Origin of the sequence: Pseudoalteromonas shioyasakiensis (assembly GCF_001550135.1) — a bacterium.
In the GTDB taxonomy this organism is placed as follows: Bacteria; Pseudomonadota; Gammaproteobacteria; order Enterobacterales; family Alteromonadaceae; genus Pseudoalteromonas; species Pseudoalteromonas shioyasakiensis.
The window spans coordinates 59,105-116,775 of sequence record NZ_LRUE01000021.1; the positions used below are offsets into that span (position 1 = coordinate 59,105).

48 protein-coding genes, 1 pseudogene and 1 riboswitch (2 of these 50 running past the window's edge) are annotated in these 57,671 nt (G+C 41.8%); of the genes and pseudogenes, 23 read left to right on the forward strand and 26 right to left on the reverse strand.

The window, feature by feature from the left end; all coding sequences use genetic code 11:
* Positions 1 to 953: the end of a DUF3857 domain-containing transglutaminase family protein gene (locus tag PASHI_RS15980; protein ID WP_062566318.1), read on the forward strand. Its footprint begins 2,020 nt before the window's first position; 953 of the gene's 2,973 nt are visible here — the last part of the coding sequence; its start codon lies off the left edge, out of view; it ends in the stop codon at positions 951 to 953.
* Here PASHI_RS15980 and PASHI_RS15985 read toward each other — a convergent pair.
* The 5 genes from PASHI_RS15985 to PASHI_RS16005 form a co-directional block, all read right to left on the reverse strand.
* Positions 950 to 4,399 carry a PAS domain-containing hybrid sensor histidine kinase/response regulator gene (locus tag PASHI_RS15985; protein WP_062566319.1) on the reverse strand — a complete coding sequence of 1,150 codons (3,450 nt, stop codon included), beginning with the start codon at positions 4,397 to 4,399 and terminating at the stop codon, positions 950 to 952. The genes PASHI_RS15980 and PASHI_RS15985 overlap by 4 nt on opposite strands.
* A gap of 734 nt (positions 4,400 to 5,133) precedes the next feature.
* Complete coding sequence (ylqF, locus tag PASHI_RS15990; protein ID WP_058586080.1) at positions 5,134 to 6,087, reverse strand: ribosome biogenesis GTPase YlqF; 954 nt, start codon at positions 6,085 to 6,087, stop codon at positions 5,134 to 5,136.
* 108 nt (positions 6,088 to 6,195) lie between these two features.
* Entirely contained in the window at positions 6,196 to 7,422 is a 1,227-nt protein-coding gene (locus tag PASHI_RS15995) for a sensor histidine kinase (protein WP_244269407.1), read from the reverse strand.
* Positions 7,422 to 8,126, reverse strand: coding sequence for a response regulator transcription factor (locus tag PASHI_RS16000; protein WP_082710961.1), 705 nt, complete (start codon positions 8,124 to 8,126; stop codon positions 7,422 to 7,424). Before PASHI_RS16000 ends, PASHI_RS15995 begins: the two co-directional genes overlap by 1 nt.
* 9 nt (positions 8,127 to 8,135) lie before the next feature.
* Complete coding sequence (locus tag PASHI_RS16005) at positions 8,136 to 10,520, reverse strand: TonB-dependent receptor (RefSeq protein WP_062566392.1); 2,385 nt, start codon at positions 10,518 to 10,520, stop codon at positions 8,136 to 8,138.
* 272 nt (positions 10,521 to 10,792) lie between these two features.
* Between PASHI_RS16005 and PASHI_RS16010 the strand changes: the two genes are divergently transcribed.
* Together PASHI_RS16010 and PASHI_RS16015 are read left to right on the forward strand one after the other, a co-directional pair.
* Entirely contained in the window at positions 10,793 to 11,329 is a 537-nt protein-coding gene (locus PASHI_RS16010; protein ID WP_054552313.1) for a YaeQ family protein, read from the forward strand.
* A gap of 8 nt (positions 11,330 to 11,337) precedes the next feature.
* Positions 11,338 to 11,943, forward strand: a complete 606-nt coding sequence (locus PASHI_RS16015) for a PGAP1-like alpha/beta domain-containing protein (RefSeq protein WP_062566321.1) — start codon at positions 11,338 to 11,340, stop codon at positions 11,941 to 11,943.
* A 4-nt stretch (positions 11,944 to 11,947) separates the two neighbouring features.
* Here the strand turns inward: PASHI_RS16015 and PASHI_RS16020 are convergent, their stop codons facing one another.
* The gene (locus PASHI_RS16020; RefSeq protein WP_054562952.1) at positions 11,948 to 12,157 is read right to left on the reverse strand and encodes a hypothetical protein; all 210 of its coding nucleotides are present in this window, start codon (positions 12,155 to 12,157) and stop codon (positions 11,948 to 11,950) included.
* A gap of 365 nt (positions 12,158 to 12,522) precedes the next feature.
* Between PASHI_RS16020 and PASHI_RS16025 the strand changes: the two genes are divergently transcribed.
* Positions 12,523 to 12,996 (forward strand): Dps family protein, encoded by a 474-nt coding sequence (locus tag PASHI_RS16025; protein ID WP_054562953.1) that lies wholly within the window; start codon positions 12,523 to 12,525, stop codon positions 12,994 to 12,996.
* A 58-nt stretch (positions 12,997 to 13,054) separates the two neighbouring features.
* On the opposite strand, the gene PASHI_RS16030 is transcribed toward PASHI_RS16025, so the two are convergent.
* From PASHI_RS16030 to PASHI_RS16050, 5 genes are all read right to left on the reverse strand, one after another.
* Positions 13,055 to 13,456 carry a hypothetical protein gene (locus PASHI_RS16030; RefSeq protein WP_095209738.1) on the reverse strand — a complete coding sequence of 134 codons (402 nt, stop codon included), beginning with the start codon at positions 13,454 to 13,456 and terminating at the stop codon, positions 13,055 to 13,057.
* Between the two features lie 66 nt (positions 13,457 to 13,522).
* A complete protein-coding gene (locus PASHI_RS16035; RefSeq protein ID WP_062566322.1) occupies positions 13,523 to 15,601 on the reverse strand; it encodes a S9 family peptidase in 2,079 nt (692 codons plus the stop codon).
* A gap of 275 nt (positions 15,602 to 15,876) precedes the next feature.
* On the reverse strand, positions 15,877 to 16,446 hold the full coding sequence (locus tag PASHI_RS16040; protein WP_062566323.1) for a hypothetical protein: 570 nt from the start codon (positions 16,444 to 16,446) through the stop codon (positions 15,877 to 15,879).
* Between the two features lie 107 nt (positions 16,447 to 16,553).
* Positions 16,554 to 16,637, reverse strand: a riboswitch (cyclic di-GMP riboswitch).
* A gap of 134 nt (positions 16,638 to 16,771) precedes the next feature.
* Complete coding sequence (locus tag PASHI_RS16045; protein ID WP_062566324.1) at positions 16,772 to 19,909, reverse strand: efflux RND transporter permease subunit; 3,138 nt, start codon at positions 19,907 to 19,909, stop codon at positions 16,772 to 16,774.
* A gap of 9 nt (positions 19,910 to 19,918) precedes the next feature.
* Complete coding sequence (locus PASHI_RS16050) at positions 19,919 to 21,091, reverse strand: efflux RND transporter periplasmic adaptor subunit (protein ID WP_054562957.1); 1,173 nt, start codon at positions 21,089 to 21,091, stop codon at positions 19,919 to 19,921.
* A gap of 265 nt (positions 21,092 to 21,356) precedes the next feature.
* On the opposite strand from PASHI_RS16050, the gene PASHI_RS16055 reads away from it, so the two are divergent.
* Entirely contained in the window at positions 21,357 to 23,867 is a 2,511-nt protein-coding gene (locus tag PASHI_RS16055; protein WP_062566325.1) for a zinc-dependent metalloprotease, read from the forward strand.
* A gap of 44 nt (positions 23,868 to 23,911) precedes the next feature.
* Here PASHI_RS16055 and PASHI_RS16060 read toward each other — a convergent pair whose 3' ends face one another.
* On the reverse strand, positions 23,912 to 24,526 hold the full coding sequence (locus tag PASHI_RS16060) for a PQ-loop domain-containing transporter (protein ID WP_062566326.1): 615 nt from the start codon (positions 24,524 to 24,526) through the stop codon (positions 23,912 to 23,914).
* A gap of 271 nt (positions 24,527 to 24,797) precedes the next feature.
* On the opposite strand from PASHI_RS16060, the gene PASHI_RS16065 reads away from it, so the two are divergent.
* A complete protein-coding gene (locus tag PASHI_RS16065; RefSeq protein ID WP_062566327.1) occupies positions 24,798 to 25,937 on the forward strand; it encodes a tetratricopeptide repeat protein in 1,140 nt (379 codons plus the stop codon).
* Position 25,938: 1 nt separating this feature from the next.
* Here the strand turns inward: PASHI_RS16065 and PASHI_RS16070 are convergent, their stop codons facing one another.
* From PASHI_RS16070 to PASHI_RS16090, 5 genes are all read right to left on the reverse strand, one after another.
* Positions 25,939 to 28,761 (reverse strand): TolB family protein, encoded by a 2,823-nt coding sequence (locus PASHI_RS16070; protein ID WP_062566328.1) that lies wholly within the window; start codon positions 28,759 to 28,761, stop codon positions 25,939 to 25,941.
* Between the two features lie 85 nt (positions 28,762 to 28,846).
* Positions 28,847 to 29,089: a hypothetical protein gene (locus PASHI_RS16075; RefSeq protein WP_054562962.1), complete on the reverse strand. Its 243-nt coding sequence runs from the start codon at positions 29,087 to 29,089 to the stop codon at positions 28,847 to 28,849.
* 79 nt (positions 29,090 to 29,168) lie between these two features.
* A complete protein-coding gene (locus PASHI_RS16080; protein WP_082710962.1) occupies positions 29,169 to 30,701 on the reverse strand; it encodes a PH domain-containing protein in 1,533 nt (510 codons plus the stop codon).
* Positions 30,694 to 31,227 carry a PH domain-containing protein gene (locus PASHI_RS16085; RefSeq protein ID WP_062566330.1) on the reverse strand — a complete coding sequence of 178 codons (534 nt, stop codon included), beginning with the start codon at positions 31,225 to 31,227 and terminating at the stop codon, positions 30,694 to 30,696. Before PASHI_RS16085 ends, PASHI_RS16080 begins: the two co-directional genes overlap by 8 nt.
* Positions 31,228 to 31,288: 61 nt before the next feature.
* Positions 31,289 to 32,140 (reverse strand): D-hexose-6-phosphate mutarotase, encoded by an 852-nt coding sequence (locus tag PASHI_RS16090; protein ID WP_062566331.1) that lies wholly within the window; start codon positions 32,138 to 32,140, stop codon positions 31,289 to 31,291.
* A 329-nt stretch (positions 32,141 to 32,469) separates the two neighbouring features.
* On the opposite strand from PASHI_RS16090, the gene PASHI_RS16095 reads away from it, so the two are divergent.
* From PASHI_RS16095 to PASHI_RS16150, 12 genes and pseudogenes are all read left to right on the forward strand, one after another.
* On the forward strand, positions 32,470 to 32,955 hold the full coding sequence (locus tag PASHI_RS16095) for a MarR family winged helix-turn-helix transcriptional regulator (protein ID WP_054562966.1): 486 nt from the start codon (positions 32,470 to 32,472) through the stop codon (positions 32,953 to 32,955).
* A 105-nt stretch (positions 32,956 to 33,060) separates the two neighbouring features.
* Positions 33,061 to 34,380: a porin gene (locus tag PASHI_RS16100; RefSeq protein ID WP_062566332.1), complete on the forward strand. Its 1,320-nt coding sequence runs from the start codon at positions 33,061 to 33,063 to the stop codon at positions 34,378 to 34,380.
* Between the two features lie 155 nt (positions 34,381 to 34,535).
* A complete protein-coding gene (locus tag PASHI_RS16105; RefSeq protein WP_062566333.1) occupies positions 34,536 to 35,006 on the forward strand; it encodes an RNA polymerase sigma factor in 471 nt (156 codons plus the stop codon).
* 11 nt (positions 35,007 to 35,017) lie between these two features.
* Positions 35,018 to 35,962 (forward strand): FecR family protein, encoded by a 945-nt coding sequence (locus PASHI_RS16110; RefSeq protein WP_062566334.1) that lies wholly within the window; start codon positions 35,018 to 35,020, stop codon positions 35,960 to 35,962.
* Positions 35,963 to 36,039: 77 nt separating this feature from the next.
* Positions 36,040 to 38,673 (forward strand): TonB-dependent receptor plug domain-containing protein, encoded by a 2,634-nt coding sequence (locus PASHI_RS16115; protein WP_062566335.1) that lies wholly within the window; start codon positions 36,040 to 36,042, stop codon positions 38,671 to 38,673.
* 69 nt (positions 38,674 to 38,742) lie between these two features.
* Positions 38,743 to 39,333 carry a biliverdin-producing heme oxygenase gene (locus tag PASHI_RS16120; protein ID WP_062566336.1) on the forward strand — a complete coding sequence of 197 codons (591 nt, stop codon included), beginning with the start codon at positions 38,743 to 38,745 and terminating at the stop codon, positions 39,331 to 39,333.
* Positions 39,330 to 39,719 carry a YbaN family protein gene (locus tag PASHI_RS16125; RefSeq protein ID WP_058586044.1) on the forward strand — a complete coding sequence of 130 codons (390 nt, stop codon included), beginning with the start codon at positions 39,330 to 39,332 and terminating at the stop codon, positions 39,717 to 39,719. The genes PASHI_RS16120 and PASHI_RS16125 overlap by 4 nt, the downstream gene beginning before the upstream one ends.
* 329 nt (positions 39,720 to 40,048) lie before the next feature.
* Complete coding sequence (locus tag PASHI_RS16130; protein ID WP_062566337.1) at positions 40,049 to 40,627, forward strand: biliverdin-producing heme oxygenase; 579 nt, start codon at positions 40,049 to 40,051, stop codon at positions 40,625 to 40,627.
* Positions 40,627 to 41,016: pseudogene (locus PASHI_RS16135) on the forward strand (YbaN family protein); the annotation flags it as partial. The gene PASHI_RS16130 and the pseudogene PASHI_RS16135, both read left to right, overlap by 1 nt.
* A gap of 196 nt (positions 41,017 to 41,212) precedes the next feature.
* On the forward strand, positions 41,213 to 41,845 hold the full coding sequence (locus PASHI_RS16140; RefSeq protein ID WP_058586042.1) for a PepSY-associated TM helix domain-containing protein: 633 nt from the start codon (positions 41,213 to 41,215) through the stop codon (positions 41,843 to 41,845).
* Positions 41,845 to 42,345 carry a DUF2271 domain-containing protein gene (locus PASHI_RS16145; protein ID WP_055198551.1) on the forward strand — a complete coding sequence of 167 codons (501 nt, stop codon included), beginning with the start codon at positions 41,845 to 41,847 and terminating at the stop codon, positions 42,343 to 42,345. Before PASHI_RS16140 ends, PASHI_RS16145 begins: the two co-directional genes overlap by 1 nt.
* Positions 42,346 to 42,354: 9 nt before the next feature.
* On the forward strand, positions 42,355 to 43,197 hold the full coding sequence (locus tag PASHI_RS16150) for a DUF4198 domain-containing protein (RefSeq protein ID WP_062566338.1): 843 nt from the start codon (positions 42,355 to 42,357) through the stop codon (positions 43,195 to 43,197).
* A 26-nt stretch (positions 43,198 to 43,223) separates the two neighbouring features.
* Here PASHI_RS16150 and PASHI_RS16155 read toward each other — a convergent pair whose 3' ends face one another.
* Positions 43,224 to 43,760, reverse strand: coding sequence for a hypothetical protein (locus PASHI_RS16155; RefSeq protein ID WP_062566339.1), 537 nt, complete (start codon positions 43,758 to 43,760; stop codon positions 43,224 to 43,226).
* A 128-nt stretch (positions 43,761 to 43,888) separates the two neighbouring features.
* On the opposite strand from PASHI_RS16155, the gene PASHI_RS16160 reads away from it, so the two are divergent.
* The 3 genes from PASHI_RS16160 to PASHI_RS16170 are packed head-to-tail and all read left to right on the forward strand — an operon-like array spanning position 43,889 to position 46,183.
* Positions 43,889 to 44,314: a DoxX family protein gene (locus PASHI_RS16160; protein ID WP_062566340.1), complete on the forward strand. Its 426-nt coding sequence runs from the start codon at positions 43,889 to 43,891 to the stop codon at positions 44,312 to 44,314.
* Positions 44,315 to 44,374: 60 nt separating this feature from the next.
* On the forward strand, positions 44,375 to 45,241 hold the full coding sequence (locus PASHI_RS16165) for a pirin family protein (RefSeq protein WP_062566341.1): 867 nt from the start codon (positions 44,375 to 44,377) through the stop codon (positions 45,239 to 45,241).
* 54 nt (positions 45,242 to 45,295) lie between these two features.
* A complete protein-coding gene (locus tag PASHI_RS16170; RefSeq protein ID WP_054562975.1) occupies positions 45,296 to 46,183 on the forward strand; it encodes a LysR family transcriptional regulator in 888 nt (295 codons plus the stop codon).
* Here PASHI_RS16170 and PASHI_RS16175 read toward each other — a convergent pair.
* The 4 genes from PASHI_RS16175 to PASHI_RS16190 all read right to left on the reverse strand — a co-directional run bounded on the left by PASHI_RS16175 (position 46,178) and on the right by PASHI_RS16190 (position 49,473).
* Positions 46,178 to 47,062: an SMP-30/gluconolactonase/LRE family protein gene (locus tag PASHI_RS16175; protein ID WP_240701514.1), complete on the reverse strand. Its 885-nt coding sequence runs from the start codon at positions 47,060 to 47,062 to the stop codon at positions 46,178 to 46,180. The two genes, PASHI_RS16170 and PASHI_RS16175, sit on opposite strands and share 6 nt — an antisense overlap.
* A gap of 27 nt (positions 47,063 to 47,089) precedes the next feature.
* Complete coding sequence (locus PASHI_RS16180; protein ID WP_062566342.1) at positions 47,090 to 47,797, reverse strand: sulfite exporter TauE/SafE family protein; 708 nt, start codon at positions 47,795 to 47,797, stop codon at positions 47,090 to 47,092.
* A gap of 128 nt (positions 47,798 to 47,925) precedes the next feature.
* The gene (locus PASHI_RS16185; protein ID WP_054562977.1) at positions 47,926 to 48,705 is read right to left on the reverse strand and encodes an SDR family NAD(P)-dependent oxidoreductase; all 780 of its coding nucleotides are present in this window, start codon (positions 48,703 to 48,705) and stop codon (positions 47,926 to 47,928) included.
* A gap of 45 nt (positions 48,706 to 48,750) precedes the next feature.
* Positions 48,751 to 49,473: a FadR/GntR family transcriptional regulator gene (locus PASHI_RS16190; protein WP_062566343.1), complete on the reverse strand. Its 723-nt coding sequence runs from the start codon at positions 49,471 to 49,473 to the stop codon at positions 48,751 to 48,753.
* Between the two features lie 261 nt (positions 49,474 to 49,734).
* Between PASHI_RS16190 and PASHI_RS16195 the strand changes: the two genes are divergently transcribed.
* A complete protein-coding gene (locus PASHI_RS16195; RefSeq protein WP_055020596.1) occupies positions 49,735 to 51,363 on the forward strand; it encodes a sodium:solute symporter in 1,629 nt (542 codons plus the stop codon).
* 43 nt (positions 51,364 to 51,406) lie between these two features.
* On the opposite strand, the gene PASHI_RS16200 is transcribed toward PASHI_RS16195, so the two are convergent.
* Positions 51,407 to 52,435, reverse strand: a complete 1,029-nt coding sequence (locus tag PASHI_RS16200) for a glycoside hydrolase family 43 protein (RefSeq protein WP_062566344.1) — start codon at positions 52,433 to 52,435, stop codon at positions 51,407 to 51,409.
* Between the two features lie 133 nt (positions 52,436 to 52,568).
* Here PASHI_RS16200 and PASHI_RS16205 point away from each other — a divergent pair, with 133 nt between their 5' ends.
* Positions 52,569 to 53,543 carry an arabinan endo-1,5-alpha-L-arabinosidase gene (locus PASHI_RS16205; protein WP_058586036.1) on the forward strand — a complete coding sequence of 325 codons (975 nt, stop codon included), beginning with the start codon at positions 52,569 to 52,571 and terminating at the stop codon, positions 53,541 to 53,543.
* Between the two features lie 83 nt (positions 53,544 to 53,626).
* On the opposite strand, the gene PASHI_RS16210 is transcribed toward PASHI_RS16205, so the two are convergent.
* From PASHI_RS16210 to PASHI_RS16220, 3 genes are all read right to left on the reverse strand, one after another.
* The gene (locus tag PASHI_RS16210) at positions 53,627 to 54,052 is read right to left on the reverse strand and encodes an FKBP-type peptidyl-prolyl cis-trans isomerase (protein ID WP_062566346.1); all 426 of its coding nucleotides are present in this window, start codon (positions 54,050 to 54,052) and stop codon (positions 53,627 to 53,629) included.
* A 10-nt stretch (positions 54,053 to 54,062) separates the two neighbouring features.
* Complete coding sequence (locus PASHI_RS16215) at positions 54,063 to 56,507, reverse strand: glycoside hydrolase family 127 protein (protein WP_062566347.1); 2,445 nt, start codon at positions 56,505 to 56,507, stop codon at positions 54,063 to 54,065.
* A gap of 77 nt (positions 56,508 to 56,584) precedes the next feature.
* Positions 56,585 to 57,671, reverse strand: partial view of an MFS transporter gene (locus PASHI_RS16220; RefSeq protein ID WP_054552279.1) — the 3' portion only. It continues 251 nt past the right edge of the window; the window shows 1,087 of its 1,338 coding nt (coding positions 252-1,338); the start codon falls outside the window, past its right edge; it ends in the stop codon at positions 56,585 to 56,587.

Here is a 57,671-nt window from a genome sequence, read left to right on the forward strand (position 1 = left end):
TCATCTTTTTCATCGCGGCTTGGCGTATAGAAGCAAGTAACCGCCCAGTTTTTGCTGAGCAACAGTTCTACCCTGTCAGTAACAGTAAGTTTGTTATTTACAGCTTATTGAGCTTAGGAATATTCATTCACTACTGGAGCTATCGCAACTGGAAAGCGATAAAAGAGCAACAACAAAGCCACATTATGCCTATTGCTCGAGGGATATTCGCACCTCTGTTTTTTATTCCGTTGTTACTTGAACTTTGCAAGCACAGCGAGCAAACCTTTGGCAAAAATAAGATCATGCCCGTTGCGGTTGGGTTCGTGTTATGGCTGGCGATTATCATTGCTGAAGTCGTAAGCTATAACTGGGAATACGGTACTTGGCTGTTTTTAGTTATACCTATTCTATGGTTGCCACTGGTTAATTACATTCAAAACCTCAAGCAACCAGAACAGGCTCTTGAGTACCACTCTCAGTGGCGAGCGAGGCAGGTTATCATTTCGATATTCATGTTGCCTTGGTTATTTTATGGCTTGATTTATGAGCTATATTTGTTGCCAAGCTCAACCATAGTAACCGGCGATAAGCTTTGGTCCTATCAAGTTAACTTTCTAAAAAGAAAAGAAATTATTCCTGCCAACGAGAATGTGCACTATTTTTATAGTGACGCATTTTTCGATTTTAAAACTGATGGAAACGGCATCACAGAAAACACCATTTTTAGTTACTGGGAAAATGAGCAAGGTGTGCTCGAAAAAGATCAACGCCGCTTTAGTGACATTAAAGAGCTCAACGTTGATTATGCTAAAAGCGCCCTACTAACCACCACGGTAACTGTCATTGACCACAATGGTGATGAAATGCTGTTATTTTTGAGCCATGAAGATGACTTAGATAAGAAGTTTGTCGCTGAGGTAGAGCGCTTAATTAAAGCCAATACCCCAGCAACTGAGCAAAACGCAGATTAAGTCAGTCGCTTAATCATGCGTTTTAAGGCGGGCGCTTTCAGAGGCTTATAAAGCAATGGATAGCCCGCATCGAGCACTAACTCGCGTATGCCTTCATCATGATTCGCAGTATTAACGATGGCTGGTAAGCGTGTTAGTGCCGCTTGCTCAATCACTTCAAGTCCCGTTACCCCATCATCAAGCTGATAATCAATAATCAACAATTGCGGCAGGGCTTGGCTTGCCTTTAACTGCTCAAGCTCCACTAAGTTTGTGGCTGTTGAGATTTCACAGCCCCAATTTTCGAGTAGCTGCTTTAGTGCCTCTAACACGTTGCGGTCGTTATCAAGCAACCAAATACGCAATTGCCCCAGCTCGGTTTCTTGTGATGCCTCAGCGCCTTTCGCTTGCGCTGGCGCAGTACTCACTTTACAAGGCAGAGTTAGGGTAAATTGCGTGCCTTTACCAAGTTCAGACCCCATCACTAGCGGAATTTTAAGTAAGTCACATATACGTTTAGTGATTGCCAACCCTAAGCCTAACCCCTCGGCGCTTGGTTTTGCACCAAGCTGTTTAAACTCTTGGAAAATAGTTTGTTGATCGCTCGATGCAATACCAATCCCTGTGTCTTCAACAATAAAGGATACATGGTCATCGTCGTACTGCATTTTCAAGCGTACTTCACCTTGCTCGGTATAACGAATCGCATTACTCAAAAGGTTACGTAGTACTCGGCGTAACAGCGCTTTGTCGGTATGCAGGCGCACATCACAGGTTTCAATAATAAACTTTAAGCCTTTTTCACGGGCAAGGGCTTCGTAGTCATTACGCAGTGGCTCAACCAACGAGCTGGCAGCAAACTCGCTCATTTGTACTTTAAACGAGCCTGAATCGAGCTTGGTTAACTCTAAAATACTCGATAACAACTCTTCGGCGCTGCCTAATGAATTCTTAATATTCATCGCCAGCTCTTTAAGTTCGGTGTCTTGGGCTTTTTCATTCATTAAAGAACAAAACAAACTCGCAGCATTGAAAGGTTGCAGTAAATCATGGCTGGCAGCGGCAAAAAAGCGCGTTTTACTGACCGTTGCTTGTTCCGCCACTTGCTTTGCCATCGACAACTCTTGGTTTGCTTGAGTCAATGCCAAGGTGCGTGCTGCGACTTTTTCTTCAAGGCTAACATTTGCTTCGGTTAACGCTTTTTGTTGTTTTACGAACTCGGTGATGTCGGTATAGGTTGTTACAAAGCCACCACCGGGCAGTGGGTTACCTTGCATTTCAAACACCCGGCCATCATTGTGCGAGCGCTGGTATTTATAAGCGCTGCCTTGGCGTAAATAGGCTAAGCGTTTTTCGACTTCGCTGGTCATGCTCTCACCGCTAAATAAGCCGCGCTCGGCATTAAAACGAATAATGTCGGCAACCGGGCGGCCTATGTAAAGCGCATCATCTGGGTAGGCGAACATGTTTTTGTAGCCTTGGTTCCAAGCTACCAAGCGCAGCTCACTATCAACTACACTGATCCCTTGTTGAATGTTTTCGATTGTTGATTGCAGTAAGTCACGATTAAATTTAAGTACTTGGCTTGCTTCATCCACAAACTCAGCAACCTGCTCTAGAGGCTGGCGCTGCTCATTTTTCGCCACATCTAAAATAAGCCGTGCCGATGCGCCGCCGATCACCGCAGACATCTCGCGCTCAACTAATAGCTCTAACTCGACATTGGCAGGGCGCTTCCACTTACTTTTATCATCCGGAAAGTAATGATTTACCAAAGACTGTGCCGCTTCTTTTTCGGCAAATCGTTGCAATAGTGCACCTAGGTCATGGTAGCTCAAAGGCTGTAGATGATTGCTTACCTTCGAATCATTCAGCTGCGAAACAAACTTATTACTCTGTAAGCGTTCAGCTAAGGTTGCTCGACTAAATAACGGTACTAAGAAATACACTAAACAGTTCGCACCTAGCGATAGCAATAAAGCTTGGCTAATGCTTTCCATGCCTAATGAGAATAAGTCGGTTGGTGCTAACCAGCTTATTCCCCACGGTCCATTCACAAGCCATAAGCTATCGCTTCCTAAACCTCCGGCGATATTCGGTAGTAAAAGTGTATAACCCCAAATAATAAAACCGCTTAAAATCCCCAATTGCGCACCGCGACAGGATGCTTGTCGCCACCATAAGCCTATGATCATGGCCGGCGAAAATTGCGCGACTAAGGTGAACGACATCAAACCCACATTGGCAAGGGTTGTACTTTCGCCCAGCACTCGGTGAGTGAAGTAACTAAGCAATAGAATCAATACGATAACGATTTTACGCGCATGTAAAAGGTTATTTTTATCAAGCCCGCGACTACTCGATGTAAGTTGCGAGCGGCGTAAAATAAATTGGTTAATAAAGTCATTAGTGATCATCACTGAAAGCACAATTGATGACACAATCACCATACTGGTTGCCGCTGAAAAGCCGCCTAAAAAGGCTAATAACGCCACAAAAGCATCATCAGCCGCCATGGGTAAAGCCAATACAAAGGTGTCGTAGCCGACTTCTTGACCTTGAAAGTAAATTAATCCGGCGTATGCAATCGGTAGAATAAACAGGTTAATAAGTAAGAGGTAAATCGGAAATAGCCAACGCGCCGAGGCCAGCTCTTTATCGTTATTTTTTTCGATAAAGCTCATGTGGAATTGTCTTGGCAAACATAAGGTCGCCAAAATACCAAGCAAAGTATGAGCAACATACACATAGGTTGGACTTTGTGTGGCCGCCACTTGCTGATCAATATTTAGGTCATGCGCTTTTTCAAACAGCGCCACTGGGCTATCAAATAGTGCAAAACACACATACAAACCCACCGCTAAAAACGCCAACAACTTAACCACAGACTCAAAGGCAATACTGGCTATCAAACCTGGATTATGTTCGCTGGGCTTTAGCCGCCTCGCGCCGAATAAAATAGCAAATAGTGCCAATACAATCGTGATGTAAAAAGTGCTATCGGCCCATACTTCATGGCTTTGTGTGGCAGCACGATCGGTAAGTAAGTTGATACTTTGTGCCGTTGCACTCAGCTGTAAAGAGATATAGGGCACAATGGCAATCACTGAAATCAATGAAATGAGCCCAGACAAACTCGACGACTGACCATATCGGGTCGCAATAAAATCTGCCATTGAGGTTATTTTTTGCTGCCGACAAATATGCGCTATGCGGCAATAAACTTGCCAGCCAAAAATGAATAACAAAATAGTACCGGCATAGGTCGGAGCCAACCACCAGCCATTGTATGCAGCTTGTGCTGTGGTACCAAAAAACGCCCAAGAGGTGCAATACACCCCAAGTGATAAACCATAGGTTAAGCCTTTAAAAGGCAATACTTTTCTTTTATCAGCCCAGCCTGCAACCGCAAATAAAATTGCCAGATATACAATTGCAAGAAGGCTTATTGACCAAATTGAGAACATCGCATGTGATTATTTTAATTGTTATAGCCCCAGCATAGTTTTTATTGCACGTAATTTACAGCCTAACTTTAGTGCTAATACATTGTATTACGGAAGTTTAAAAAACAAACACAAAGAAATGAGAATTATTTTCAATTGAGTGTTGACAGCCACGTAAATCTAATTGATAATCACTATCAACAAGACAATAAAGTGTTATGACTTGTTCGGAATAAACTGATTTGTTTCTCGACCCTGAAACACGTGTGGCCCACGATAAAGCTAAGATCGCCTGTTGCTAATCGCAACGCCCCTTGATATTGGCAACAGGTGATCGCCCTACTATTTTACTTGCTACATTGCTCATATCGGTGACGGTAGATATGAAACTCAAAAAGCCCTTACAGGGCTTTTTTTATGTCTAAAATTCGTACCAAATCTGCAACTCAAACTAAATGAGAATTATTTTCAAAAAGGTGTTGACAGCATCGCAAACCTAATTGATAATTAATCTCAACAAGCCAAGCGAAGTATGATGACTTGTTCAGATTGAATTTGTTTCTCCCCAGAAACGCGTGTCGCCACGTTAAAGCTTTAGCTTATATGTTACTAATGGCAACGCCCCTTGATATTGGCGACATATAAGCGACCCTACTTATTTTACTTGCTACATTGCTCATATCGGTGACGGTAGATATGAAACTAAAAAAGCCCTTGCAGGGCTTTTTTTATGTCTAAAAATTAATGCATTAACTTTATCGACGGTTCTTACGTGCACGTGCACGGCGTTGCTTTTTCTCTTCTTCTTTAGCGGCTTTTTTCGCCTCTGCAGCAGCGCGAAGCTCAGCAACCATTTGCTCTTCTTCTTCACGCATAGCTGGTGTTTCCATGGTAATACGACCAATAATGCCATCGCGTAATTCGTTAATAAGAATTTCAGACATTTTGTAAGTATCGATTTGATTACCACCACGGATACAACCACGCTTTTTACCTGCCATTTCAACAAACTCCCAGTCAGACTCTGGTAGCTCATCAATTTTATAGCGGCTTTTTAAAAGCTCTGGGTATGCTTGCAATAAATATTCAGCGGTGTAACTTGCCACTTCTTCGTAGTCGATAGCGGTATCACGAATAGCGCCAGTTGCCCCTAAACGATAACCTGAGTTTTCGTTCTCTACTTTAGGCCATAACATACCCGGTGTGTCGTAAAGCATAATGCCATCGTCAAGCTTAATACGTTGCTGCGCTTTGGTTACCGCAGGTTCATTACCTGTTTTTGCCACGATACGGCCAGCTAAGGTATTAATAAGAGTTGATTTACCAACGTTAGGAATACCCATGATCATGGCTTTAATTTGTTTATCAGCGCCTACTTTATGCGGCACTAATTTTTTACAAAGCTCATTAATACGATGTACTTCACCCGCTTTATCATTACCAAAATCAATCGCTTTTACGCCACTTTGCTGCTCAAAGTAGTCTTTCCAAGCTTGCGTTAACTTAGGATCAGCCAAGTCCGCCTTGTTCATGATTTTGATCACCGGCTTGTCGCCACGCAGCGCAGTAACCATTGGGTTTTCACTACTATAAGGAATACGGGCATCAAGTACCTCAATGATCACATCCATCTGTGGCATGATTTCTTTAATTTCGTTTCGGGCTTTGTTCATGTGACCCGGGAACCACTGTATTCCTGTTCTACTCATTAGATTATTAAGCTCTTTATTTTAAAGGCTAACGCCATGGGGATTTTGCTGATAGGTATAGTTTACTACATCAAGCAGGATTGTTTAAAAATAAAATCATGCCTTCCATCACCACGAAAGACGAGCGACTACATGCGCTGTATCTGCATGCAGTGAGAATGACCAACCATTGCGCTCACATAAGCGTTGCACAATACCTAAACCTAAGCCGTAGCCATGAGAGGCTGTTTCAGTCGCCGTATGTTGGGCATCACCGTCACTGAACTGATTAGTGATTAATAATTCATGCTCTTTAATCAAAATTGCAATCGGCTCCTGTCCTGCAAGGGTATGCTCAAACGCGTTTCGCACCAGGTTATTAATCGCAATAGAAAATGCCTGTGCATGCCCATAAATTATGGGATTGGCGAGCTCATCAAGTTCAACACCAACGAGCTTACCGTTTAACAAATAGCGTTGCTGCTCTACTGCTTTTCTTACCAGTGGCATTACTAAAAACTGCTCATCATACAAGCCATCATCAGTTTCACGAGCAAGACACAAAAACATTTCGATCATTGTATTCATGTCGTGTGTTGCCCGCCTTACACGATCTAGCACCTTCATATCGGCAGGAGTCAATTGGCTTTGTTCTAAAAGCTCTAGGGCACCGGTAATGACTGTCACTGGTGTGCGCAATTCATGGCTTGCTGAGTCTGTAAAATAGCGTTCTCTTGCGATGAATGCACTCACTCGCTCAAAAGCCTGCTCTATTGTACTTGCGAGCATGCCAACTTCATCATTTGTATATCGGTTAGCATGTATACGCTTGTAATCTTCGTTTGATAATTGCTCAGGATTAATGTCGGCCACAGCTTTAGCAAGTTGAGTTACGGGAGCCAAAGCTCGACGCATCACAACAATTCCAAGCCCAAAGCCTAATAACCCCAATGTTCCTACAAGGCTGCTAATAATAAGTAATAACCACCAATCCTCTGACGAAGAAGCCTCAATCTGCGCGACATCAAACACTACAAACCCAGGTGACTGCTCATTGCCTGTATCAATTACGGCAACATGTAATTCTTCGCTATCAAATTCATACAAGCCTACTGCTGGATTTGTTTGCGCCCACGCTTGAAGTGATTGAGGTAAGTTATCTACTTTATCGTACGCCTTAAGATTTGTAGTAATAGCAGGGTAGTTATCTGATGCAACTTGCAATTGCTGGGTTAGCACGCGATCTTCACTCAATCTTATTGCAGCAAAGAAAGCAAACCCCCATGCAATACTGAGCACAGCCACACACATTGCAAACGCGATAGCGACACGTTTGTGCAAACTATGCCGATACATTATTGCACGTCCTTTGCAATTCGATAGCCGATACGGTGCACTGTATGAATCAATGGTGTATCAAATGGTTTATCAATTGCCTGTCTTAACTTGTACATGTGCGAACGAAGCGCATCACCATCGGGAGGCTCATCTGCCCATAATAAAGTTTCGAGACTATCGCGTGTAACAACAGAAGGAGATACCTCCATTAACCGCTGCAATAACTTCATACTTGCAGGATTAAGCTCAATAAGCTGGCCTGCACGATGTACTTGCAAGGTGGACTTATTCATCGTTAGATCAGACACAGTCAATATCTTGTTGGTATTACCGTGACTCCGCTTATAAAGAGCTTGCAGGCGCACATGTAACTCTTGCAATGCGAATGGCTTAACCAAATAATCGTCGGCTCCGACTGCAAACCCTCTCAGTTTATCATCAAGCGTGTCTCTCGCAGTGAGCATAAGTACAGGTGTTTCAACGTCAGCTTCAGCTCGCAACTTTTGACAAAAGTGTAAGCCATCCATCCCTGGAAGCATTAGGTCTAAAACAATGACATCAAACTTGTTGTTCATCGCTAGTTGCATTGCACTTATACCGTCATAAGCAAAGTCCAAGAGATAACAGTGCCTTTCTAGATACGCAGCAATATTCGCACTAATGTCACGATTATCTTCAACAATCAAAGCTCTGATCGGCTCAGTATTCAAAGCATCTAGCATTTTTCTTCCTTACCAAGCGTAATCTAATCGCAATCCGATCAGCGGTTCAGCTTCGCTATCGTCAACGACTTCAATTCCTCGGCGGTAATCAAACTCAGTGTCATCAGCTGATGAAGCTGCCGTGACATTTATAACATCAAGGAAGGCGGTAACATCAATAGGACCAAAGGCACGTCGGTAATCTACACGAACATTCAATGAGCCTGATCCTTCTTTACGGCCAACATTACGCTCTGTAATTTCCTTAGAGTAACGTAAAGGCTGTCCTGGCCCCAAAACATCTTCATGTACAATAAATATGTCATCTGGTCTGCCAGAAAGGTATTTATATCGTCCAGCAAGTTTCCAACGGTCACTTATTTCCCATGTCAGCCCTAACGTGGCAACATGTTCACGACTAAATTCAGCAGCTACGTCGCCAAAACCATCCTTTCGGTCTACGACCGCATCATTGTAAGAATAGGTTGCACTGGCGTAAAGACCTTCGAAAATAGTAGCATTAAGCACAAAATCAGCACCATATGAAGTACCATCACCATCATTTGCATAAGTTCCACTGGTACGGTCTAGGTCAACCACTAAGTCGCTAAGTTGCTGATAATAAACTTCCGTTAGTAATGACCAGTTGGCATTAGGGAAATATTTAAAACCAACACTCGTATGGGTAATTTTTTCAGTTTTAAGATTATTAGTCTCGTTAGCTGCAAGTTCTAAATATCGCGGTGACTGATGAAATAACCCCGCCGTTGCAAAATACCTTACCTTTTGACTTGGCATCCAGTTAATGCTGAATCGAGGTGATATAAAACTTTCATCAGCAAACCCATCTCGTTCAAATCGTAAACCTGTACCAAAATCCCAATCACCCATTTCAAAAATTTGTTCTATATAGCCTGCATAGTTTAATTCTTTCAAAGACGTGACTGAATTAAGGCTTTCAGGGGTTAGTACAATAAACTTTTGCTGTGGGTCTGGTCTATAATCGTCACTATCATAAACATACCGACTCCATTCACCATCTAAAAAGGTGCTGTAATCTAGTTCAATTTGCGTAATTCGGGCACCGACGCTCAACATCCCTAATTGATTTTCTACCTCGAAATCACTTCTCCAACCAATTTCTGTTTCACCTTCAGATATAGTGATAATGTCTTCTCGAATAGGGTATTCAGAAGCTGGCGTTCCCTCGGGCACAAAATCTGGATAAGCCTCACCTTCAGAGCTCAATTTATCACTTTTTCGGTAGTAAACTTTATTAGTCAAAACAGCGGTTTCACCAAGTAACGTGGTCAATGTTAAACCATACAAGTCACTATCTTGCTCAGCATTTTGCAATGCAGTATCTTCAAAATTAGGTGATTCAGAAACATGCTCAACGCCACGAGTATATTTCTCATGCGTATCCATGAGTAACACTTCAAAAGTGTTATTTTGATTAATGGGTATCACTGATTTAAAAATAATATCCCTTAAAACAGGTTCACCAATATCTAGCTCTTCGATAGTTTCAAACAAGGCACCAAAATCTAACCGCCTTGCAGAAAAAAGCATAGTTGCTTCATCAGTGATATTTATAGGGCCGTCATAACCTACTTCATAACCAGCAAGGTCGTAGCGAAAACTTGCTGATGGACTAGGGTTACCATCGGCCACTTCTAGCTTCAGTAAAGACCCTGCACGACCACCATAAGCTGCTTGCCACCCGCCAGGTGAAAATTCTGCTCCATTTATCACATTTGGGGCAAATATAGAAAAGCGACCACCGCCGCCTACATCTTCCTCTTCACCTAACGTCGCATCAAAGTGAATAGCTTTATCAAAAGGAAAATCATCAACAAAGAGTAAATTATCTCTTGGGCCTCGACCACGCACACTGAAACTTGCAAATTCACTGTCAGATGCGACACCTGGCAATCCATCTAGAGAAAGTAGTGGATCTGCACCTCCTCCCACGGCACTTCGCAGAGATTCTCTGTCGAGATAGGTGCTAGAGCCTGAAGTAAATGTATCAGCTTGTTGGGCTCTTACTTCAACTACTTCTATGGCTTGTTCTCTAAGGTCAAATTCAACCTTCGTATTTTTACGAGTTACAACGCGAATACTTGGTTCGTATAAAGCCGCAAAGCCACTTTTTGTAATCTTTATTGAGTAAAGGCCCGGGTCGAGTTGCTCAACAGCAATACGCCCTTGTAGATCAGTTTGTAAGGTTTGTATTGCAGAGGTTTCTCGTTCCTTAAGTATGACTTGTGCGTTTGGAAGTGGTCGATCTGTAGTCTGATTTTTAACAATAACCGTTATTGCCCCTGGCTCTTCTACTGCGTAAGAGTAAAATGCCAAACTACTCAACAATAGCCATGCAAATGACCAGAGTATCTGTCTAAATTGTTCTTTCATAATTGCGTCCCTCTTGGCACCAACCATGATCTTGATTTCAATAACTTGCACATACTTTCATCCTCCCAAATAGCCCTAATTATTGAATTCGAATTAATCAACTTTAGACGTTAGCAAAGTAAATGTGACTAAAATGTCACCGGCGTAATTTAGGTTTATGAATACTGCTTTTGATAATAGATAAGGATTAATCAAAAGTTTCGCTGGAGATATTTAAGCGTCGGTAAGATTAATTGCGCTATAATGACGCAAATTTTTTCAAGTAAGCAATTATGGCTCTTAAATCAACCATTATTAAAGCGCAATTATCGTTAAGCGATATGGACCGCCACATTTATCAAGATTTCAATTTAACACTGGCACAACACCCATCAGAAACCGAACAACGCTTGATGATCCGCTTGTTGGCTTTTGCGCTAAATGCCCGTGAAGGCTTAGAGTTTACTAAAGGCTTATGCGCCGATGATGAGCCTGAGCTTTGGCACATTAACTATAGCGAAGAAATTGAATTATGGGTTGAGCTTGGGCTACCAGACGAAAAACGCCTGAAAAAAGCCTGCAATAAGTCGAAGCAAGTTGTTTTATATACCTACGGAGAAAATAACCAAGCGATTTGGTGGCAAAAACATCAACCTAAGTTGTATGATTTTAAAAACTTAAGTATTTTTAGTCTCGATTATGCCGCGACTCAGGCATTAGCCGACTTAGCTGATCGCAATATTAAGCTCACTATTACCATTCAAGATGGTGAAGTATGGGTTAGCTCAGATACAGCAAATATCGAAATTAAACCACAACAGTTAATGTAAGGAATGCGATGGCAATTAGGCAAGTTGTAGTATTACACGGACTTTATATGTCAGGCTTTGTGATGCGCCCACTGTGCGCGCGTCTTGAAAAGTCAGGTCTAAAAATACTCAATTTGACCTATAACACGCTCTCTCCCGATAGAGCGGCAATTTTCGATAAGATTGATCGCTTTATCGGTGGTAAACCTACCGCCTTAGTTTGCCATTCGATGGGTGGCTTAGTTGCTCGCGCTTACTTAGAGGCCAATTCTCTTCAAAGTCGCCATGTCGAAAAGGTGATCACCTTAGGCACCCCGCATAAAGGCAGTCATATTGCTAAGCAAATGCAGCAAAAGGGCTTTGAAATGCTGTTAAAAAATAGCGTGGAGTTTTTATTATCTGAGAATGGCGATTGGCCGTTTAATGCCAAGCTTTATAGTATTGCTGGTGACTTACCAATAGGGCTAATGCCACTGATTGCTAAAGGCAGTGTCTCTGATGGTACAGTTTTGATAGATGAAACCAAACTCAATGGCATGGCAGAACATAAGGTGTTTCATTTGAGTCACACCAGTATGATCTACTCACGCCAAGTGATGGATTACATTATTAAGCTTATAAATCAAAGTGAGTGATACTTTAATCTTCAGCACTTGCAGCCACTTTATATGAGATTAAAACAATGATCCCTAAGATCAATGGTACAGGTGCAGCAATATAGCCAAAGGTATCAAAGTTTGCGAAGCTAGCACCAGCTAGATGACCTACCAAACCGATAACAAATGCAAGTAATGCAATCACTACAACAACTATTTCAGCTTTGCTTTCTTTAACTGTTTTACCGTCCATTTTTCTTCTCCTGGTTAAATGCGGTAAAGTCATTATGCGCTTATGGTTCGTTGTTTTTTTGACCTAAATCAAGTTCTAAATCGGCGTATTTATCAGCGAGTACAAACCTTGTTTTAGATCATACTTTCTGCCTAATTTTTGAATATTTGCAAAATAAGGTAGATTTTTTGCTCAGTTGCCCCAAGTCTATATAAAAGTAATTCAAAGTTATGTTGATAGTGCACAAATGGACAAAACCAACCTTTGATAGCTAAAACCTATCACTGTGTTCGAATTAAACCATTTTACAGATTAGCCAAGATGGCTAATACTTAACACCAAGCACTAGCAAGTAAACACTTAACGGTTTTTTTAAGGAGCAATCTATGTCACAGGTAAATGCAATTGGTTTAAACAGCGCAAAAAGTGAAGATATCGTAAATTCACTAAACTCTTTACTAAGCTGCTACCAAATCCAATACATGAACGCACGCGGCTTTCATTGGAATATTAAAGGTCGTAACTTTTTTGAATTACACCTTAAGTTTGAAGAAATTTATAACTTACTACTTGAGAAAGTAGACGAGATTGCAGAGCGTATTTTAACGTTAGGCGGTACACCGGTACATGCATTCTCTGAGTACATCGAAGATAGCAAGATCAGTGAAGCTAAAAATATTACTGAAGGTACTGCTGCAGTAGAAAACCTTTTAGCAGGTTACAGCACACTTATTCAAATGCAGCGTGAAATCCTTGCACAAGCAGGTGATGCAGATGACGAAGGTACAGCATCGCTAATGGGCGACTACATTAAAGAACAAGAGAAACTTGTTTGGATGTTAAAAGCCTACCTTGGTTAATATTTAGAATTGACACGAAAAAGCCCTCAAATGAGGGCTTTTTTATATTTAGAAAGCATTACTTTAACCACTTTCTTAAATTATCGTACTCGGGTCTTGCTTGAAAAAAGCTTTCAGCATCTGGGTGAAAGTTAATATCCATTTCTACGCCAGACCAAACTGTCTCTAATAAATTGCGAGCAATGATATTAGCTTTAATATAATCAACGCGTTTGTAACCCCGCGCTTTTACAGCCTGAAAGTAAGCCTTTGCAATCTCAATACTATCTGCAGTTGCTAATTCAAATTGTTCCAAATTAACCACAGCATACTGAATTGAATTTTCAGGGTACTTCATGATTTCTTGACCGACTTCAATACTAAATGAAGCAACGGCTTCTTTATTAAAGCTGCCACTAACTTCCACATAAATCACTGGCGGCTCAACAAAATAACGCCAATCACCATGGGCTTTAAACATGCTCACCCCTTTGAAATACAACTTAAGTTTACGCTTATAAAATTTATTTACTTATTTATCTAAGCCTTAATTCGGTAATAAAGCAATAAAAAACGCCATTTCTAATGCCTTTTCCTCAAGGCTTTTAAAGCGACCCGATGCGCCGCCATGACCTGCATCCATGTCGGTTTTAAATACCAAAATGTTGTCATCGGTTTTAAGTTCACGCAGCTTAGCAACCCACTTCATTGGCTCCCAGTATTGCACTTGAGAGTCATGGAATCCGGTTGTAACGAGAATATTAGGGTAAGCCTGCGACTTAATATTATCGTACGGCGAGTAAGCCTTAATCACATCATAAAACGCAGGATTATTTGGGTTACCCCACTCGTCGTATTCATTGGTCGTCAGTGGAATACTCTCATCAAGCATAGTGGTTAGCACATCTAAAAATGGCACATGACAACCGATACCTAAATAAAGCTCAGGTGCTTGGTTAACCACAGCGCCCATTAATAAACCACCAGCACTGCCACCAGACGCAAATACTTTTTCTGGGTGTGCATAGCCTTGCTCAGTAAGCGCATGAGTAACATCAATAAAATCGCTAAAGCTATTTTGCTTATTTTGCTTTTTACCTTGCTCATACCAATGACGACCTAGCATTTCGCCGCCACGAATATGTGCAATCGCATAAACAAAGCCGCGGTCAAGCAAGCTTAGTGAGCTGCTTGAAAAGCTAGGATCGATGGTAATACCGTACGCGCCATAGCCGTATTGCAGTACTGGGTTAGTACCGTCTTTATTAAATTGGTCGATACGATAAACCAAAGAAACCGGCACTTGCTCACCATCTCTTGCGGTAACCATTAAGCGTTCTGAGCGATAATGCTCTGGATTAAAATCCCCGAGCACTTGCTGTTGTTTTAATAAGGTTTTGTTACCTGTTTTTAAATCAACATCATACAAAGAACCTGGCGTCGTTAAGCTTGAATAGTAAATACGCGCAGAGCTCACATTCGGCTCTGGATTCATTGCAATTGCAGCATAATAACAAGGGTCATCAAACTCTAAAGTAAGACGCTCTGCTTGCTGATCCACCACCACAAAACGTGTTTGGCCAAGCTCTCGTTCAGTGAGGATAAGGTAGTCATTGAAAATTTCGACCCCTTCTAACAATACGTTCTCGCGATGCGGTGTATGCTCCTGCCAACGATTTTTATCGGCAATGGTGCTTTGCGTCGCGGTCATTAAGCGAAAGTTTTTCGCTTGCCAGTTGGTCACAATGTAAAAGGTATCACCTAGCTTATCGACATCGAATTCATGGCCTTCTTCGCGTGGCATTAAGGCGCTAAATTCACCCTCTGGGTTATTCGCATCAAGCACCCAAGTATCGTTTGTTTCTGTGGTCGCAAGGTCAATAATGATAAGGCTTTCATCGCGGCTTTTGCCAAGCCCCATAAAGAAGCTTTTATCTTGCTCTTCATAAACAAGTACGTCATCAGCTTGCGGGGTGCCTAAAACATGGCGGTAAACCTGAAAACCCAATAAGGTTTGCAGGTCTTTTTTCACATAAAACACCGTTTTGTTATCATTAGCCCACACCACTTGGCCTTCGGTGTTTTCCAGCACATCACTAAACATTTCACCGCTGGCAATATTTTTAAAACGCACAGTATATATACGGCGACCTTCGGTGTCTTCTGAGTAAGCAAGTAGCTGCTCGTCAGGGCTAATTGCAACTTCGCCTAATTCATAAAATTCGTAATCGTCGGCTAATTGATTTACATCTAACAACAAGGTCTTATCGCGCGCTTTTATTGAGCTGCTGCGATAATGGCGTGCATATTCATCGTCGCCACGTACTTCTGAGTGATACCAATACTGGCCATCTTTTACTGGTACCGTGTTGTCGTCTTTAACAATACGGTCTTTTAGCTCATTAAATAGTTGTTCGCGCAGTGGTTTTATATCGGCTAGTTGCTTATCGCAATAATCGTTTTCGGCATTTAAATGCGCTAATACATCTTCATTTTCACGCTCATCATCACGCATCCAATAATAATTATCGGTGCGCGTCAGTTGATGTGTAGTTAATTGCTGAGGGTGTTTTTTTGCAACAGGAGGATGCGCTAATAAAGACAAAGAATACGAATTTGACGACACAAGAAAAACCAAAATAAAAAAACGAATTGCTGGCAGTTTATCACAGAATTATACCAATCAGCTTAATTAAGTAGTCTATTTTGAGGCAATGAAACCTCGTTGATAACAATGCAAAAATTTCGTTATTTAGTTGTTCTAAATGAGAAATTTTTAACGCAGTTAGCGACAGGTTTAATCCCTCAAAATGATTAAGTATTATTGCGGGTTGGTATTAAAAAAGCCCACTCAAATTGAGTGGGCTAAGCAATGCTAAAATAGCATTTAGGGGGAAACTGTTAATGCGATACTTGCTGCCAAGCCATAGCCCAGCTTTTTCCTACACCTGGCTCAAACAGCGGGTTGTGTGAATCTTTAACACGACAAAACTCGCTAAATGGCCACGGTTTGCACATATAAATATGGCCCGTTTTTGGCTGCAGTACTTTAACACCTGCACTGTAATCGCTGCATGCTTGTGGGTATATATAGTCATAATCTTGCAGACTATCTTGCACTCGCTCTTTACATTTTGCGATGCAATTAAACGCCACTTTTACATGCGTAATGCCCGAACCTTCAAGGGCATAAATTTGGTTTGAACGGTACGCAACCACTAAACCTTGTTCAGTCATTTTGCCCGCTTTTACCAGCGGAACATGCACATTTATATGCTCGGCAACAGAACGTGGCCAATTATGAGGCTCACCCTGATCGGAACTACTGATCGGGTATTCGAATGATAAATCGACTAGCTCTCCTTGCATGTCATAAAAGGTTACAATCACCCTATCTCCAACAAACAGTTGGGTATGATGATTTAAGCAACCAATCGGCAACCACTTCCCGGAGGCCATTGACGTATGCATAAACAAAATATCACCCTAAGAACAACTAATAGGCATTATCTAACAACCGAACAAAATAAATACTTTTAGTTTGAGGCAAGTGAACCAAAGCACTAGATTATGTGCTTATCAGCGGTCCCGCTATCATAGTTTAAAACCTTAGACCGGAAACTTTGCGTCCTAACCTTTCAGTTAGTTTGCCAAAAACAAGACTGAGTATAATCGTGACCGAATCACAAATCAAACAAAAGAATGTAACCAAACGTCTTATATAGCAAATAGTTACTAGCAAATGCGTTAGGTACAAAAAAGCCAACCTCTTGGTTGGCTTTTCGCGAATGGGTTATTAATCCCTTGCTAGCTTTCTTCTGGTCGCGACTCGGTGCCCTGCACGGAATACATTCAAGAAGCCATTACCCACATCACTCATTACAATATACAAACAAGGTACTAGTACTAAAGTGATTAGAGTTGCAAACATAACCGCAAAACCAAGTGCTACTGCCATTGGAATTACAAACTTAGCTTGCAAGCTGGTTTCGAACATAATCGGTAGTACACCGGCAAAGGTTGTAATTGATGTCAGGGTGATTGCTCTAAAGCGCGCACAACCTGCTTCAATAACCGCTTGGCGAGTTGAAATACCTTCGCGGCGTGCTTGGTTTACAAAGTCGGTCATAACTAACGAGTCATTAATTACAACACCCGCTGCAGCAATCAAGCCAAAGCCCGACATCAAGCTAATATCTAACCCAAACCAGAAGTGACCCCAAATTGCACCGGTTAAGCTAAATGGAATAACCGACATAACAATAAGAGGCTGCGAATAGCTCTTAAGCGGCACTGCAAGCAAGATATAAACTAAGATCATACCGCCAATAAAGAACATGATTTGCTCGTTAGCTTGCGCTTGTTGTTCTTCAATAGAACCACCTAGCTCAGTTTTAACTGATGGGTATTCCTCTTTTAACTGCGGTAATAAGTTCTCATCAACTTGCTTAACCACTTCACCCGGTTCAATCGCTTCTTCATCGATACTGCCGTAGATATAAACAGTACGATAGCCACCTTCACGGCGAATATAGCTAATACCTGGTTTTTCGTTCAGTTCAACAACATCACCCAGCATCACCTCTTGGCCTGCAGGCGTTGTGATAACAGCGTGCTTTAATGATGCAAACGCTTCACGTGTTAGTTTCGGGTAACGAACCATAACTCGCACTTCTTCACCGCGACGAATAACACGCTGAGCTTCACCACCGTAGAAGCTTGCGCCTACTTGGTTAGCAATGTTGGCAAGGTCTAAACCTAGATCATATGCCACAGGTTTTAAGCTTAATTGCACTTCTTTGCTCGCCGGATCGATGGTCGAACTAATATCAAACAAGCCTTTTTGCTGTTGTAATAGTTGGATGAAACGACGACCTGCATCATTTAAGGTATCGATATCTGGGCCGTAAAGTAAGTAACCAAACTCACCATCCATACCACCGCCATTTACATCATCGTAAATTTGCAGCGATTTCACACCTGGGATACTTGGCATTTGCTCACGCCAACGACGAGATAATTCGAATGCGTTATACGGGCGAAGCTCTTCATCTACCAGCGGAGCAAGTAATTGTGCTTCAGTACGACCTTGGTTGAACACTAAGATATCGCGAATTAGCTTTTGACCAAATTCACGTTCGGTCTCTTGGTCTACCTTGTTAACCATGGCTTCAATTTCACGAATAGCATTAATCGTTTGCATATCCGAGGCATTTTCATTCATTTCTAAACGAATTTGCGGGAAGTCATGAGGTACTTTTGGTGTTGGTACCACACGCACTTGGTTTGAAGAAATTAAGCCAAACGTCAAAATCAATAAACCGATAAACGCAAATAGCACAAACCAACGCCACTCCACACACAGCTCAATAAAACGCTTATAAGGGCCATTTACAAAGTTAAAGAAACGTTTGTTAAAACGCGCTCGCCAGCTATTTGGGTTAATTGGCGGGAACTTAGTGTGGGCAATGTGTGCCGGTAAAATAAGTTTCGATTCAATCAAACTAAATATCAGACACAGAATTACCACCACGGCGATACCGAAGAAAAATGCGCTTTCTGGACCACTTGATAGTGTAAATGGTGCAAAGACAGCAATCGTTGTTAAAACACCAAATGTTGCTGGGGTAGCAACGCGTTTTGCGCCATTTACCACATTTACAACACCACCGCCTTTTTTCTCAATTTCGGTGTAGGCACTTTCCCCTATGACTATGGCATCATCGACCACGATCCCCAGCACCATAATAAAGGCAAATAACGACACGATATTAATACTGATACCAAATAATGGCATCATCATCATTGCACCTAAGAAACACACAGGTAAACCAATCATTACCCAAAGTGCCAACTTAAAGCGCAAGAAGATAGACAACATAATGGCAACCAAGATAGCCCCTTGGAATAAATTGCTTTTCATCATGTCTAAACGGGCATTTAGGTAGTAAGTCATGTCCATTAATGGCTCAAGACGCAAGCCCGCCGGTAGCTCTTTATTCTTTTGCTCAATAAACGCTTTAACTGAATCAGCAACCGGGATCATGTTTTGTTCTTTGGTTGCTTTTACTGATAAATAAACGGCATTTTCACCATTAAATTTAAAGTAGCGCTCACCTTCTGTGAATTGGTCTTTAATCACAGCGATGTCGTTTAGCAGTACTTTCGCGCCATTGGAACCAATTTTTACTGGGATCTGGCGGAACTCATCACCGCTGTAGTATTGATTTTCAACACGTACCGAGATAATACCTGCGTCAGTACGTAGTTGACCTGCCGAGATATTCGCAGAGTAACGACGTACTGCACTGGCCACCTCACTTAAAGTAAGGTTGTATTGACGTAGTGAATCTGGGTCAATTTCAATTGCAATTTCATCAAGTGGTACATCGTTTTGCACCAGTGACACATTGGATAATTGCAGTAATTCATCTTCAATTTTATTTGCAACTGGCTTTAACTCAGTAAGTGGAATATCACCTACCAGCGTCATACCGATTACATCTTGGCGAAATTCAACCTGACTAATCGTCACAGGCTCCATTCCCGCAGGGAAAGTCGCAATACTGTCTACTCTTAGCTTCACTTTATCGAGTACATCAGTAAGTTCTGCATCAGTGTTGATCTCTAAACTTGCACGGCCACTATTTCGAAATGAGCGATATACACCACGTTTAATCTCGGTTACATCTTTTAGTGACTCTTCAATCTTGATCAGAATACTTTCTTCAATTTCCTGTGGTGAGGCCCCCGGATAATTGGCCTGCACTTCAATATAGTTAATTTCAACATTTGGGAACATCTGGCGCTGAATAGTGAAATAACTAATGATCCCCATGATGATGATAAACACCATCATTAAGTTTGCAGCGACCGAGTTATTGGCAAAATAAGCTATAAGGCCAGACTGTTTTTCTGTGTTTGTATCAGTCATAGTGCTACCTTAAAGCTTTTCAACCGCTGCAGTTTCTGCATCGCTTGTCATTTCTTTCATACCTGCAACCTTCACTTCCATACCCTCTTGTGGGTACTCAGGTAGCGTAAGAACCAACTGGTCATTCACTTCAAGGCCATCACTAATGTAGAAATACTCACCTTCTTCGCGTACTACCGTTACTTTGCGTGGTTCAAGTTTATTCTCGTCGTTCACAATCCACACCGTTTGGTTATTCACTAAAGACTGCGGTAAACGGTAGATATTTTGTAGTGTTGCACCGGCAAAGCTCACTTGTACGTAAGCACCAAATTTAATAGGTTGTACGTCATGCTTTAAGCCGTATGGGTCATCAACACGAACAACTAAATTGCTCATACGCGTCGCGTTATCAACAACGCCTAGGTCACGGTCAATTTCGGCTTCACGAGTAAAGCTGTTTAAGCCTTTATTGATAATGGTCGCCTTTACGCCTTTTAAGCGTTTTGGCAAAAATACACTATCGAAACCAGCAATTGGTACAATGATTTCCGCACTTTCAATATTATTAATTTCAGCAACTTGGCTGCCTACATTAATGTATTGGCCGACACCAATTTCACGGCTGATCACCAGCGCATCGTAAGGTGCTTTTACCTCACAGCGAGCAAGGTCACGTTCGGCACGTTTTAATGCAGCTTGCGCTGATTTAACAGCAGCTTGCGCGCTTAAAACTTGAGGTTTACGTAGGAATAAGTCTGTGCGCTCACGTTCTGGGTAACGTCTTGCTTCATCCTCTGCCACTTTAGCTTGTGCTTGCTCTTCGATCAGTGCCGCTTGAGCACTAGCAAGTGACGCTTCAGCTTGTAGTACAGCTGCTTCGTAGTTATCTTTTTCGATGGTAAATAACACTTCACCACGCGCTACGATGCCACCAGCAACAAAATTTGGATGCCAGCTTGTAACTTCACCAGCCACTTGCGAGGCAAGTAAGGTACTTTCAAGCGGTTTCACTTCGCCGTAACTATTAATAATCACTTGATGATCATCACTTGCTACTGGCTCAACCTGTACTAAAGGACGCACATCAACTACATCCTTGTCTTTAGGCTCTTGAGCAATCGCGTTGATTGCTTTAAAACCAGCAACACCAACGATTAATGCAACAAACGGTAATATCCATTTTAATAAACTTGTGCGCATAACTTACACCTATAAAATTTTCACTGGCCCTATCATACCAAAGCTGACAGAAACATTAATGTGACATTTGTAAGGAACTGTTACAAAAACAGATAAATTGGCAACACAAAAATCAAAACTTATCTAAGAACAATTTGTTACAAACAAAAGTCACCTAATATCAAAAGCTTACAAAACCACCTTCACACTTGTTAACAAACAGCCTTTTATCAAGGGGTTAATTCATTAAACTTGATTGAGAAATAATGAAAGGAACGAGTTAACAATGAAAATAACAAACATTGCGCTGGCACTAAGCTTAGCGTTTGCCATGAATGGCCACGCCGCCGAAACAAAAAAAGAAGAAAAGAAGCCAAAAACACTGGCTGAAATGATCAAAGATAAAAGCGAGTTTGCCGGTGTTTTCAGCATTTACCAAGATGCGAAAACCGGCGATAACTTAATGGTGATCGACCAATCTCAACTTGATACACCATTTGTGTACTTTGCTCACACCGTTGATGGTGTTACTGACGCAGGCCACTTCAGAGGGGCATACCGCGAGACAAAACTAATTGAGTTTCGTAAATATTTTGACCGCATTGATATTATTAGCAAAACACCACGCTATAAATTTGATGAAAACTCAGCCTTAGCACGCTCTGCCGATGCCAACATCAGCGAAGCTGTGCTTGCGAGTATTAAAATCGAAAAAGAAGAAGACGGTAAAATTGCTTTTAAAGTTGATAAGCTCTTTTTAAGTGAAGCACTGCATAAAGTGTCACCTTGGGCAAACCCAAAAGATAAAAATGCCAGCAAACGCTTTAAACTTGGTAAGTTAAACGACAAAAAGTCGCGTATTGTTAAACAGCGCCCTTATCCAAATAACCTAGATGTTGTAGTGGATTACGTATTTTCTAATGCTAACCCAACAGTACGAGGTTCAAAAGCTGTAAGCGATCCTCGTAACGTTTCAATTAAAGTACAGCATTCATTTGTCGCGCTACCGAAAAATGATTATCAAGCTCGCCAAGATGACGCGCGTATTGGTTATTTCACTAACGAATTCGACAATATGACATCAGCGGATTGGGCACCTTATGAAGATGTCATCAAGCGCTGGGACTTACAAAAGAAAGACCCGTCAGCGGCACTGTCTGAGCCAGTTAAACCGATTACTTGGTGGATTGAAAATACCACACCATTTGAGTGGCGTGACACTATTCGTGATGCCGTACTAGCATGGAATAGCTCATTTGAAAAAGCGGGCTTTAAAAATGCCATCGAAGTAAAAGTACAACCTGATGACGCCGATTGGGATGCGGGCGATATTAACTACAATGTATTGCGTTGGACTGCATCACCGCGCCCTCCATTTGGCGGTTATGGTCCTGCCCTTGCGAACCCATTAACCGGTGAAATCTTAGGCTCTGACATCATGTTAGAGTATGTTTTCATGAAAAACCGTTGGATGTACGACACCTTATACACTCAAGGTGCAGCCACGCTTGAAACTAGCCAAAACAGCACAGACTTACATTGCTCACTGGGCCACAGCATTCAAGAAAACATGCTACTTGCTAAAGGCTTAGGCACAGGTGCGAGCATTGAAGACAAAGAGATTTTACGCCAAGGCTTAACTCAGCTAGTTTTACACGAAGTGGGCCATACCCTTGGTCTTAACCACAATATGAAATCATCTATTTTGTGGGATGAAAAAGAAGTTCACGATAAGAGTAAAACGCAAGGTATCGTAACGGGTTCAGTTATGGACTATGCACCAGCAAACATTGCCCCTATTGGCATGCAACAAGGTGATATTTTCCAAACAAAACCTGGCCCTTACGATGATTGGGCAATTGAATACGGCTACAGCCAAGCATTAGCTGATAAAGCCGCTGAGCAACAACGCCTTGAAAAAATTCTCGCTCGCTCATCTGAGCATGCTTTAGCGTTTGGTAATGATGCTGATGACATGCGTGCCCCAGGCCGCCATATCGACCCACGTGTAATGATTGGTGATATGTCATCTAACCCTGCCGCATATGCTGATGATCGTATGGAACTTATCAATAAGCTGTTTACTGAACTTAAAGACAATGCCACGGTTAATGGTGAGTCATACCAGCAGCTGGTTACCTCAGCGAACATTTTATTTAGAAGCTACAGAACACAAGCAGGCGTGGTATCTCGTCAAATTGGTGGTGTTTATGTAGAACGTAATGTGGTGGGCGATGACAAAAATGGTGCACCATTTACGCCAGTGCCACTTGAGCGCCAGCAACATGCAATGCAAGTGTTAGCCGACAAAGTATTTTCGCCAAATGTGCTTGCTAGTATGCAGCCACTGTATAACTACCTGCTACAGCAACGTCGTGGCTTTAATCATTATGGTAAGAACGAAGACCCTAAACCACATGGCATGATTTTAGGCATGCAAAAGCTGGTACTTGCTCAGTTGTTACACCCAGCGGTCATGCTGCGTATTTCAGACAGTGCAATGTATGGCAACGAGTATTCACTTAACCAATTTATGAATGACTTAACAGCAAGCATTTTTGTAGACAGCAAAAAAGCAAATACCCTAAGTCACAATCTACAAGTTGAATATGTGAATCAGCTAATCGCGATTGCTGGTTTAGGCAAAGCGAGCAAGCACGATAACCTAGCCAAAGCTGCCGCGCTTTATCAGTTAAATCAAATTGCTGATTTGAGCGTGCCATGGGGTGCAGACACCGCAGCTAAAGCACATAAGCAATATATCGATCGCTTAATTAGTAAAGCGCTTGAAGCATAGGCTTAGCAACACAAAAAAGGCTGCCACTTGGCAGCCTTTTGTTTTTAAGCCATTGCAGGGCGCGATTTATAATACTGAATACATCCTAGTTGTGCGGCATTAGTCAGTAGAATCATTACAAAGGTCAGTATGTGAGACACACTCGGTGTCGCCATAGCAAGTTCGGCAGCGAGGCCGCAGCTTCCAGCAACAAACTGTAAACTAAAGTAGCGCGCACTTAAATTACTAATATCACCACTTTTAATGGTTTTATAAGTCTGCGGCATAACACGAATAGAGCTCATGACTAAACCTACATAAGTTAGCCAGTTAAGCACCGTTGCTGTTTCATAATGAGGGTTAAGCAACAAACCAAAAGGCACGACCGACATGGCTAATAACCCAGCTAGCTGCATGCGTTGCTTTCGCGCAGCGTTGTAACGAACAAAGTAGTAAAGAATCACACCACTTAGCATGCCGGTAACAACAAACGGCAAAACCATGTAAAAACGCTGAAAAAACAGGTTAAAGGTGATGAAATATAAACTTTGCGCAACACCAAAGCTCATCATTAACAGCGAAACGCCCGACACACTGCGATTTTTACGGATCTTATTTAAAAGCGGATAAAAGCTAAACGCTAAAATAAAGCATGAAATAATCGGCAAAAAGTGCGCCAAAACAGACCTCTCTCGTTACAATTTAGTTAATAAGTTAGCAGTTTATAAATCACCCATAAAATTACAGTAAACACCTGTTTTTAAAGCGATTTAAAAGAGCGCGGCATTGTAATGAGAGCGTTTTAGAATGCAATAAAGAATAAAAAATAAACAACAGTCTATTGGCAAGATATCCGTACAAGCTGTTTACAGCTGATGACACTAACGACTAACTTGAATAATTAATGTGATCTGGGTACATTGATTAAATAGTGCTCAGGAGGGTTAAGCCATGAAGTCAATTTTATATGCGCTTGTTTTAAGTACTTTTTTAGTTGGATGCAAGAGTACAAAACAACAACCAACGCCACCACCGAGTGTGGCCAGCTTACTCAATGCAGCACACTTTAAACACGTTGAACTTAGCGACCCAGAGCTCTTTACGCTCCCTGCAGATGAGAAGAAACGTTTTCTTGATTATTTTACCAAGCGTCAGGGTAGTGATTTAAGAGATGACCAAATCCTATATCGCTATTTAGAGAATAAGCTCACCAATTTTAATTACTTTAGCGCCACACTTAATGCCCAGCAGACTCTTCAAGGTCATCAAGGTAACTGTATTAGCTTAGCAATTTTAACCCATGCTTATGCTCAACTAGCAGGACTTCAAACAAGCTTTCAAGCGGTCTCCAGTGAGCCTGTTTATAGCAAACAAAATAACATCGTGTATGTATCGGGCCATTTTCGCACCAAAGTCTACGCCCCTTTAAATGATGACGATAATTACTTGGTGCCGCCAGGCACAGTAATCGATTACTTTCCTGCTCGTGGTAGTTTTTACTCTGGCCGCGCTGAATTAAAAGACTTAATTAGCCGTTATTACAGTAATTTAGCTGCAAAAGCACTGGCCTTGAAACAATTCGACTTAAGCTATAGTTATATATTAAAAGCCAATGAATACACCCCAAATGCAGCAGCACTTTATAATCTAGCTGCCGTTTTACATCGCCAAGCGGGTGATTTAGCTGGAGCAAAACATATTTATCAAACAGCAATGCAGCATGGCTTTAGCGATACAAATTTACTACATAATTACGCAGTGCTGGCCGAGCAACTGAATGATCAGGTTTTGGCAGAGCAGCTCAATTCTCAGTTGGCGATGCTAGAGCAGGATCCATTCGAGTTACTGGCAACGGCAATTAACGCCCGTAACAATGGCAAGCTTCTCAAGGCAAAGCAACAACTCGAAGATGCTATTGCATTAGCCCCTTATTTATCTGAACCCTATATAGAATTAGCGATTATTAGTTTTCAACAAGGTAATGAACAAAGCAGTAAGGAATGGCTAGAAAAAGCCATTGAGATAGAAAATAAAGACGAAAAACTGGCGCTATATCACGCCAAGCTTTTCGCCTTAAAAGACCAACACTAGGCTATAACGAGTAATAGAAGCTTAGCCAAGCCCGTAAATCATTTTCAAAGTCGTCGCCTTCTACCCGGGCGACGCCAAAATCAAGGTTTACATCGTTCAAACCTGCGGGCCCCATACCAAAGCTAAAGTCTCCCCGCCATTTTAGCCCGTAACTTTGTGCATAAACTCGGTTATCGACCTGATGCTGTTGGTAATAAAGCCAAGGTAATGAATCTTTGTAACTAATGCCCCCGCCATAACCTTTATAGCGGTTACCTGATTGACTAATAAACGGCAACTCAGGGGCAACAACAAAGCCGCTTTGCGTGTCATTATTAATTAAGTTTGACTCATAACCGCCAAGTGCAAGAATACTGTCATCGCGATATTGCTGTGCAAAATTAACATAAACAGGAATATCAAAAGCATAACCGCTCAATACGGTGGCAAAGTTATAGCCCTGCCAATTATTCGAGTTAGCATCACCGGATAACCACTGAGCACTCACAGACTGAGCAAAACCGTATCGCTGTCTATCATGTTGCCATTTTTGTTTAAGTCCAAGGGTTAACCATTGATCATCCCCCTTACTAAAATCACTGTAGTTATAGCTCAAACTCGGTGTAATACTAAGCTGCTGAAACTGCAACGGGTAGCTCATGGCTAAATGCGCCCCAGTGTTACTTATCTTAACCGGTATTTGTGAATGGTACTGTTTTGCTGATTCAAGGTCGTAATCAAATAACATCGCTTTAAATTTTAAATCAAACGCTGAGTACCTAGCGGCCGCGAACACCCCTTCCAATGCTTTGTCATGTAAATCAACACTGTAGCCTGCTTGTAAATCGAGCTGCTTTAAAAAGTCGTTACTTTTGACCCCAAGGGTAAGCAGCGAAGATGATGCCGAGTAATACTGAGATGCCAATGAAAAGGTGGGTTTTTGCTGCCAAATATCATAATCGGCTGGCTCAGTTGGGCTTTGCGGGTAGATTTTAGCCTCAGGTAATACTTCGCTCGTTACTTGCCCTCGTGGTGGCGCTGCACTTTTAGCAAATTCAACAACCTCTACCCCTTGTGGTTGCTCAGCAAAATGCTTGATATTCGGCCCTTCAGCAGTGATCGATAAATACAAAAGTTCACCGTTATTCATTGCCATTGGGTGTGCAATAGCTTCTTGGCCTTGCGTTAATTGTCGTAGTGAATTGCTTTGTAGATCATAATGATATAAATCGAGAGCTTTATTTTTACCAGCGACAAAATAAAGCCCTGTGCCATCGGCTTGCCAATTAGGTTGTGACACATACTGATAACCATCAGGCATAGGCACTGCTATTGATTGCTGAGAGTTTACATCTTGTATATACAACTGCCAATTAGCATTCAATTTCGCTTTTAAATAGGCAAGTTGTGTTTTATTAGGGCTTAGTAATGGATAGTCATAAACCGTTTCTAGGCTTTTCTCAAATAAAGGCGTAGCGACACCCGTATTGAGGTCAAGGCGCACTAGCTCCGAGAAACCATGCTTCGTTTGCTCAGCATAAACCGTTTGCCCGTTATCACTGATACTAAAGCGGCGCAGCCCTGCATGATGGCTTAATGCAGTTACTTTACCTGTATCAATATCATAGCGATATAGATCAGAAATACCTTGAATTGAGCCTTTAGCAACGGTTGTTGTGGCGGTGAAAAACAATGTATTTTCGTCTAACCACTGCGGGTTTTTTATACCCTGCCTATTAATTTGGTGAAGCACATGTTTTTGCTTTCGTTTAAAAACACTGGGGGCTTTATCTGCAATATCAGCAGGGTCATCATCGAGTAACGCTTGTTGCTGCTTCGCAAAATCATCAGCAGCCTGTTGATTGTCATCAGTGCTATAAATGACTAAACGGGTTTCGTCATCTTTGTTGCGCTCGACAATGGCAAGCTTACTGTTATTTAAACTTAAAACAGGGTTCGAAGCGTATAGATCAAGCTCCAACCAAAGCTTACTTGTAAGTGCTTGCTCACTTACCTCTTTAGCCATTGCTTTATAAGTATATTCTGCAATAAAACGGCGGTAGAGGCGTTCAGGTGAATCGCCAAATACTCCGCTAAAGGCCTCATTAAAATCACGCGCTTTAACCGCTTGCATGCGCGTCCAAACTGCATCAAGAGTTTGCGCTGAATAGTTCTCTTCAAGCCAAGCAAGAAAACGAGAACCCATTAAATACGCCATTGAGCCAGCTAAATAACCCCCTTCGGTACTACTTAATTGGCTATATCGTGGCAGTGCGCCTTGCTGTGCAAATTCAACCAGTATTGCCTCTGAAAGGTTATCGTATAAACGACCCCGCCCTGTCATTTTCGACTCAAGCAGCGTTGCATAACCTTCAGCAGCCCAGCGCGGCATTTCGCCTTCAACTAAGTCGTAAATATCCCAACTATTACGAATAGCTTGGCGCACGTCACTTCGAGTAGGCTGAGCAAGGTGCACCAAATGAATATATTCGTGCAAAATTAATAACTGCTGCCAACCATCGGTGTTAGAAATCACCGTGTCGGATTGTGGAGGCGTAGTAAACAAAGCCATTAAAGGCTTGTTAGTCACCGGCAAAGCAAAGCCATTGGAGGCGTTAAATGGGTCAAAAGCCAGAACATCGACCACTTCATCAAGAGCACGATTTTGCTGTTTTAGTACCTTATCGCGAACAATTTCAAGCTCTGTTGCCGCTGAACGGGCCCATTGCTGATTCTCAGTACTAAAATGCACATTAAAGTGCTCGGTATGAATAGTTTGCCAAGTCTCTTGGCTTGAAGCGTGGCTAGCAGCAAGTAGTGCCACAGTTAACAGAGCTTTTTTCATCACAATCCTTGATTAGCAAGTTGCTTAATTTAAGGGCTAGTATGCGATGCTTTTTTAAAAGGCTGAAGTTAAAAAGTGTAAGAAATTACTCGATTTTTAGCGGGCGAACCAAGCCTAGTAATTGATAAATAATAAAAATAGTCACGGCAAACATCAGGCTACTTCTTAATGCACCGAGCCCTGCGATGACTAAAGCTGCGGTTACGAGTAAAGCAATTGCTGTAACGGCAACACTCACACATAAGCCCTTACACTCCTGCTGCGAACGTGCATAACAAAGTAAGGCTACAACACCTGAAATAGCTAAAATAGGTAGTAAATAAATCATTGCGCACCCGTGATTATTGACGTTGCGCTAGTATACCTCGATATTAAAACGAGTCAATGATATTGAGAACTATTTTCATTTAAAGCCAATTCCGCTCAACGCCTTCTATTTCATATAGGCCGAAATCAGCAAACTGCTCAGCCAGCTCCGCTTTTAAGTAAGGCATTGATACAGAACCAGAAGCCAGTTGTATATACAAGCTTTTAAGCTGTGATCGGCGCATTAAATAAGTGCTTATTGTGGTGACGCTTTGCGCTTTATAGATTTCAAAAACACGATACTGCACACCCAGCATACCGGTTTTAAATACGGCAAAAAAACGACCGTCATGTTGATACATAGCCAAACCCGTTTTTTGATAATTCAAAAACACACCGATCATCAAAACTAAGCCTACGACACTGCTCCACAGCATCGTAACAGCATCAAATAAGGCGTTGAAAATTAAAGCAGAAAATACCGTTGGCAGGATCACATAGAAAAACGTATTTTTATAAAGTAAAGCTCGCTCAGGCTTAATAAAGTTAAGCTCTGTTAAATCAACAAACCATGGAAATAACCAGCCACACACGGCTTGCACTTGCTCTTTAGTGATTACTGGCATCACTAACGTTTGTTTATTTTTATGTGCCGCAACCCCAGCTGCCATACCACCACTACTCACTTGTGGGCAAATTAAGGTATAGCGATTAAGGAGCCTAGCAATAATATTTTGTTTGATTTGCACACTTTGAATTTTCGACACGCTGATCGAGAGTTGCTGGCGCTCAAATAAACCTGCCACACGCTTAAACTTATCGTCCTGAAAATACAGCTGAAAGTTAAAAAAGCGCACTAAGGCCATGACAACAGAAAGTAATATGGCACATAAAACAATAACAACAACCATAATTAACACAGCGATTGCAGCAGCACTACCAACAAAAGCAGCTTGCTCATTCAGTATGGCCTCTAGGCGGTTTATGATGGTTTTTTCGAGGTACTCAAAAATCACATTCATAAATGGAGCAAGTGCGGCCAATGCCAATATTGCCATGTTCGACATCAAACCAAACTTAGCAATTTCAGCATTGCTGATCGTTAAGGTTTTCGGTTTATCTGTTGCTTCGCTATGCTCAACAGGTAGCTGCTCTTGCTGTTGTAACTGAGCCTTAAATTCCATAACTTGTTCACGAACTTGCTCAGCATAGCCAAGCTTTACTCCCGGGATCACAGCTTCTTGAGCACTACTACCGGCAGCATCGAAAATACAATTAACCAAATTAACCGGCTGAAAATAAAAAGGCTCGGCAATGTTTACGTTCTGTACTCGAGCAAATTTTAGGGTTAGCCGCTCTTTTTTGAATACCCCTTTATTGAGCAGTATTTCGTGACCATCCGTTATGCGGTATTTAAAATTACGATAATAAGCAAAGGCATACAGCACTAAAACTAAAGAGGCTACGGCAACAGCTATTTGCCCCCAAAACAGCTTTTGCTCAACTTGCGTAACAAATAACACCAAAATTGGCAGTAAATTAAGTAGCCCATCTTTTATGAAGCGCAGTGCAAAGTGAACAATAAAATACAGTAGCGCCCATGGCGACACGCGTTGCCATTGTTGATCACTCATCGGCAAGCTCATTTTCTTGAGTTGCTGCATTATCACCATAACTTTGCACGAACTGGCGAACATCATTGCATTGCTCGTCCGTTAACCCGCTGATATGTAAATCAGCACTCATACCACCCGCACTGTAAAGCCTGAGTGTTGCGAGTCCTAACTTTCGCTCAATTGGGCCGCGATGAATTTCGGTGTGTTGCACGCGAGAAATAGGCAATAAAGTGATTTGTTGCCAAATTAAACCTCGCTTAAAGGCAATATCATGCTCTCTTACTGCCACCCCTTTAGCGCGAACGCTGTAAAGGTTGTAAACCATCGACAGTATTACCAACAATGGCAAAACCAAAAGCCAAGGTGTAGCAATGGCTTCGCTAATGGCTGGATTAAAGTGCCGTACTGCAATGATCACGGCCATTAAAGGCACGTAAAATAACAACCAATTTAGTTGTACATGCCATATCGCATTATCTGCAAGTGGTTGGAATTGAATCGTTTGATGCTTTGGAAGGGTTTCTATTTGTTGATTACTAAACACGGTAATTCCTTGTAAAGGCCAGCTGTGCCGGCCTTACGTGCTAACACTGAGTCGTTATAAATTATACCCAGCGTAGTTTTGTTGCAAGTGTATGGCTTGCTCCAGGCGCAAGTTCAACACTATCATCAAGGACATTAGCCGCTTCTAAACACAGCATGACGTGGTATTCGTCATCAGCAAAATTAGAAAGACGTTTTGATTTATCAATCCATGGGTTCCAAAGTACACAGGATGTTGAATTTTCGCGGCCTACTTCAATAATGCCATCAGGTGTAATGATACGCTGAGTGTCTTTTGCTTCGGTGTAAACCATATCTGTTTCACGCGTGAACGACACTAATTCATTTTGCTCAAATGGACCTTCAGCAAATTCAATGTATTTCGCGCCTTGCAGACCATCTACTTTTGTTTCTTCAATTGCTGGTGTTGGGAAGTACGTGTGCAGTGCTTGAGTAAACTGTACTGTTTGGTTATCTAAGTTCGTGGTTGTTAAACGCATCTCTAAGCTAGAGGTTAAAATAAACTCAGCCAATAACTTAGTTTTATAAGGCCAATACTTTTCATCAACTTGCGTCATCGGCAATGACAAACTGATATAAATAGAATCGTCTTGTTCTTTCACTTCTTCTGCGCGCCATAAACTTGTGCGAGCAACACCATGAGCTGGCCAGCCTTCATGTTGGCTTACTCCGAACCATGGCCAACAAATCGGAATACCGCCTCGCACACCTTTGCCTTCTTGGTAATCTTCTAATTCTGAGACCCATAATAGTGGCTTTTTATCGGTTGGCGTGAACTCAGTGATCTGCGCACCTTGCAGAAAAATAGTTGCGCTACAAAACTCACTAGCAATTTTAATAAATTCAAGCCCGGTTTCACTTTGCTCAATCGTAACTGATGGCGATAACTTCATAATTCGTCCCATTTAATGAAAGAAAAATCCACCTTACCCAATGCAGTGGCTTTTAGTAAATAATATTTAGTTATTTGTATAAATTGTTTTACTACAAAGTGATGGTGTCACCTCGTAGTTGCATTTTAAGTGTTAACAACAATTACTCTATCTAAATTTTAACTTTTGCTTTTTAATTTCTGCTCTAATTATTTTAAAAGCATAAAAACAACCTTTATGGCCATAAATTATAAGCAATATAGTCATTATTTATTTGAACTCAATTTATTAGATGTGTAAAATTTTTTGATTGCGGTTGCTCCACGCCGCCTTATTTAAGAGACAGAAACATGCAAAAGTATGACGAGCTACTAGTGTCGCTGCGTAAAGTGATCAGAGCCATCGACCTTCATTCAAAACAGCTCAATAAAACCTCTGGCTTAACAGGCCCACAATTACTGATTATGAACGAGGTTGCACAAACCGATGGCATAACCGCTAGTCGCATTGCACAAAATGTAAATCTAAGCCCAGCGACGGTTACTAATATCTTAGACCGCATAGAAAACCGTAACCTGATCACTCGTGTACGTAGCCAATTAGATAAACGCCGAGTTAGTTTGCATCTCACAGAAGCGGGGAAACAGCTACTAGATCAAGCACCTCAGCCTCTGCAAGAACACTTCATTGAAAAGTTCTCAGCACTCGATGAGTGGGAGCAAAGCTTACTACTTTCATCAATGCAACGTATTGCCGCAATGATGGATGCAGATCAGCTTGATGCTTCACCCCTGCTTGAAGTTGGCGCAATCACCAAGACATTAGAACCACAGTAAAAATTAAAACTGATTGATTAATATTAATTTTCTGTGTCGAGTCTTGGGTTCAGCATGAATATCAACTATGCTTGGTAGTACCCATTCCAACACTAGCGAAAATTCATGCTTAAACTATCAAAGTTAGCCCTCGCAATAGCCTTGGGCACAACTTCAAGTCTTAGTCAGGCATCTGAAATTGATGACCTTCAAAAGCAGCTGCAATTGCTGAAACAGCAAATGCAACAACTGCAAAGCAAACTTGATGCTGCCGAAGAAAAATCGCAGCAACAAGCCGAAAAACAAGCGCAGATTGATGCACAAGTAGCAAAACAGCAAAAGCAACTTGAGCAACAAACAGCAGCTGTTGAAGCTCCTAAAAAAGAATCTGGCATTAAGGTCGGGGGTGCAGTACGTACCAACTTCAGCCATACATCTTATAATGATGGTAATAAAAACCGCGGTGGTGACTTCGATTTTGACATCTTCAGGCTAAATTTTGCAGGCGATGTCGGTGATGTGCAGCTTAACGCTGAGATCCGTTTTTTCGATTACATGACTGCAGTTAAGTATGCCTATGCAGCCTATGACTTTGCCGAAGACTGGCAGGTACAGGCAGGTATTACCAAAGTGCCCTTTGGTAACTGGCCTTATAACTCACACAACTACTTCTTTGGCACCACTTACTATATTGGTCTTGAAGATGACCACGATCTGGGTGTGCTATTCAAGCGCAAAATTGCTGACAACTGGCAAATTGATCTTGGCTTTTTCAAAAATGATGAGCTAGGTGGTGTTGATGGTTACGTAAGCGACAGAAGCGACCGCTACTCATATGATGTTGTTGGTTTCCGCTCAGCTGATGAAGGTGTATATGCCGAACCAACCAATGCGATTGGTGAGTACAACACCTTCTCTGGTCGTTATGGCTATCATTTTGAGCATGACGGCGGCACCACCGAGCTAGGTGTTTCTGCGTTATCGGGTGGCTTGCATGACGGTGAAGATAAAGCCGGCGATTACTACGCTTGGGCTGTGCACTTAAACAGTACTATTGGTCCATGGAATTTCCAGCTCCAGCATGGTGAGTATAACTACGATATCGACAACGTCGACCGTATGGCCGTGGGTGCTTATGCGTTTTACGATAGTATTGCCGCAGAAGCGACCATGACTAATGCTAATATCGCTTACAGCCTGCCTGTAGAGTGGGGGCCGGTAACAAACCTGCAGTTTTATAATGACTACGGCATCATTTATGACAAGTCAGATAACAGCGAAGATACATGGATGAATGTAACCGGTGTATCTGTTGCCGCAGGTGGCTTATTCACTTACTTTGATTTTGTACAAGCGAAAAACCAACCATTTGTTGGTGGTTCAATTGCTGGCGACAGCGACGAGACTGAAACCCGCTTCAATATCAATATAGGTTATTACTTTTAGTAACCCTATTGCTCCATACACCTATTTAGCCCAGCCTTGCGCTGGGCTATTTGTCACACCTCAAACCAGTTACAAATGCAAACGAAAATTATTGCCATTTAGTTGACTGACAGCTAGTATCCTTTTCCTTTTTAAATTACCTAAAAAGGTGACTTTTGGAACGCTATTACGCTGAAGTTTTAAATTACATTTCACGCTCCGTTGGCTGTAAAGAAAAGGCGCAAAACATTGTACAAGAAGCCTACTTAAGGATACTGAATCATAAGAAAAACAATCCAAATCATGATTCAACCCAGCAGCGTGCTCTATTTTTTACTACAGCAAAAAACATTGTTATCGATCAGTATCGTAAAAAGCGAAAAGTAACCGAAGAGGTTGAACTAGATCTTATTGCTCCCGCTGACTTTGAGCCAGAATCAAAACTCGCGGCACAGCAACAACTCAAGCAACTTTACCAATGCATTGAACAGCTGCCGCAAAAAACAAAACAAGCCTTTGTACTTTATAAGTTTAAAAATCTTAGCCAACATCAAATTGCATCGCAAATGAACATTTCTGTTAGTATGGTTGAAAAGCACCTAGCAACAGCCATGATGTTATGCCGTGAAACACTGAATAGAAAATAGGAAAGTATACAATGGACCGTCAGCAAACATTATTGCAAGAGCAAGCAAATAAGTGGCTAGAACAGCAAAAGTGTGGCTTTACTACAGAACAAGAAGAGCAATTTCAGTATTGGCTTTCACTTAACCCTGATCACAAGACTATTTTCGAAGAAAGTAAACAAATAGACGGCTTGTTAGCACAGTTTTCAGAACAAGAAATTGAGAACCTATCTACATCAAAAGTCTTTCGTTTTTCACAAGCAAATGTATGGATGGCAACAGCAGCATGCTTAGCGATATTCATGATAAGCCTGATCAGTTTCACATTATTGCCCCATACTGAAAGCAGCGATTACAGTGCTCAATATAGCTCAGCAGTTGGTGAGCAGCTTAAAGTAAACCTACCAGAAGGCTCTAAGCTATATTTAGATGCACAAACAAACCTAAACATTAATTTTAATGAGCACATTCGCTCAAATACCTTAGTAAAAGGGCGAGCCTTATTTGATGTCACGACAAACCCCAAGCGACCATTTATCGTCAATACAGATACCACTAAAATAACCGTGTTAGGTACTAGGTTTACAGTTGATAAAAAACCATTAAACACACGCATTCTCGTCTCGCATGGTAGAGTCAAGGTTCAAAATAATCAGCATATCGTTGAACTAATACAAGGTCAGCAAGCTTATGTTAATGAGCAAGGTATCTCTGTTGAAAATATCAACCCAACTCTTATTGATGCATGGCAACATGGGCGACTAATTTTTGACAATACACCTCTCAATGAAGTTTTTGTAGAGTTCAACCGATACCATGACAGAGAATTTAAATTTGCCAGTAATGAATTGAGCCAACTACCTTTGTCTGGAACATTTAATGCCTCAGAATTGGATAATTTTTTAAAATTATTACCCCATGTAATTCCTGTTAAAATAAAAACAGAAAAAGATCAGATAGTTATAAAAAAACTATAATTTATAAAGTTTTTATTGAGGGATTCTCATTCTCATTCGTTTTCATTTTAGTTAGTTAATTACTTGGATGTAAATGAATGAAAACCCCTTACTCTTTAACCACTAAATTATCACCTTTGGCATTTGCACTTGGGTTAGCCCTAAGCGCTCCCCTTGCCGCTCAAGATAGAGCGGTATTTACTTTTAACATTGCTGAGCAATCATTAAGTAACTCACTTAACCAGCTAGCACAGCAAGCGAACATGAACCTTATTGCTGATGCAAAAATATTAGAAGGTATTGTCGCTCCTTCAATACATGGCCAAAAATCAGTATATGATGCTTTAGAAGTCGCTCTTAAGAATACAGCTATTCGAGCAGAAGTAATCGATAACAGTATTGTTATAAAGTCGACCAATTCAAAAAACTCAACCTCTTCTACTACCGATAAAGACAGCGCTGTCTCTAATGATTTAACAGAAAAACAAAAAGATATAGAAGTTATCGTAGTAAAAGGTACGCAATTAAAAATAACTCGAGAAGAGATGGACCGCACAAGCGGCCTTTCAAACTCTGATATTTTTTCAACTTTTTCAGGAATTGAGGCGAATAATATTCGTAACGAAGCAGGTGCATTAGACGTGGGCATCCGAGGCGTACAGGGTGAAGGCCGAGTTCCCATTTTTATTGATGGTAGCTTACAGTCTACTCACACTAACCGCGGTTATATGGGCACCTCTGATCGCACTTACATTGACTCAGACCTGATCAGTACAGTGAATGTCGAAAAAGGCCCTACGGCAAAAGCCTCACCATTTAGCGCAGGCGCTATCGGTGGCACAGTCAGTATGAGCACTTTAAATCCTGCTGATATTTTAAAGGAAGGTCAAAATTTAGGCGCATTAGTAAAACTAAAAACATACAACAACAACTCCATGCCAAAAGTAAGTGATGACCCTGTAGAGCAAGAGTATTACCAAGTAGCGCCAAGCCATAACAGTACAGACTTTGAAAACGGGTCAATGGTTCTAGCTACAGCTTATAAAAATGATGACTTCAGCGCAGTACTTGCTTTTAGTGACAAAAAGGTCGGCAACTACTTTGCTGGTAGTAATGGTTATGAAGATTTTGTTGAAGTTGTTGAGGGCTGGCTGAGTACTTTTGAAATTCACCCTCCGGTATCACCTGGCGCAGAAGTCGTTAATACGAGCTTTGAAAGTGAATCTTACTTAGCTAAATTTAGTTATGAGTTTACCGATGAACACACTCTCGAAGTCAATACCCGCCATCATCAGCAAGCCGCAGGGGAAATGCTCGCTTCTTATTGGCATAAATATGAAGAAGGTGATTACCGCCGCCTACCTGACGGCACATGGGAAGAAATTCCTGCAGGTGAAGAGGCAATGCCACAATGGCAACTTGGTACAGCACATGTAAATAGTATCAGTGCTATTTACCACTACTTACCAACGAACAACTCACTTATCGATTTGAAAGTGAACCTTTGGAACACGCATGCAAAATTAGATCAATACAATGCATTGGCAAGCAACCTAGGTTCAAACGCATTACAATATACCCACCAGTATGCAAATACTCGTTCAGGCTTTAGTGCTTATAATGTATCAAGCTTTAAAATTGCCAGCCAGATCCCTACAACCTTGACCACTGGCTACGCGTGGCAGTCTGAAGAATTAAAACCAAAAGAAGGTTATGAAGACACCTTCTATACAAAATACCCTACATCACGTGATGGTAAGCGAACCTCAAATAGTTTTTTTGCTAATGCGCAATTAGATTTTAATGACTTAGAACTTCTATTAAACATGAACCTTCATGATGCCAAAATTGAAGACCGCCAAGCTGAATTAGAGCATAACTTTGATGCTAAACTAGATTTAACCTTGCAAGCTTCATATCTTCTGATTGGCAACACATTTGTATCTGCTAAGTATAGTAAGGCATATCGAATGCCGAGTTTATACGAGGGAACCGTTTCTAATGAGGTGTTTTCTTTCTCACCCGGCTACCCAATTACTCCTGAGCGAACAAATTCATACGAATTGAATATTGAAAGCACATTTAGTGACATCATCGCAACCAATGATAACTTTACTTTCAATTTCAGCCTATTCCACACTGAAATAAAAGATATGCTTGCTACGGCGAACCTACCCAACAAGGATCCTGAAGCGTATTCTTGGCAACGCACCTATGCATTTACAAACTATGACTCATTCACCCTTCCCGGTATCGAGTTAAAACTAGATTATAAAAGTCAGTACCTCTATGCATCTGCATCAATGATCAATTACCAAGACGTAGAGATGTGTTCAAATGAATTGGCAGATATTGGCGGTGCTGAACGTTGTAATAGTGAAGGCTTTTTAGGCAGTTTAACCCCGTTGCGAATTCCTCCTGAAAAGAGTTACATCGTCAATATCGGTGCAACCTTGTTTGATGATTCATTAGATACAGGTTTTATTTATAAAAAGCATACCGATAAGCGCCATCCTGGCGGCTTCTTATCATCAACAGGTGTTGATGCACTTGAGTATATCCCATCTGGTTATCAATTAGATTTTTACCTTGATTACACGTTCAACGAAAGCCTGAGTGGCTATGCATCTGTAACTAATCTAACTGACCAATATAAAGTTTCAACGGGTTCTATTGTCGCCATGCCCGAGCCTGGAAAGACCATTACTCTTGGCCTAGAAATCAAACTTTAAGTTCTTATTTTACCTTATACATTGCAGCGATCATTTTTCACTGCAATGTGCTTTATCTATGGAGTAAACATGTCTCTTACCATTACTGAACATTCGCGATCTCAAGCACTAAAAACAGCAACGACTGATGTGCACAATAATGTCGATAAAAGCATCATGGCCCAAAACCCATTTGCCGATACAAGCAGCTATATATTATTTTTAAGTTTACAGTACAACTTCTTGAAAGATGTCAGTGCATTATACGAACACCCAGAACTTGCTAAGCATATAAATGATCTAATCGCACGTCGTCGCTTGTCTTTATTAGAACAGGACTTTCAAGACCTGAAATACGCATTACCAGAAACCCCTTTAGAACCTTCTATCACCCATGAGACAAATTTTGCTACCGCTTTAGGTTGGCTCTATGTTGTTGAGGGCTCAAAAGTTGGAGCTGCTATGCTTGGTAAGCAAGTAGAGGCACAGCTAAACTTCGATGCTAACCATGGCGCTCGATATTTGAAAGGACCTGGAGCAGGTCGAGGAAGTGCATGGCGAGAACTCACACAACTAATAGACACGTTAGAGCTAACACAAGCCCAAGAAGCTGCTCTAATTGAAGGTGCTCGCCAAGCCTTTACACGCTTTCAACAATTTCAAAGCCAAGTGTATTCATGAAATTTAACCTTCGACTAATAAGGTACAAACAAACCACACTAAAACTAAGTGGGTTTACTTTAGTAGCTCTAGGTGTTGTAGGTATGGCTTTGCCTATTATGCCAACAACGATTTTTTTTATACTTGCCTTAGTGTGCTTTAGTCATGCTTCACCAACACATGCAAAGCAGTTACTTAACCACCCTCGCTTTGGATTAACATTGCGTTTATGGCAAGAAAACAAAGTAATACCTGTCAAAGCAAAGCTCATGGCAGTAACGTGTATATGTTTTAGTTTCTCATTATTAGCCTTAGCAGAACCCGCTCTATGGCTGGTTTTCATGATTGGTTTTATAAAGATTCTTATTGTGACATATATCCTTACACGACCATCAAGTATCGCTTAGTACATGCTATAAAGCATGTTGGAACTAAACTTCACAGTCAAACACCTCCATGCTTTTTTACTTTTTTATAATGTAGCTTTGGAGTATTGATAAAACGTTACAAACACAAAACAAAGAATATTCAGGTCCGATCTGTACCTTTAGTAAAAACATTTTCTGGCTATACAAATGAAAATCATTATTATATAGAATCATTCTAAGCCCGGTTTATTGTTAAAAGCTGTATAGCAGCTTTGCCTGATTATCACTTAGAAATTATGGGTATAACCCTATGACAACATCAACTACCCCGTGCATTTACTCTAAAGACGTTGCTGAGGAACATATTCATGCCAATACTCGAGCTACTTTCTCGAGCTGAAAAGCTAAAACAAACGATAAGCATCATAACCGATGATATTGATCATCATTTATTAGCGTTAGCGCCTAGTGCTGATTTAGATAACTATAAAAAGTTTTTAACCTTACAGTATGTCTACCAGTTAGAATTAAAAGGCCTCTACGAGCATGCTGATTTACATCAATATATAGATAACTTACATGATCGTACGCGATTATCTTTAATCAAGCAGGACTTAGACGATTTAAAGCACCCATTACCAAATCATCAACAGTACCCCTGCCGCTTTCAAAATGCCGACTTTGCCTATGTACTTGGTTGGCTGTATGTAATTGAAGGAGCGCAATTTTCTGCAGCTACATTAGGCAAACAGGTAGAAGCTGAGCTAAAGTTAAATAATCAACGTGGTGCACGCTACCTTGCTAAAGCAAGTGAATACTCTAAAGACTGTCAACTAAATCATCTTATTGATAACCTTGAGCTCTGTGAACAGCAACAAGCCACCTTGATAGAGGGTGCCGAGCAAGCACTGCAACGATTTAAGTTTTATCAGGCCCAGCTTTATTGATGAATGTGAGAGCGGCGTTTACCGCCTATAAAAATGGCTGCTATCAATTACTCGGGTTATTGATGGTGGGTTTAGGTATCATAGGTATTGCATTACCTGTGATGCCGACGACTATCTTTTTTATACTAGCATTGGCGTGCTTTACCCGCTCATCACCCAAGCTTTCTGCCTGGCTGCTAAACCACCCCAGATACGGCCAACCGTTAAGGTTTTGGCAAGAGCATAAGGTTGTCCCTACCCGTGCTAAGTTATTAGCAGGTTTTGGTATGGCTATCGGATATGCTTTTTTACTACTAAGTGCCGCGCCAATTTGGGTGATGTATTTAGTAGCAGTGATTGAATTGAGCGTATTAGCCTATTTAATTAACCGCCCATCTGAGCCAAATAAACCAACTCTAATTCAAGTTAATATAACCACACAGATGCGCTTGATGTTGCTTGCTTGTTTTCTCAGTTCGCAACTAGCAGTGATGGCGTATCTCGCTATTCATTTCTAGCACAAAGAAATGTAAAGAACGTAAACCTGCTTGTTATCAGTAATACAAATCATTATCATATTTGTATCTTTAACGAATAAACCGCATTATGTTCTCATTTAACAAACGCAGCTTTTATAGCGTTAGCCGCGCCTTACACATATACCTTTCAACGGCCTTATTCTTTTTGCTTATTTTATTTTGTGTCAGTGGCATCATTCTTAACCACGTTAGTTGGCTCGAAAATGATAAACATAATGGTCAGAACCAACTACTTGTTTCTGCAGAGCTATTCGAAAAAGCACAAGCAAACCTCGACACATTACCAAGCCTTTACCCTGAAATAGAGCAATACATGCAACAGCAGTTTTCACTCAGCAATGTAAAAAGTATTGAGTGGGAAAAAGAAGATGCCTTGGTAATGCTCGACTACCCGCTTCCGGCTGGCTTTGCCTATGCCGAAATCGATTTTCAAACCGGTGAACTTAATATTGATTATCAAACTGGTGGCTTTATGAGTCTGATTGGTGACTTACACAAGGGCCGCCATACAGGCGAAGCATGGAGCTGGGTGATTGATATCTCAGCTGTTTTGATGATTCTGTTTGCTATTACCGGATTATTTATTCTCTTTCAAAACCGTAAAAAACGTGCCGCAGGCCTTTGGTTAACGCTGCTTGGTGTTGCCACGCCTTTGGTTATTTATCTAGTTTGGGTGCCTCAACTTAAAGGAGTATCTTAATGAAAAAAGCCCACTTACTCGTTGCTCTACTAATTGGCTGTTTGTTCAGCCCTCTGAGCTTTGCAAAAGATCCCAACCTAACCGTTGAATTTACCTTACCTGAGCTAGATGTTTCTCCATATCATCGCCCTTACGTGGCGCTTTGGCTAGAAACACCTGAGCGTAAACACGTTACCACTATTGCACTTTGGGTCGAAAAAGCTGAATGGTTTAAAGACTTACGTCAGTGGTGGCGAAAAGCAGGCCGTAGCAACGACAGCTTTGATGGTGTAACTGGCGCAACAAAACGCCCAGGCACTTACACCATTGAGTGGCAAGGTAAAGATTTAAAGGGCAACCCAGTTAAACCTGGTAGCTACCTACTAAATGTTGAAGTTGTACGTGAAGAAGGTGGCCGAGATTACACCCGCGTTGAAATCGACTTAACGAAAGACGGCAAAGTCACAATTAAAGGCGAAAAAGAGTTCGCGACTAGCTTTGTTACCATTACCAGTAATTAAGGACAAACAATGAAATTAAAATTATTAAAAACGGCGCTGATCGGCGCCGTGACCTTCACAGCAATTGCATCTGGCTATGCACAAGCACATGCCCGTTGGTTAATGCCATCTCACACTTCTTTATCTGGTGATAAAACTCACTATGTGATGATCGATGCGAGTATTTCTAATGAGTTGTTTAGCCCAGATAAAGCATACCGCCCAAAACAAAAAGGCGCAGAGTATGACGACAACTTATTAATTGCCCTTGCTCCAAATGGTAAGCCGGTTGAAGAAACGATTCGTGCATACTATTTAAAACGCAAAAACTCAGCGGCAGTGAGCTTAACGCAAGATGGTACTTACCATATTGCTATGCAGCAAAAGCCAATGCTAATGACTTTCTATAAAGATAAAGACGGCAATCGCGGCCGTGTTTTCGCAGGTAAAAAAGAAGCAGACCTACCAGCAGGCGCAACCGACGTGCGCACTGTAAAATCAATCGCAACTGTTGATACTTTTGTTAGCCGTAATGGTACTTCTAAGCCAACATTGCTTGGTCAGGGCTTAGAAATTTCAGGCCCTACTCACCCGAACGACCTGTTTGCTGGTGAAGAAGCTAAGTTCCAATTGCTAATGGATGGCAAACCAGCTGCTGACGTTGAGCTTGCTATTGTTCGTGGTAGTGCTCGCTACCGTAATGAGCGTGACGAAGTTAAAGTAACAACCGATAAAGAAGGTTTCTTTACTGTGACATTCGCTCACGCCGATATGTATTTGATTGAAGCATCTGTTGATCAAAAACCAGCAGAAGCAGATATCGATAACGTTCGTTACTCATTATTCACAACGCTTGAAGTAGCGCCTGAATAATATGCTGATTAGGCCTTAGCAAAGGCCTAATTCGACTTTCGAGGAAGGCTGTAGTCAACCGTGTGATCGCAGCTACCGTCTTTCTCGCAATCATTTACCCCATCACCATCGACATCCCAGCTTGGATGCATGCCTTTTAATGTACTTTTTACGACGCTAATATCTGCTGTAAATTCACTTTGTTCATCACGTCGCGCAGCATTGCGCATCAAAAACACCCGAATCACATAATCGCCATTATCAGGAATTTTAATCTCGGCATGATCACCTTTTGCCGGGCCAACAAACAAAGCAGTTGGGTTGCCTTTTGGTAAAATATTAAAGTAGTTGCTTGAATTTGATGGAGCAAAATCAACCTTTAAAGTAGTGCCTTTATTAAGGTTAATTTGATATTCCAGCATCTCATAACCTTTAATTGTGTCTTTAACTTGCCAGCTTTGCTGCACCGCAATATCTGAAACTAGCAACTCATAATGACGACTATTTGGTAAATTTTTTTCGGCAAACACCAAGCTACTTGTAGCCACCGAAAAACAAAACCCTATTAATAACAACAACTTCATATTCAACCTCATTTTAAATTCTTTTTTAAAGAATGATAAGCGCTAATTTTACAATTTTTAATTCTTTTAAAGTGAACTTATAGTTACTCCATCGCAGACACACTGCTTAACTAAACAGGATACCTACTATGAAACTTTTTACTTTAATCTCAGCTCAACCACTCTTACAAAATATTAGCACTTTATTGGCACGTATTGGTTTATCGGCCATCTTTTTACTAACCGGCTTTAGCAAAATAGAATTCTTTGATGCAACTGCACAGTACATGGCATCAGTAGGCTTACCAGAGTTCTTACTGCCATTTGTGATTGCTTTTGAAATTGTTGGCGGGTTATTTATTTTACTGGGCTTTTTAACACAACTTACCGCTGTCGCTTTTGCTGGTTTCAGCCTAGTTAGTGCTTTGTTATTCCACTTTCAGCTTGATGATCAAATGCAATTTTTAATGTTCTACAAAAACATTGCAATGGCAGGCGGCTTTTTAGCATTAGCCAGTGTTGGTGCAGGCAAAATCAGCCTAGATCAACTAGTGTTAAAACGTAGTCAGGCATAACATTTATCCCAGCCAATAACCTAGGTTATTGGCTGAATTTGTTTTTAAGAGGGCGCGAATATGGCAACGTTATTAACAGCAACCAGCCATGATATTGGTGGGCTCGATGTAAAACGCATCTTGCCTCATTTTGACAAAAAAATGGTTGGCCCATTTATCTTTTTTGACCACATGGGGCCAAATCACTTTCCTCGCGGTGAAGGCATAAATGTGAAGCCTCACCCTCATATTGGCCTATCAACGCTCACTTATTTATTTACTGGCAATATTTACCATCGCGATTCGCTAGGTAATAGCCTGCAAATAGAACCCGGCGATGTTAACTGGATGACCGCAGGTCGCGGTATAGTGCACTCAGAAAGAGAAAGCCTTGAAGTGCGGGCGAGCGAGCACGACATTAATGGTCTGCAATGCTGGGTTGCTTTACCTGAGAGTATGACCGAAATAGCACCGCGTTTTGAACATATCAAAAAACAGCAATTGCCTGAGAAAATCGAAAAAGGCGTGCTGATGCGACTCATTGTCGGTGATGCCTATGGCTTAAGCTCCCCTGTGAAAAGCTACTCACCGATGTTTTATGTCGATACGGTAGCAGAGCAAGGTAGCCATATAACTAAGCCGTATCCTCACCATGAAACCGCTGTATATGTTATTTATGGTGAAATTAGTGTGGGTGATACTCGCTATACCCAAGGCGACTTTGTGCTACTTGATGACAGCGAACACGAAATAACGACACTGGTGCACAGCCGCTTTATTTTACTCGGTGGCAGTAAATTCAATAAAGTCCCGTATTTACACTGGAATTTTGTTGCTTACAGCAAAGAGCGCATCGAGCAAGCAAAACAAGATTGGCAAGCACAGCGTTTTGCTAAAATTCCCGGTGATGAGCTTGAGTATATTGAGTTGCCCTCACCTAAAAAGTAAACTTTTTCAGCATTTACAGGTACTATTAGGTAGTTAAGTAAGCAAAGGAACATCATGCTAAGAATTACGCTAGAACAGTGGCGCATGTTTCGTGCTGTTGTTGAATTTGGAGGCTTTAACCAAGCCTCACAAGGTATTCATAAAAGCCAGTCGAGTATTCATAATGCAGTTGGCAAAATTGAATCTGCACTCGATGTAAAGTTATTCAGCATTCAAGGCCGTAAAACCGTGCTCACTGAAGCCGGCGAAATGATGCTGCGCCGTGCTAATTACTTACTTGATGAGGCAGCTAAAGTTGAGGCCATTGGGCAAACCTTGGGTGAAGGTATCGAAAGTAAGTTACGCATTGCTGTTGATGCTATTTTCCCACAACAACTGCTTTATAAAGTACTTAACGACACGTCATCGCAATACCCGCAACTGCGTATTGAGCTGCATGAATCTGTGCTAATGGGGGGCAATGAGCTGCTCGAAAACGATCAGGTTGATATTGCCATTACCGGCTTTCCAATTGCAGCAAACTTTCACGAAGAGTTATGTGATATCGAGTTTATTGCTGTAGCACATCCAGATCACCCCTTGCATGAGATAGAGCGTGAAATCACACTCGAAGATTTAAAATCACACCGCCAAATTGTAGTTCGCGATTCAGCGAATAAACACAAACAAGATGGTGGCTGGTTAGGTGCCGATCAACGCTGGACTGTTACTCATTTACGCACTTCAATTGATATGATCAGTAATGGACTGGGCTTTGCGTGGTTACCAAAAGTCGCGATAGAAAAACAACTTGCGGCAGGGCAAATGAAAGCACTTAATTTAACCCATAACAGCAGTCGCAGCGCTAAGTTACATTTACTCTTTAAAGACGGTGACAAACTGGGTCCTGCAGCACGCTCGTTTATTGGCGAGTTGCGTTATCAAGTAATGGAAAACCTATAGCTTCAAGGGCGTTTCAGCAATACCTTTAACGCCCGGCTCGAGAATAAACACGCCACCACTGTGAGGGTAATCAGCGAGCACTGAGTCTTCTAGCCCTACTGCCGCAGTTGTCACTGCCAGATGCGTGAGCTCTTCACCTACAAATGCGACACTCGTAACACGCGGTGCGGGTAAGCGAATAAACTGTACTTGCTCACCGTTTGGGGCAAAACGATACACGCCATAACCATTCCATGCAGCAACCCACAGATGATCTTCGCTATCAACGGTCATGCCATCAGGAAAACCCATATTGTCAGTAAAGCGAATAAACTCTTGTTTATCAGCAAGCTCGCCATGCTCATTCAGAGTGAAGCGGTAGATTGTTTGTTTATCTGAGTCTGTAGAATATAGAAACTGGCCATTTTTACTTACCGCAGGCCCATTGCTAATGGTGTAGTCATGATCAACTGCTGTCGGAGCCTGACCATGACCAAAACGGTATAACTTGCCACTATTGGTTTGCTCTTGAGAGTCCATTGAGCCAAAAAAACCAAAGCCTTGGCGAGACGTTTTACCATCGTTTAAGCGGTTTTGTGAGGGTTCGTGATCGATTGAGTAAAGAAGTTCGCGGCTAAAGTCTTCACTATTAAGCTTATAAACGCCTTTAGCAAAGCCTGCAACTAACTCTGCTTGCTCGGTTTCCATCACCCAACAAATTGGTTCTGGCATGGTAAACTGGCTGACGCGCATTGATTGGCAATGCAAACGAAACAAACGCTGCCCTAAAATATCGACCCAAAATAAACAGTTATGCGCCTTTGCAAAATAGGCACCTTCACCTAATTGGCATTGGCTAGAAATGATTACTTTAATGGTGTCATCGAGCATAGGCTTCATTACACAAACTGCTGAACTATTCTCATTCTATCTGTGTATGAAAATAAGTGCTAGACCAGATAAGCCAGCAACCAGCAAGATGATGCCGCGAATGGCCTTTTCATTGAGGTTATTGTTGATCACAAACGACAAGCCCCAGCCAATTAAAATAGCGGGTAAGCAGAAAAAGAACAGCTTTACATCAGCCATATCGGCAGAGCCTGTCAGCATCAATACAATAATGCCAAACAAGTTTATAAATACAAAAAAGGCACTCAGGTTTGCTTTAATTTTGTCTTTATCTTCAGCTTGATAGAGTAGCCCCATTGGCGCACCACCGGCTGACGTTGTGGTACCTAAAAAGCCCGACGACATTGACGCGAGTAAGCTTGTAATGGTGGAAATTTTTGGTTTCATACCTATGATAGACAATGCCACCACTACCAAAATACTCACTCCTAGCAAGAGTTGATACTGCTTCGCATTGACATACCACATCACCACAGCAGCAAAGATAACTCCCACTGCACCACCAATAATGGAAATGCCTGTTTGTTTCATGTCTATCGCGCCGCGGTGTTTAATCATTAACACCGACGTTAAAAACAGCGCATTCAGAATCATTGGCCCAGGCACCAGCTCTGGCATAAGCCAGTAAAGCACAGGCACACATAGCATGCCTAGACCAAAGCCAATAACACTTTGCAGGCAAGCGCCAATAATCAGAATTAAATAAACAAGTACAAAGTCGGTCAAACTTTCTTACCACCTTCCTAAGTATGAGCTCTGTTGATTCTATAACCCATATTTTATTATTATAGTATCATTTGAATTATGTAAAAATTTTTATTGCAAGCTAGTTGTTTTGCGATTGTTTCGCAAAATTATGTCCAACCTGCATCCACTATCAATGATTGTGCTGTCATCATTCGGCTGTCATCAGCGGCCAAAAACAATGCCGCATTTACCACATGGTCTGGTTGAATTGTTTCGTTAATACACTGACTTAAACGAACATCTTCAATCATTTCTGGGGTTAGCCAATGAGTGATTTGGCGCTCTGTCATCACCCAACCCGGAACCAGTGAATTCACACGAATATTGTCTTTACCATATGAAGCAGCTAATGAACGGGTTAAACCTTCAATCCCCGCTTTGGCAGTTGTGTAGGCAGGCATACCTGTTTGCTTAATACGCCAACTAACCGACCCCATATTAATAATGCTACCACCACCTAAACGCTGCATCTGTTCAACCACAGCTTGCGATGAAAAGAAACACGGGCGCAAGTTAACGGCAAACTTATCTTCCCAATATTTCACATCCATATTTTCAGCGGCATGACGGGTGTCATCGGCTGCGTTATTAATTAACACACCTATGTCACCCTGTTGCTGACGAGTTTGCTCAATGGCCGCTTTTAAGGCTTCAACATCACGAATATCGCAATGGATAAACTGCGGGTCAAACTCATATTTGCCAGCTAATTTTGCGCATAACGCATCGCTTTGCTCAGTTGCAATATCAACAAAGGTGACTTTCGCGCCCTGCTCGCAGAACCGCGTTACCATTACTTCACCAATTCCCGATGCACCACCAGTAATAAACACACTCTTACCAGCAAGGCTTGGGTAAACTGTTTTTAGCTCGTTCGAATTTGGCATGATAACCTTTTGTTTTAAAGTAATTACAACGTCAAAAAGTGATACTTATTGAGCCGCTTCTTTTTCGGCGATTTCTTTTTCAATAAACGCCATTGCTTCATCAATCATGTACGTCATCATGTTTTTAGCACGCTCAGGGTCGCCGCTCGCAATCGCGTTATACACTTTAAAGTGCTCTTCAGCGATAGCCTTTTTATTGCCCTTAGCAGGTGTAGTATGTTGAATACTCACATGTAATGCGGTGCGAATAAAATCACGTAATTGATAGAAAAAACGGTTACCACTGGCATGTAAAATTGCTGTGTGGAAGGCAAGATCTGGCTCATGCATTACGCCTTCTGGCTCTTCTGCTGCCGCTTGCATTTTATCTAGTGCCATTTTAATTTCTGCAATGGCTGCTTGGTCGCCTTTTCTTGCTGCAAGTGCTGCTGCTTGTGGCTCAATCGCCAAGCGCACTTGTAGAAATTCTTTAAGTACGTAAAGTGATGGGCTGCTTTCTAACAACCATTTTAATACGCTTGTGTCGTATAAGTTCCAGTTCTCCGCCGACTCAACACGAATACCTTGTCGTGGACGAGAAGAAATCAGTCCTTTTGCAGCAAGCATTTTCACTGCTTCACGAACAGCTGTGCGGCTAATACCATACACTTCACAAAGTTGTGCTTCGGTTGGTAGCCCCGTTTCAGTGTTATAATCACCAACAATAATTGCTTTACCAAGCTCATTGGTAACTTGTTGTGATAGGTTTAAATTTTCTAAACGCGCCATGTGTGTTCCTCAAAAGATCTGAGTAATATGATACATCTATAAAGCTATTCCGTCATCCTGGAAATAATTGATTAAAATCAATAACAAGCAAAAAACAACCTAATACAAGTGTCTATATTTCGAACAACATAGTCATCATTTCACCTACAGACTGTCACCTTATTTTAACAAATCTCTTTCACTTAACCTATTTATAATATAATATTTTTATTCAACAACTAAAAAAGCAAAATTCTCTTTCTAAATTAGGTGGAACACACGATGGTCGAACTAAGTACCTTAGACTGGGCAGTGCTAGCAGGATTTTTTGTCCTGTTACTAGGCGTTGTCGTGATGTCTATGCGACAAAAAGAAGAAGACACCGCTGATTACTTTTTAGCGGGTCGTAATGCAAGTTGGTTAGTGATTGGTGCCTCTATTTTCGCATCGAACATTGGCTCGGAACATTTAGTGGGCCTTTCAGGTTCAGGTGCACAATCGGGTATGGCACTGGCTCACTGGGAGATGCAATCGTGGATCATTCTACTGCTCGGTTGGATTTTCGTGCCTTTCTATTGGAGTAGTAAAGTCTACACCATGCCTGAATTCTTAGAGCGCCGCTTTAACTCTAAATCACGTACCTTCTTATCTGTTATCTCATTGATTAGTTATGTACTAACCAAGGTTGCGGTAACGGTTTATGCCGGCGGTATCGCATTTAAAACAATATTAGGTATTGAGAGCATTTGGGGCATCGACTTCTTCTGGATTTCAGCTATTGGCCTAGTGGTTATCACCGGTATTTATACGGTACTTGGCGGTATGAAAGCCATTATGTGGACCTCGGTGTTGCAGACCCCTGTACTCATTATTGGCTCCTTAGTCATATTAGTTGTTGGTCTAGATAAAGTAGGTGGCTGGGCAGAAGTTGAGCGTATCAACGATGCTAATATGCACCTTATTCGCAGTGCTTCAGATGCTGAGTTCCCATGGCCTGGCATTGTATTTGGTTCATTCATTATTGGTTTTTGGTATTGGTGTACCGACCAATACATCGTACAACGTGTTTTATCTGCAAAAGGCATTAAAGAAGCGCGTCGCGGTACCATGTTTGCTGGTTACCTAAAATTACTTCCTGTATTTATCTTCTTAGTACCAGGCATGATTGCATACGCATTGAATGTTAAAGGTATTATTAGCTATGAAAGTGCTGACCAAGCTTTCCCAACTTTAGTTGCTGAGCTATTACCAGCCGGCGTTAAGGGGATTGTAATTGGTGGTTTAGTAGCAGCTCTTATGAGCTCTTTAGCATCATTATTTAACTCATCAGCAACCTTATTTACCATTGACTTCTATAAGAAATTCAAACCAGAATCATCTGAGAAGCACCTTCTGAAAGTAGGCCGTATTGCCACTATCGTGATTGTTGTATTAGGTCTTCTGTGGATACCCGTCATGAGCTTAATTGCCGATGTGCTTTATGAATATCTGCAAAGTGTGCAGTCTCTTATTGCACCAGGTATTGCTGCGGTATTTTTACTAGGTTTATGTAGTAAACGCATCACTCCAACAGCGGGTTTTGTGGGCTTAGTATCAGGTTTTGTGCTTGGTATGATCCGCTTAGTGTTACTGCCATTTAAAGATGATTTAACAGGTTCATCATTTGCGTGGATCACCACAATGAACTGGTTATATTACTGTATTCTGCTATTTGTCGTGGTCGTTGCGATTATGATTGTGGTGAGTATTTTCACCAAACAAGCAGACGAAGAACAATTGAAAGGTCTTACTTTCTCAAGCCTAGATAAAGCAACTATGAAAGAAGTAGCTGCCGGCTTAGATAAGTGGGATTACATTCATACCGCGGGTATTATTGGTATTACTGCCTTTATTTACTACCGCTTCTGGTAATCGTTCGTTCCCAAAGTTGTAGGGCGCCAATTGGCGCCCTTTTTTAATCAGCGAGTTCTGGTGAGAACACAGGAAAACCGTTTTTATCCCACGTAATAATGCGTGCTCGCGCATGGCGATTTGGGTCTGTAAGCGGTGTGCCTTTCAGCTCTTTATAGTCACGACTGTGATAAATCATTAAATCGGTTACACCATCTTCAGCTTTTACAAAACTGTTGTGCCCAGGGCCAAAACGACCTAGCTCAGCATTGGTGGTGAACACCGGCTCAGCCTTTTTATGCCAACTAGCAGGATCAAGCAAATCAGCATTCACATCTGCCCATAGCAAGCCCATCGCATATCGATGATCGGTGGCACTGGCTGAGTAAGTGACAAATATTTTATCGCCATGGATGATAACAGCAGCACCTTCGTTGACCTTATAACCTTGCACTTCCCACTCGAGGGTTGGCTCTGTAATCGCAATAATAGGCTCTTTAATTGATGTTGGAGAGTCCATTTCAGCTAACCATAAAGCTGAGTTATAGGTTGCAGGCTGGTTTTGCTGCGCCCAAATCATGTAACGCTTACCCTTGTGCGTAAAACTTGTGGCATCAAGCGAAAAACTATCAAGGTGGCTAGTTACTTGCCCCATTTCTTGCCACTCACCTTGCATCGGATTAGCACTGTCGTTTTTAAGTGCATACATGCGAATACTGAACGGTTTTTCGATATCACCTGCAGCGAAGTAGATATACCAACTGCCATCAATCTGATGTAGCTCAGGGGCCCAAATATTGACACTCATTGGGCCTTTATCGCGCTTTTGCCAAATAACCTTCGGCTCAGCTAATTTTAAATCGTTTAAACGACAAGCTTGGCGCAGCTCAATTTCATCAAATTTCGGCGAACTACCTATAAACGTGTAACAGCCACTTTTATCATCGCGAACTAACCAAGGATCAGCACGTTTGAGTACAATGGGGTTATCAATTGGCGCTAAAGTCTTGCTACTATTAGCATCAGCAAGGGCTGACAATGGCGAGGCACTTAACGCACTAAGAAGCGTTAGCCGAGATAATTTTTTGAGCATAATGTGTCCTGTATTTCGTCTCGATTTTATTGTTAATATTGTATTACATATTATATAGTAGCTGAATGAACACAAGAGTTAAAACAACAAAAGGTATTCAAGCATGAGACCCGTAAGTAAGGTGACACACGCAATGAAGTGGCTTTCAACAGGGCTACTTTTTTCTGCCGCAGCCGTTTCTGCAAAGCAAGTTGAAGTACACGATCCGGTGATGACCAAAGAGGGCGACACGTACTATGTATTTAGCACAGGCCCTGGTATTACCTATTATGAATCGAAAGATTTAACCAACTGGAAACTCACAGGCCGCGTTTTTAAAGACGAGCCAAGTTGGGCAAAGCGTATTTCACCAAGCTTTGATGGCCACTTATGGGCACCTGATGTGTATGAGAAAAATGGTAAGTTTTACCTTTATTACTCAGTCTCTGCATTTGGCAAAAACACTTCGGCAATTGGTGTAACGGTTAACGAAACCCTTGACCCATCATCACCTGATTACAAGTGGATTGACTACGGCATAGTGGTTGAATCAGTGCCTGAGCGAGACGATTGGAATGCTATCGACCCTGCAATAATCGAAGATGAGAATGGTACACCGTGGATGAGCTTTGGTTCGTTCTGGGGCGGCCTTAAACTAGTAAAACTTGATGATGACATGGTGCGCTTAGCAAAACCTGAAAAGTGGCATCACATTGCGAGTCGTCCAAACACGGAACATGGCCCGATTGAAGCACCTTATATCTTTAAAAAGAACGGCTATTACTACCTATTTGTTTCGTTTGATAAATGCTGCCGTGGCGTAGAGAGTACTTACAACGTACGCGTAGGTCGCAGCAAAAACATCGAAGGCCCATATTTAGATCAACAAGGTCGCTCTATGGTTGATGGCGGTGGCAGTTTAGTTATTGAAGGTAATAAAGACTGGGCTGCTCTTGGTCATAATGCTGCGTACACCTTTGATGGCAAAGACTATTTAGTATTACACGCCTACGAAACAGCCGATAACGGCGTGCAAAAGCTACGTATTTTACCTATGAGCTGGAAAAACGATTGGCCGGTTGTTAACCCAGCCGACCTAAATAAGCTTAAAACCAAGCTTAAAAAGTAATTATTCAACATACAAAAAACCTGCAAAATTGCAGGTTTTTTATTTGCTTTAATGACCTCGTTTGAGGTTGAAAGTAGGCGTTATTAACTAAAATCAATCAAGGTAATATCAACGAGCATGGGGCTTTGGCAGCCCTGCTGATGCTTTTCTTCAATAAATGCGCTGTACACATCGCGTGCCAGATGCGCAGGAATTAAAACTTCAAAGCGACTGCCTTTATTCATTAATTGCAACGCTTCTTGCAAACCCACTATCGCCTCTGCAATTTCGTACTCTACAGCGGCGCCTTGCTTGCGAGTATCAAATAACACCCGACCATTTGTAAGGGTAACCCGTTGATGCACAGTCACTGTGGCATCCCAACAAGGTTTATCCCCCTGACCTTGCTCAATTACTCGATAACCAAGCCCTGTCGGTGTTTGGTAAAAACTGTGTTGCTCAGCGCTGTTATCTAAAAGCGACGGTAAAACATGCTCTTTAGCCGTCGCAAACACATTGTTGCTTAACATAGCCAACTCTTTATTGTGCATTGATTAAACGAATACCATAGATACCACCGGCAACAGAATCTTTGTCGGCAGCAAAACGTAAGGTAAGGGTTTTCGACTTTTTCATTGCTTCTGTTAATGGGTAATCAATGGTGTAGAACTCATCCGTTGGTTTACCTACAGGCAAACTAACCGCAGCTAATTGCTCGCCATTTAATTTAATAGAGAAATGACGATCTACATCGCCAATAAAATAGCGAACACGCAAAGCAACCGCTTTTTGTTCTGGGTTACTAAGCTGATACTCAAACCAACCTGTCGCATCGCGCCAGTGATGACCATTATTAACACCTGCGCGGGTTCCCTCACCTTTAAAGTCGTGTTCGACTTCAGGTTGTTGTTCACCCGGTGTAATTTGGTCAACGGTTAATAAACGAAGCTGTTCTTTCGCTTGCTCAGCCGCTTTTGCATCGGCAACAAATTGCGTGAACTCTGCTTCGCTTTGCTGCGGCCAATACACTTGATAGCGACTATCGTGTAAGCGGAAGAACGGAATTAGCTCTGTGCTTTTAGTGTTATCGATACCTTGCTTGGCAATCGCCACATTTTTATCGGCGATAAATGCAAGCTCTTGGCCCGGTTTACGAGTAAGATCGGCAATAAATTTTTCTGGTTCACTCAGCATGATTGGCAGAGCTTCTGGCGGACAAGTCGGCCCCGCGGCAATGTGGCCCATGCGGCTATTATCGGCAACAAAGTTAAGCTGCTCATTTGCAAATGCTTGTACTTTGGTAGCCATTACAACAGGCCCATACATCACAGAGTAATAATGCTGGCCATCAGGTAGCTGCTCAGTATAAAGCTTAGGACTAAGCTCAAAGGCAAGCTTATCACCGCTTTGCCATGCATGGCTGATACTGTAATAACCATCTTTTTCGGTTGCGCTTACAGCTTGTCCATTTAAAGTAAAGCTCAGCTCACCTTGCTGCCAAGACGGTTTACGAATATGAATTACCGACTCAGTGCTTTGCCCCTCAGACAAACGATTCACGGTCAGTGAAACCTTGTTACCATCTGGAAATTGGCTGTCTTGCGTGATCTGCAAACCCTGCTGTTGCCAATTTAACGTGCTTGGAATAAACAAGTTCACCCATAGCTCTTTACCGGTATTGCTATAAATCAGCTCACCATATTTGCTGTGATTCTCAATACCTGAGCCTACGCAGCACCACATTGAATCTTGCACTGACGAATACATGCGGTAATGCCCAGGGCGCATTGAGGTAAAGTAAACAAGACCGCCATGCTCTGGGTGTTGTGACGATAAAATATGGTTATATGTGGCGCGCTCATAATAGTCTAAATAACGCGTATCACCGGTTTTTAAGAATAATAACTTACTCAGTTTCATCATGTTGTAAGTGTTGCAGGTTTCTGGACCTTCAACATCTTCAACCATCGGCGTGAAGTCACTTTTATCATGAAAATGCTCACGTACTGAGTTACCGCCAATTGATACTGAGCGCTCTTGGCTGACTGTTTTCCAGAAAAAGTCAGCACCTTGCTGCCATGCTTTGTCATCGCTGGCATTTGCTACTTTCAACATACCAATAATTTTTGGAATTTGCGTATTGGCATGTAGGCCAGTTAACTTATCTTCTTTGTGTAATAAGGGTTCAATGATGATGTTATGAGAGAACTGACGGGCTAGCTTTAAGTAGCGCTCATCATCACTGATAAAGTACATATCAGCAAACACATCATTTAAGCCACCATGCTCTGAATACAACATTTGTTGAACTTGTTCATCAGTTAGCTTGGCAGTGGTCGCTAAGAACCATTCGCCTAACTTAAATAGCATTTGTTTGGCTTTATCACTGCCTGCTACGTCGTATGCATCACGCAAGCCATGGAAAATTTTATCTATGTTATAAAGCGGTACCCAGCGGTCATTTAAGCTGAATAAATCGGCTTTGATTTCACCTTTTTCAATCTGCTGCCACATTTCATCGCCATTTGGGATACCGCCTAAGTAACCACCAGTGGCTTGCTGGGCGCGATCTAGCTCGCTTAGCATATAATCTAAACGCTGCTTTAATTCTTCGTCACCTGTGGCTGCCCACGCAAGGCTTAAGGCTGAAAGATAATGACCGCCAATATGGCCATCAAGGCCAGTACTTTCCCAGTTGCCATAGTTAGGCGCTTTTGGTTCAAGGCCGGCTTCACGCAGATAAGGAGCAAGCAGCTGATCAGGACGAAGAGCTAATAAATAACGCACATTCGTTTGCTGCGCATGTAAAAACGGGCTGGCGCTTAAACTTACTTGATTTAGGGCAAATAAATGTTGTTCGCTGGTAAGTTCAGCATGCTCCACTGAAGCGGCTTGTTTACTGTCTGTTGGCATTTCACTGCAACCGGACACAGTTAAAATTGCAGCGCAAACGCTTGCTAAATAGCTAACCTTGAATGTGTTCATACTGTTGTCTCCCAGCAAATTGTTATTTTAAAGAGCAAAGCGCACACACTTATTTAGTGTGTGCGTTTAAAGAGTGGTTATTTTGGTAGACGCTTATGAATAACCATATCCGTATAGTACTCATCGGTAATTTTGTATTTTTTCAAAATCAGACCTAGTAAGGCGTGGAAAACACCCGGAATGATAGTTAGCATCAGTGCTAAGCCCATAAGGGTAAATTCAGTTTGCTCAACGTTAGGCTTGTACTCAAAAAATGCCAGTAATAAACCACCCGCTAAGCCCGCTAAACCGCCCCCGGCTTTTTGGCAGAATGAAATACCACCAAACGATAGACCCGATGCACGAACGCCGTCTTTAATTTCACCGTAATCAACGGCTTCAGCAATTGCAGACCAGAACACTGGCGCATGTAAATCAACCACAAATGACAAGATGATATAAAGCACAAACGCCATCATTACATCGCCCGGTTGCACTACAAAATACATTAGCAATGAAATAAATAGCACGGCGATTTGTGATTGACGGAATAGCTTCATTTTACAGTAACGCTGGGTGATCCACGTACTTGCCACCATTGAGACAATAGATGCTGCAATACCCGCACTGGTAAAGGCACCTGCTAAATCTGGTACACCTAAGTAATAGGTTGCGTAATACATAGCAACACTGCCACGAATCGCATAACCAAGCGTACCAAGTACACATGCTGCACACAGTAGTAACCATTGGTCGTTTTTAATAAGTACTTTTAATTGCGTAAGTACACCTTCGGTTTGTGGCTCATGGGTAATACGTTCGCGAGTAGTAAAGAAGCAAAACAAAAATAGTGCTACGGCACATGCCGATACCAATGCCATTGCCAGTTTATAACCATACGACAAGCTGCCATCTCCCCAATATGAGGCAAGTAGCGGCACTGAAAATACGATCACTACATTAGCAATCTTAGCGAAGAACATACGGTAACCATTAGCTGACAAACGCTCTTTTGGATCGGCAGTTAATACACCAATGTAAGAGATATAAGGAATAGCAACACCGGTAAACATCAAGGTCGCAAACAAGTACGTGGCATAAGCCCACGCTAACTTCATGTTGTAGTCGAAATCAGGCGTGGTAAATAACAGTACGACCGATAAACCATAAGGCACAGATAAAAAT

Excerpts from the sequence above, each read along its gene's own strand:
- PASHI_RS16120 (WP_062566336.1), top strand. The coding sequence starts at position 38,743 with ATGTCTCTTACCATTACTGAACATTCGCGATCTCAAGCACTAAAAACA.
- PASHI_RS16205 (WP_058586036.1), top strand. The coding sequence starts at position 52,569 with ATGAAGTGGCTTTCAACAGGGCTACTTTTTTCTGCCGCAGCCGTTTCT.
- PASHI_RS16090 (WP_062566331.1), bottom strand. The coding sequence starts at position 32,140 with ATGAAGTTATCGCCATCAGTTACGATTGAGCAAAGTGAAACCGGGCTT.
- PASHI_RS16160 (WP_062566340.1), top strand. The coding sequence starts at position 43,889 with ATGAAACTTTTTACTTTAATCTCAGCTCAACCACTCTTACAAAATATT.
- PASHI_RS16165 (WP_062566341.1), top strand. The coding sequence starts at position 44,375 with ATGGCAACGTTATTAACAGCAACCAGCCATGATATTGGTGGGCTCGAT.
- PASHI_RS16195 (WP_055020596.1), top strand. The coding sequence starts at position 49,735 with ATGGTCGAACTAAGTACCTTAGACTGGGCAGTGCTAGCAGGATTTTTT.
- PASHI_RS16150 (WP_062566338.1), top strand. The coding sequence starts at position 42,355 with ATGAAATTAAAATTATTAAAAACGGCGCTGATCGGCGCCGTGACCTTC.
- PASHI_RS16210 (WP_062566346.1), bottom strand. The coding sequence starts at position 54,052 with ATGTTAAGCAACAATGTGTTTGCGACGGCTAAAGAGCATGTTTTACCG.
- PASHI_RS16215 (WP_062566347.1), bottom strand. The coding sequence starts at position 56,507 with ATGAACACATTCAAGGTTAGCTATTTAGCAAGCGTTTGCGCTGCAATT.
- PASHI_RS16145 (WP_055198551.1), top strand. The coding sequence starts at position 41,845 with ATGAAAAAAGCCCACTTACTCGTTGCTCTACTAATTGGCTGTTTGTTC.
- PASHI_RS16170 (WP_054562975.1), top strand. The coding sequence starts at position 45,296 with ATGCTAAGAATTACGCTAGAACAGTGGCGCATGTTTCGTGCTGTTGTT.
- PASHI_RS16030 (WP_095209738.1), bottom strand. The coding sequence starts at position 13,456 with ATGTTTAAAGCCCATGGTGATTGGCGTTATTTTGTTGAGCCGCCAGTG.
- PASHI_RS16095 (WP_054562966.1), top strand. The coding sequence starts at position 32,470 with ATGCAAAAGTATGACGAGCTACTAGTGTCGCTGCGTAAAGTGATCAGA.
- PASHI_RS16155 (WP_062566339.1), bottom strand. The coding sequence starts at position 43,760 with ATGAAGTTGTTGTTATTAATAGGGTTTTGTTTTTCGGTGGCTACAAGT.
- PASHI_RS16130 (WP_062566337.1), top strand. The coding sequence starts at position 40,049 with ATGCCAATACTCGAGCTACTTTCTCGAGCTGAAAAGCTAAAACAAACG.
- ylqF (WP_058586080.1), bottom strand. The coding sequence starts at position 6,087 with ATGAGTAGAACAGGAATACAGTGGTTCCCGGGTCACATGAACAAAGCC.
- PASHI_RS16140 (WP_058586042.1), top strand. The coding sequence starts at position 41,213 with ATGTTCTCATTTAACAAACGCAGCTTTTATAGCGTTAGCCGCGCCTTA.
- PASHI_RS16040 (WP_062566323.1), bottom strand. The coding sequence starts at position 16,446 with ATGCATACGTCAATGGCCTCCGGGAAGTGGTTGCCGATTGGTTGCTTA.
- PASHI_RS16080 (WP_082710962.1), bottom strand. The coding sequence starts at position 30,701 with ATGAGTGATCAACAATGGCAACGCGTGTCGCCATGGGCGCTACTGTAT.
- PASHI_RS16075 (WP_054562962.1), bottom strand. The coding sequence starts at position 29,089 with ATGATTTATTTACTACCTATTTTAGCTATTTCAGGTGTTGTAGCCTTA.
- PASHI_RS16115 (WP_062566335.1), top strand. The coding sequence starts at position 36,040 with ATGAAAACCCCTTACTCTTTAACCACTAAATTATCACCTTTGGCATTT.
- PASHI_RS16110 (WP_062566334.1), top strand. The coding sequence starts at position 35,018 with ATGGACCGTCAGCAAACATTATTGCAAGAGCAAGCAAATAAGTGGCTA.
- PASHI_RS16025 (WP_054562953.1), top strand. The coding sequence starts at position 12,523 with ATGTCACAGGTAAATGCAATTGGTTTAAACAGCGCAAAAAGTGAAGAT.
- PASHI_RS16175 (WP_240701514.1), bottom strand. The coding sequence starts at position 47,062 with ATGAAGCCTATGCTCGATGACACCATTAAAGTAATCATTTCTAGCCAA.
- PASHI_RS16070 (WP_062566328.1), bottom strand. The coding sequence starts at position 28,761 with ATGAAAAAAGCTCTGTTAACTGTGGCACTACTTGCTGCTAGCCACGCT.
- PASHI_RS16190 (WP_062566343.1), bottom strand. The coding sequence starts at position 49,473 with ATGGCGCGTTTAGAAAATTTAAACCTATCACAACAAGTTACCAATGAG.
- PASHI_RS16100 (WP_062566332.1), top strand. The coding sequence starts at position 33,061 with ATGCTTAAACTATCAAAGTTAGCCCTCGCAATAGCCTTGGGCACAACT.
- PASHI_RS16000 (WP_082710961.1), bottom strand. The coding sequence starts at position 8,126 with ATGCTAGATGCTTTGAATACTGAGCCGATCAGAGCTTTGATTGTTGAA.
- PASHI_RS16185 (WP_054562977.1), bottom strand. The coding sequence starts at position 48,705 with ATGCCAAATTCGAACGAGCTAAAAACAGTTTACCCAAGCCTTGCTGGT.
- PASHI_RS16055 (WP_062566325.1), top strand. The coding sequence starts at position 21,357 with ATGAAAATAACAAACATTGCGCTGGCACTAAGCTTAGCGTTTGCCATG.
- PASHI_RS15985 (WP_062566319.1), bottom strand. The coding sequence starts at position 4,399 with ATGTTCTCAATTTGGTCAATAAGCCTTCTTGCAATTGTATATCTGGCA.
- PASHI_RS16200 (WP_062566344.1), bottom strand. The coding sequence starts at position 52,435 with ATGCTCAAAAAATTATCTCGGCTAACGCTTCTTAGTGCGTTAAGTGCC.
- PASHI_RS16020 (WP_054562952.1), bottom strand. The coding sequence starts at position 12,157 with ATGGACGGTAAAACAGTTAAAGAAAGCAAAGCTGAAATAGTTGTTGTA.
- PASHI_RS16015 (WP_062566321.1), top strand. The coding sequence starts at position 11,338 with ATGGCAATTAGGCAAGTTGTAGTATTACACGGACTTTATATGTCAGGC.
- PASHI_RS16065 (WP_062566327.1), top strand. The coding sequence starts at position 24,798 with ATGAAGTCAATTTTATATGCGCTTGTTTTAAGTACTTTTTTAGTTGGA.
- PASHI_RS15995 (WP_244269407.1), bottom strand. The coding sequence starts at position 7,422 with ATGTATCGGCATAGTTTGCACAAACGTGTCGCTATCGCGTTTGCAATG.
- PASHI_RS16005 (WP_062566392.1), bottom strand. The coding sequence starts at position 10,520 with ATGAAAGAACAATTTAGACAGATACTCTGGTCATTTGCATGGCTATTG.
- PASHI_RS16050 (WP_054562957.1), bottom strand. The coding sequence starts at position 21,091 with ATGCGCACAAGTTTATTAAAATGGATATTACCGTTTGTTGCATTAATC.
- PASHI_RS16125 (WP_058586044.1), top strand. The coding sequence starts at position 39,330 with ATGAAATTTAACCTTCGACTAATAAGGTACAAACAAACCACACTAAAA.
- PASHI_RS16045 (WP_062566324.1), bottom strand. The coding sequence starts at position 19,909 with ATGACTGATACAAACACAGAAAAACAGTCTGGCCTTATAGCTTATTTT.
- PASHI_RS16010 (WP_054552313.1), top strand. The coding sequence starts at position 10,793 with ATGGCTCTTAAATCAACCATTATTAAAGCGCAATTATCGTTAAGCGAT.